Here is a 57671-nt window from a genome sequence, read left to right on the forward strand (position 1 = left end):
AACCACGGCTGGCCGAGGTGTGGAAGGGCATCGGCCGGGATACCGATGCCAGTGTCGCGAATCAACAGCTGCAAATGTTCACCGTTGAGCTCGGCGTGAAAAACAATTTCTCCCTGCGGCGTATATTTAATGGCGTTGCCCAACAGATTGGCGATGACCTGATTCAGCCGTGCTTTATCGAACAGGAACCAGCCGTCGTGCGGCACGTTCAACTCGCTGCGCCAGTGGAGACCTTTAGCGTTGGCGCTGCTGGCAAAAATCTCCGCGCTGGCGTTAAGCGTCTGCCACAGGGGCCAGGCCTGTGGCTCCAGTCTTAACTCGCCTGCTTCAATGCGCGACAAATCCAGTACGCCGCCAATCACGTCGCGCAATGACCCGGCTGCCTGCCAGGCGATGTTGAGGGACTCGCTTTTGTCGCGCTCCATCTCAAGCAGGCCCAGCATGGCGTTGAGCGGGGTACGAATGTCATGGCTCATGCGGGCGAGGAAGTTCGATTTTTCAGTGCTGGCCTGCTCCGCCTGCGCCAGCGCCTGATTGAGCGCAGCGGTCAGCGCGGCTTTTTCAGTGATATCGATCCAGCCTCCGACCACGCCCTGAGGCCGCCCCCGCGTATCGGTATAGCGGCAAAGCCACCAGTAAAGGGTGGAATTGTTCTGTGTGGTTTCACCCGTTAACGGCGACGCGGCATGGAGCAGCGAGAGGCGATGAGGCAACGTAAACTGTTGGGCAAGCTCGCCCAAAGGCAGGCTGGAAAAGGGGGCGCCTTCTTCGGGCTGTGCCGTAAGTAACGGTGAGTGAATAAAGGAGTCGTTATAGCGCGTCAGCCGCCCGGTCGGATCGCAGACAAACAGCGGCACCGGGACATTGTTCATCAGAGTTTGCCAGAGTGAGAGCGCGTTGTGCAGCTCTGCCGTGTCCCGCTCGCGCTGGCGTCGCTGGCTCTGCGCGGCGCTAAAGGTCAGCAGGGCGACGAATGCCGCGCAAATCGCCACCACGGCGAGCATGACCAGCCATAGCGATTGCACCGGGGCGGTGGGTGTCGTCTGTACGGCCTGCGACAGGTTAAGGCTCGCGTAGATATCAGCCTGCGTTACGGACGCCATGACCGCATTCACCCTTTTGGCATCCGCCGGGTCAGAAATATTTGGTACAAACCATAGCGGCACTTCCGGCAGCGCCAGCGGCGTCAGCGACAGATTGCTGGCGTTATGCTGGCGCAGCAGGTGATGGAGTATAAACGCATCGCCCGCAAGCCCGTCCGCGCCTCCGGCTTTGAGCAATTCAAAACCCTGATCGAGCGAGTTAACCAGCACAAGGTTATCCGCAGGTAACGCCTGACGCAGTAACGTGACGAGCGGAGAGATGCGTATGACGGCAATCCGCTTATGCTGTAATGCGGACAAGGAGCCGGAAAGCGGGTTGCTGTCCTCACTGAGCAGGGCCCAGCTCAGTGAGTCAAACGTGATAGCACTCTTTGACGGTGGCGTCGCGCTGGCGACTATGCGCAACGTGTTCTCCGCATACTGAAGCGGGGGCGCATCAAGGTTGAAGGTCAGGCTATACAGGTTGGACGGAAACAGATTGAGCAGCAGATCGCGCCATACCCCCTGAATATGCCCGTCAGGCGTGAGCGTGACCATTGGCGGCGAAATAGCGGGAAGCAAAACGTGCAGCGTGATTTTGGGCGCATTTTCCTTCACGGGGGAATGGCGGGCGTCAAAGACGCTGCCGTCCGGCAAAAGCCACTTTTGTTCCAGCCATTCAGCGTCTTCCGGGTTAAGGGTGTGAATACGCTCGTTGAAGATTTCCAGCGTGTTTGCCTGCTCAGGCAGAGCCCAGGCACGAAAATGTAGCGGGGGAGTATCGTCCAGCGGCGTCAGGGTCAGCGTGGTGGCGGGGGAGTGGGTCAGCCAGTTACGTAAAACAAACTCCGGGGCGATGAATTCCCGCGCTTTCCCTGCTGCCAGCTGCCTGACGTTTTCTCCCGGTGAGGCTGAACCCGTCACAGAGCAGCGGGTCGCGACCTCTGACGGTAATTCCGGAAAGCACAGTGTACCGCCGCGTCCCTCTTTTATGCTCAGGGACGCCAGCGGGAAAGCGAACATTGGCTCGCTGGCGACCAGATCGGCTGCAGGACGCCGGGCGGCGATTAACACATCGATGCGCTTTCGCTTTAACGCATCCAGCGCCGTTGCCGGGTCGCTAAAACGCTGGACGTCCGGCAGCGTCGTATTGCTAAACAATATGCTGAGTTCATCATCCAGAATGCCCGGCGGCCGATCGATTACGAGAAAAGGCGGCGCTGCGCTCAGCAGGCCCACGCGCAGCGTGCCCGCCGCCGCGTGCCCGCTTATCAGCATGAGGATAAATAATGTCGCCAGCCAGCCTCTGCGCATGCTCAGCTAACCAGCCCCAGACTTTGCGCGCACTGGAGCAGCTCGAAATCATTCCTGGCGTTGAGTTTGCTCATGGCACTCTTTTTTTGCGTACTGATGGTCTGCTTCGTCCGGTTAAGCTGGGCGCTGATCTCGTTCACGGTGAAACCGCGCACCAGCAGGCGCAGCACTTCTGTTTCCCGTTCGGTCAACTGTGCCTGAGGCTTCACCGGTTCGATTTGCCCCCGCAGGGTGCTGCGCAGCGTCTGCAGCAGATTGTTGGACAAACTGGCTTTGTTGAGAACGGCATGCACCCCGCTGCGCCGCAGCGAGTCCAGAAGCTCAGGATTGGTGATCATGGTGACCACCACAATCATGCTCTGCGGATAATGGCGAATCAGCGAGCGGATCATGGTTAATCCGTCCGGGCTGCGCGTGCCGGGCATACTCAGGTCGGTGATGATGATATCGACAGGCTCGCTCGCCAGTTTATTCATGAGTTCATCAGCACTGAGCGCTTCGTGAACGACCCGATAAAGGTCCGGGCGCGTCTGCAGCAATGTGCGCAAGCCTAATAAATAGACAGGGTGGTCGTCGGCAATCAGAACTGTTTTTAGCATGACATCCGATCCGGCAAGGAAAAGACAGGTGTTCACCGCACATCTTAGCGAGTGGCGCTTTAGCATCACTCTTACAGTGTAGAGCAGAGTGAGGTGAAAAAGAGTAGCTAAAAAGTGGTGGGCTGTATAGTTGCTGGGGGGCATCAGCCGATCCTGATGGAAAACCGAAAGGTAAAGTAACGACGTTTTCACATTCTATGATAGAGATTTTTTCCGGAGCAGCTGAATGGTTTGTTATTTATCGCGAAATAGCGGCATGGAGGGCGATATTTCTCAGGTACGGAAAGGAATTCCTTATTGTTCAGGTTGAATATCAGGTATTACTCAGGCGTTACTCAGAATAAACTTTCTGAAATCATGAATTGGTTGTGGAAAAATCAGGACGGAAAATAGCGCAAATGGCGAAGGTACTATCATTTATAGGGATATGTTGTTAATTTGTGCCTGAATTAGATAACAGACATGTAACTGTTAATCCCTGCGCTTTTTCATCATAACAATGTAAACGCTGTAATTTTATTATCCAGGACCTACCCGTGAATAACGAAGAAATCTCTCTTTCAGCGTCAGTAACGTTCGTACCGGAAAAATCATCTCTGGCAACCGTGGATCATGGTGATATACATCTGACGCCCAACGAGCGTCGTTTGCTGGAGTTGATCCTCAGCGGCAAATGTAAAAAAGAGACCATATTTGAAGAGATCTGGCTTAACCAGGGCATGATTGTTAGCGAATCCAGCTATCACCAGCTTATAAAAATGCTCCGCCGCAAGCTGCAAAATGCCGGCCTGCCGGGCTCGATCATTAAAACCATTCCCCGTTATGGTGTAGTACTTGCACCCTGCGAAACGCAGGACAGTGAGGTCGCTTGCCCGCCGCCAGAAGAGCCTGATAACGCGTCTTGTCCCACTCCCGTCGATTGCCCGTCGTTGCCTGCTATCACGGCGGAGTCAATGAAAACTCCCTCACGTCAATACGGGACTCTGCTGGCGGCGCTGTGCAGCTTGTTGATTATCCTTCCAACGCTGGTGGTGGTCTGCACGGCCGACACGCCGCAGGCGTTTCAGGAAAATCTCTACGTAGATGGCGTCATGTTTCATCTCTCTTCGCTGCGCAGTGTCGATCGGCAGGCGCTGGCGAGAAAGCGGCATGCCCTGCCGGCGGGCATCAATAACGTGTACATCGCGTCGAACGGTCCAAAAGTGTTCGTTGCGCAATGTGAAGGCGAACTATCTCAGGAGGGAAAATGCGGTTACGAATACTATTCGTCATATTGATGGTTTGCATCAGCGTTTCGCTGGGTGGCGCGCTGGCTTACCTGACCAGCAACTACCTGGAAAGTAGAAAAGTGCCCGCCGAGCCCTGCAGCAGCGTCATACGTAATGGCAAATTTATTGATGAAAGCCTGCAGCATTACCAGTTTAATGGTGTGATCACCTGGTGGCCTAAACTCCACAGGCTAACGCTATTTGGTGTAAAAACCGATGAGGCCGGTAACCGGGTATTCAACCGAACCCTGCAGTTAAAATCGGTGACACAGAAGGGAAACGTCATCAATGGCCGGGTGGCAGAATTAAAAATTGCCGTTGGCGATCAGCTGCCGGAGAAGACCTTTCTGATAAGTGAAGATGGTCAGTATATTAACCTGTTATTCAAGCCGATTAATAAAGATAGCTGGCTGATGAAAATTAATGATAACTGGGTAGCAATGTGTGAGTATAAATAATCTCACGATAATTTTATTATAAGACATATCCAGGCTGGTGAGTTTTAAATCTGCTGCTGTAGTGAGCTGTTCTCCTGTTTTCAGGAAGATGAATATCCTATCTTGCGGGACAGGATTTCATTATTAAACCTGGAGCAGGATATCTCCCATGTTAAAGAAAAATAAAATATCTCTGAGCGCTATCGCCGCGGGCCTGGCGTTAAGCGGAATGCTGGTCAGCACGTTTAGCCATGCGGCCGCAACCGACGCCGCCTCACAGATGCCGGATATCAGTCAGAAAAAAATTCTCGTAGGTTATTGGCACAACTGGGGAATTAACCCGGAAGAGATAGACAAAGCGCGCGGCTATCAGGGAGGCTTACCTTCTGATATGTCGCTGCGTGAAGTGCCGAGAGGCTACAACGTCGTCAACGTCTCCTTCATGAAAGTCATGGACGGGCAGAGCGGGAATATTCCCACCTTCAAACCCTACAACGCGAGCGATGAGGAGTTCCGCGCTCAGGTTGCAGAGCTGAACGAGCAGGGGCGCGCGGTGTTGATTTCACTGGGCGGCGCTGACGCGCACATTGCACTGAACAAAGACCAGACTGAAGCGCTTGCAGCGGAGATTATTCGCCTGACCGATCGCTATGGTTTTGATGGTCTTGATATCGATCTGGAGCAGACGGCCATTACCGCGGCTGACAACAGTACGGTGATCCCGGCGGCGCTGAAAATGGTGCGCGACCATTATCAGCAGCAGGGCAAACACTTCATCATCAGCATGGCGCCAGAGTTCCCCTATCTCCAGGCCGATCGCGGGGTGAACTACAAAGCCTACCTGCAAAATCTTGAGGGCGTGTATGACTTTATCGCTCCACAGTATTACAACCAGGCGGGCGACGGCGTGAATATGATGACGCAGGAGGAGAAGGACGAAGTCGGTGAATGGTGGCTGCCGCAGGAATGGGGGAAGGGCTATAGCGACCGTCAAAAAGAGCTTTTCCTTTACTATCTCACCGACAGCCTGGCAAACGGGACGCGCGGTTATGTGAAGATCCCGGCGAACAAGCTGGTGATTGGTCTCCCGGCCAATGCGGATGCGGCAGGAACTGGCTATGTGCGAGACGCGCAGAGTGTCTTTAACGCACTTTCGCGACTGGAAGCGAAAAATGAAGCGGTAAAAGGGCTCATGACCTGGTCAGTGAACTGGGACAATGGCAACACTAAAAATGGTCAACATTACGGCTATGAATTTCTGAACCGCTACCAGAGCATCCTTGACGGCAGTCTGCCGGATGGGGGCGACGAAACGGATACTCAGGCGCCAACACAGGTGCAGGGCGTGCAGGCCACGCTGAAGGGGCAGGATGTTTCGCTCAGCTGGCTGCCAGCTAAGGATAATACGGGCGTGGCGGGGTATGCCATCTGGCGCGGTCTGGAAAAGATCGGTGATACCCATGAACTCAACTTTACCGACACCCAAACCCAGCCTGGCATGAGCTATCGCTATACGGTCATCGCCTATGATGCAGCCAACAACTTCGCTACGCCGAGCCAGCCGGTCAACGTTACCGTGCCCGATAATGACGATGGCGGAGGCGAAGAGGGCGGCCAGGGCGGCGACGTTACCCCATTCACGCCGGGCAAACTCTATGCCGTAGGGGATAAAGTGCTCTATGAGGGCAACGTTTACCGCTGTCAGATTGGCCATACAGGTGCCAGCCATTGGTCGCCGGATCGGGCCCGCAACTTGTGGGTAGCTGAATAACCTCTTTTTTAAACAGCATGGCTTCGCAGGGAGCCGTGCTGTTTGTTTTACAGGACAACGACTATGCAAACTTCTCTGGTTATTGCCAAACGTTACGATCGGTTTTCTCGCCTTCTGCACTGGGTGGTCGCAGCCGTCATTATCTACGCGATGTGCATGGGCTATATTCTGCACGCGCTGGAAGGAACCCGCTGGTTTACCTTTTTCTCCGTGCTGAATATGTCGCTGGGTACCATCGCCACGCCTGTCATGATGGTGCGCTTCGTCTGGCGTTTCTTCCGCCCTTCGGTGCCCTATCCGGCAACGGTAGCCGGACGTAAAAAACAGCTGGTGGTATTTATTCATGAGCTGTTTTATCTGACCATTATGGTGGTGCTGGTTAGCGGTTTTCTGATGCTGCAAAAAGACTACAACCTGTTTGGTCTGGTGCCGGTTTCCCGCCCGATTGCCATCGCCGAAGTGAATGCGTTTTTCTTCCAGGTGCATCGCTATAGCTGCATTCTGCTGGGTGTGATTCTGCTTGGGCATGTCGCGGCGGTGTTGAAGTACACCTTTAGTGGGCAGCGGGAGATTCTGCAGCGGATGCTGTGAGAAAGAGGCTCACTCCCCCCATCAGATGCGCGGTATTGCCAATCCTGTGAAACATCACCATCCCGCGCATCTGCCTTCCGTGCAGCGTTTGCAGAACAACTTCCCGGGCAAAGCTGCTTTCACGTTGCTGTGAGTACCAGGCGCGAAAACCGGGCAGGAACGGCGTATCGCAGTGTGCGTCCAGTAGCGTCAGGGTGCTCAGCGTCTTTTCCTCATCAGGGAACAGCGCTTCCGTACTGCCTTGCCAGAGGATCTCCTCCTCTGGCATCGAGAGGCGAAACACGACGCAAGAACCCGTCTGCGACAGGCGAATAATGATGGCACTGGTGCTGGCCGCGAGCGCCTGTTGCTGTTGGATCCAACGGCGGTACTGATATAAACAGTTGGCAAAAATCGCCGAAAATACCAGGTACCACTGCGCCTGCCAGATTGCGGGGATGAGATCGGGCGTTAGCGTGTAAAAAATCCCTTCCCGCTGCTGGGTCGCCAGCACCACAATCAGGTATTGAATAAGCAGCAGAGCGCCAACGCCGCGTCCGGAGAGCGCAAACACGCTCAGTAAAACCACCGTCGTTTGCACCAGCAGCAGGTTTAGCCCCTGCCAGAGCGGTGGCAGGAAAAAGTACCCCGTTATCAGCACCAGGGTATTCGCGGCAAGGAGCAACGCTTCCCGCCCGTTAAACCGCGGGTGCGACGGCATTTTGCTCTCACGCAGCAGCGGCAGAATGGCGAGAATGCCGGTTAATGCCGCCAGCACCCAGGAAAAAAAATGCAGAGGCGCAATCGGATACCCTGAGAGTAACAGCGCCAGATTAAGCAGCAGGCTGCCGCAAAAAATGCTGAAGATTAACTGCAGGGGGTAGATCAGTTCACCAATAATCGGCCTGCGCGCAAAACGCAGCGCAGGCAGTTGCGCATTCAGACGAAAGACGGCGACGCACAGTGGAAATATCGCGACGTCGATGAGGGCGAACAGGCACGCCAGCGCGAGCGGGCGGCCTATCCAGACGCCAGCAAACACATGCAGCAAGCCCGCGGTAGCCAGCCACAGCGGCCACTCTCGCGGGGCCGTCAGCCATAACGCGGCGAAAAGCAGCGGCGCCGGGAGCCAGAGCGTGGTGGAGAGGCTCCAGCTATCCCGCGTATGAAAGCTCAGCAATGCCAGCAGGATATAGAGACCCGAAAAGGCCAGCCAGCGGATAATATTGGTAATCAGCGTTGTTCTCCCACTGAGGCATTCAGCGTTATTCAGGTATTTATCATTTTAAGCTCAATTATTTTATCGTCGCTATTGATACGCTGGGATTTTTTCTAAAGGGCTTAACGATGGACTGGCAAAGCGACAAACGCGACCCTGCTACCCTGTGGTTTTCACTTTCTTCACGAGCGGCAGAACATGAACAGGGAAAGGAGTGGCATATCGCGGCATTATTGTGGAAAGAAGCGGCACAGTATGCAAAAACGCATCTGAATATTGAATGGGCGAACTTGCGCGGAGACTTTTGTACTTTACGTGCAAACAGGCTGCCTAAATATAACGAGTAGTCTCTGCTATTATCGGAGATTGCATGTCCCTTAGAGTGTGGAACCATGGTTGAGAGTGTAATACTCGTTTTTAGCGTTTTTCTGGGTGCCATTATCGGCAGTTTTTGCAATGTCATCATTTATCGGCTCCCCTTGATTCTCCACGGTGAAGCACTCTCTTTATCGTGGCCTGCTTCCCACTGCCCACGCTGTAAACACCCCATTAAATTTCGCCACAATGTTCCTCTGATGGGCTGGCTGCTGCTGCGCGGGCGCTGCGCCAGCTGTGGTCAGGCGATATCGTGGCGCTATCCGCTGGTTGAAGGGCTTATGGCGCTGCTGTACGGGGTGATTATCTGGCAGCAGGGCGTCACGCCGCAGAGCCTGTTCGACCTGCTGGCGGTGACGTTTTTGCTGCCGCTGCTGTTTATTGACCTGCGCACCATGCTCCTGCCCGACCGTCTGACGCTCCCGCTGCTGGCGATGTCGCTGGCGTTTGCCGTCAGCGGCTATAGCCGGGTGGAGCCAACGCAGGCATTAATCGCCGCTCTGCTGGGATTTGGCGTGCCCTGGACGCTCTCTTTGCTGTTCCGTTTATTGCGCGGCCATGAAGGGATGGGGATGGGGGATATGAAACTGCTGGCGGCGATCGGGGCGTGGCTTGGCCCGCTGGCGCTGCTGGATGTTTTTGTTGCCTCGACCCTGCTGGCACTGATCGCGGCGCTGATTCTGTTGCGGATCAAGCCCGGTCAACCGTTTCCCTTCGGACCGTATCCGATTATCGCCGCGATAGGGTGGGTGATTTTATACCGATAAAAAAGCGCCGGAACGAAGGGGCGATTTCCGGCGCAAAAATGATAACGAAAGTGTAGGCAGGGAATGATAATGTGAGGCGCGGGTCAGTGAAGACCCGGCCAGAGTTAACTTACAGTATTATTTGCACTCTTTAGGCATGTTGGCAGCACCTTCTTTCTTCCAGACGCCCCACTCGCCATCGGAACCAGGCTTAACGCCTCGGGTTTCCCAGCTGTTCAGCCAGATGTTGCCCTCATAGCTCACTTTTTCACAAGGTGTCTTGTAAGTCTTGCTGTGATCCCAGGCTTTTACATCGGTTTGCGCCGGGCGCAGCTTGATCACCTTCGTTGCCGTAGAGACTTTACCGGTGTCAGGCGCCGTCACTTTCACCTGCAGCGTCACGTCCACATTGTCGGTATACGGATGTTTACCCTTGAGGTTGGTGCTGAAGTTATTTGGTGACGAGATCTGAATCTTATCGGCGTGATTCAGTGCGGACCATTCAATTTTTGCCCCTTTTAACGAGTCATTGTTTTTGGACACGACGGCGGCAGCAATAACGTCACTGCCAACGATGGTGTCCTGGTTGTTGCCCGTATTGATCTGTACATCAGAAGCCTGCTGCGCTTCCTTCACGGTCACGGTGATATCGTCGGTGCTGGTTTTGCCATTTTTGGCCGTCACCGTCAGGCGATAGGTCACTTTACCGATTTTGCCGGGTTTAATCAGCGCACGGGCTTTTGCCGCGTGGACGGTTGAAACCCATTCGCCACCGTTAGCAACCTGCAACGCACCAATGTCCTGCCCTGAAACGATAGTCCATTGGTATTTTTCAGCATTGACGCTTGCGGAACCGTTAAGGTCATAACCACGTGATTCACTGTTGCTGTATACGGTGAAGTCACTGCCTGCCTTCGCCTCCGGTGCCGTGCTATCCGCTTCAGCTTTGGCATTCAGGGTGACGGTTTTTGAATCACTCACGTTTTTATCATTGGTGACGGTCAGCTTCACGTTGACGGTAAAATCGCTCTCCGGTTTAGCCTTCAGGCGAATGCTGGCTTTAGCACTGGTGCTGTTTTCCAGAATGACCTTATCGGCATTGCTGGTGACGGCCCAGCTGTACTTCAGCTCTTTCCCCGTTGAGGCGCTACCGTCCAGCGACAGCGTGCTGGTTGACAGGTTATGACTGGATGGCGTGACGTTGGCCACCGGTTTGGTAATGACTTCACCGCCAAAATCGACGTCAATCATCTGATAAAATGCGTTATCGGTATCGCGCACGCGCCAGACGGCATAAATTTTCTGCTTACCTTCACGCTCCGGTACGTCGCAGGTGTGGGTTTCGAAGCCTGTCGGGAGCGAAATATCGGCCGACGGGTTGCCTGGCGCATAGGTATAAACCTTATGGCAGAATGGCTTATCTTCAAACATCGCTCTGGTCAGGCGCGAATCCGCACCCGGAACAGACTGCCAGTCCGGCTTAGTGATGTAGTAGGTAAAATAGGTGGTGCGGTGCTTAGCCGGTAAATGCCATTTAAACTGGTGCGGACCCGCAGACATCGGGTTGTTGTAGGTATTCTGCTTTTCGTCATCAAGCTTGCTGAAGGCGGGAGTTGCCGTTGAACCACCGCTTGCCAGTTTTCCATCCGGCGGGAACTGGAATAGCTGTTCGTTGGCGATCGGGGTTGGGCTCATATCGTTGCCAGCCGGGAGCTTCGGCGCTTCCACGGCGTCAGCAGGCCAGACGTTACTATGCTCACCTTTATCGTTCATCGGCGGGAAATGAATCACCGAACGGGATTTTGGTTCAAAAACATAGCCGTGCGCCAGTGCGCCCGTGGAATACATACCAATCAATGCCACGGCTAACGCCGACGTAATATTATTCATCTTGAGTAGTTTCAAAATAATCTTCCCTGAATTAATTGAAGGACACTTCTACGTGACTGAGAGGGTTGTTCTGTTTGGCATACACCTTATTTGGCTCTGACTCATCGGGTGTAATCTCGCCGTTGCTGTGCCTGAAACCGGCACGCAGTTCGGGGTGCTGCTGATTGATAGCCTGGGCGAGGGCGTAGGACCAGTGGGCCTCTTCGCCAGCAAGAATGGTGACGCGCGTTTCCAGATTTGGCAGTTCGGTTCCGTCGTTAAAGAAGCGCGCACGAATCGTTTGCCCTTCAACGACCTTCACTTTCTCACCGTTGACGGCGCGTTCCAGCGTGCCTAGTTCTTTCATGCAGTTCTGGTGACCCTGTTCGCAGTTTGCCGATGGCGAGGTCGTGGCGGCGTTAGCTGAAACGCTGACGCCCGCCCCTGCCAGTAAAGCGGCAAGGACAAAAGCAGATCCTGTTAATTTCATAAGTTCCCTTATTTATTACTGAACAATAACGAAAAGTTAATCTCACCTGCGGCGCAGGTAAAAAGGCGTTATTACCGTGTGATAACAGGGACAAATAGTAACGGGAGGAGACAACCGGCTTGAATAAGAGACTTCTCTGAGCAATTAAGAGTCGGGGAGTTTCGGCAGAGAAGAGCGACCGTTCGTGCTGTAAAGAGGGCGGAGCGCGACAGAGTATGAAATAGTACTGCCAATTTCAGTCCTTGACGCGTATTAATAAAATCTGAGCGAGTACGGAGTTTAAGAAATGACGTTTTTACGCTTTTCCTGAGTGTTGAATTAATAAAGTAAAGCCTGGCTTATATCCAGGCTTTACTATTATGTTAACCAAAAGGGTTTTTAAGGGCAGCTATTATTAGCTGCATCCGACGTTCGCCATGCCCCCCACTCACCGCCGCTTCCTGGCTCTTCTTGTCCTGCGTTGACATACCACTGATTCAGCCAGATTTTGCCGTTATGCGATACGCGGGTACATTTCACCGGGTAGGCGATCCGCGGGTTATACGCTTCTGAGCTGTCATCAGGAATATCAGGTAACTGTGGTTTTTTCACCGTTACGGTGATCTTCTCAGCGCTCACGCTTCCGTCTTTGCCCGTGACGGTTAACCAGTAGGTTGCTTCTCCGTCTGTATTGGCAGGAATGAGTGCCCGGGCGGTAGGCCCTGAAACTTCACGTACCCAGCCTCCGGCATGTTTCTCCTGTAGCCAGAATGTGCCAGTACTGTTTTTGTCGATAGTCCATTTCCAGGAGACGGCATTCTTGCTGGCGCTCCCGTCTAACTGGTACGCACGGGAAGAATCGGTCGTGCCGGTAACGGTAAAGCTTTCTCCCGGCACTGCCTTTACCTCCTCCTGCTCTTCCTCTTTGAGTTCCAGAATCCTGGCTACCGCTTTTGCCATATTGGGGTGAGTACCTACTTTCGCTGAATCCCCCGCAGCTAAAGGTGTACCGGTTTCCTGGAGAATGGAGCGCATCTGTTGAGGCGTGACGGTGATATTGTGCGCTTTTGCAATGGCCGACAGGCTGGCGACCACGCCTGCGATAATCGGGTTCGCGGAGGACGTGCCGGAGAAACTTGAGGTGTATTCCGCATTTTTTATGCTATGCAAACCGCCGTAACCCGTAGTAACCACATCCCAGCAGCCCCAGCTGGCGCTGGTCACACGTGAGCCATAGGTGCTGAAAGAGGCTTTTTTGCCATTGTTTGCACAAAACGCGCCCGCAATGATCGCGCCGGAATCCCGCTTTTTAACGTCAAATTTTCCATTAAATCCGGCGTGATCGAGGTTGATATTGCCATTGCCTGCCGCCTGAATCACGTGCACGCCCTTATCCGTCAGCGCTTTTATCACGTCATAATAGGCTGGAGCGTTTTCCTGGGGAACATAGCAAGAGGAGGTGCAACCTGTCACATCTCCTCCGCCGGTCTGCATACCAATTTGCACTACATCTCCTGCCTGGAGTCTGGGGATCATATTGTAGAGATTATTGGCCTGCCATTTGACGTATCCCATACGGGCGTTCCACGTCAGGCCTTTGATGCCCGCATTGATATCTTTCGCCGCCATAATCCCGACGGAGCTGGTGTCGTGATCTTCGCCTGGCGTATAGCGCTTATCACCTTCATGGAAATCGATCGGCGGCAAATTCACATGGCTGGTATTCCATGCGTTGTTTTCCATCGAGACCAGCGAAATGCCGCTACCATCGTGCCCTGAATACTGACTTACGCTGTCGCGATTAACGCCACCCATATAGTAGCCGGGCCGTTTTTCATCTGGCGATTTGGTGTAATCCTGCAATCCACGAAAATCCGGGACGGTGGCCTGGCTGGTACTGTTCAGGGCATAGCTCAGCCCGGAATAGGGCGGCAGGTCGGGAACAGTGACCCCCTTTTCCAGCGACACCGGCATAGATTCCGGGTAAGCCAGCTCAATATCTTGTCGCGCCGCCAGTTCATTAATTACGTCATTGATATATGCCGCGTCATGTTGCTTATCGGCTGGCAGGGCTATACGTAAATAACGGTTAAAGCCGTAGCGTTCATTAAGCGCATCCATCTCGCTTAATTCACTGCTGCGCAAATGATTTGCCGTAAATAACGGACTCACGGCGAGGGTACTGTCGCGTAATGAAAAGGGTGAAGACTTATTAAGCGTTGTACCGGGTTTTAATTTCACGATAACGGAGAGATACGAAGTGCCTTCCCAGGCTTGCTCGTGCGTGACGGAATTTTGCGCAAAAGCGGGGGCACTCAATAGTGCACAAATAAGCAGGGCCAGTCCAGTTTTATTCATGTCAACGATCTTCCTTATTAAATGACATCCAGAGTATTGATGGGATCATCCTGCCATTAGGGGAAAACCTGCATAAGAAGACGGTCAGCAATAAAATTGCGAGGTGTCTGTTCCATGTTAAGAATTACCTGCTCCGGAAAATATACGGCTGAAGTTGGGCTGAGAAATTTATGAAGCAGGCTGAAAGAGTTGTTAAACATCAACGCCTAAGCATTGAATTTAATGAGGGACGGAAAATCTCATGATCATCTCCTGATTACTGTATGGAGTTTAGGAATTATCTGGATCTTAATATCGCTAACCAGGGAGTTTAATTAATTAGGGATGCGTCACAATGCCCAGTGTTTCGTACTGTTCTTTACGTCAAAAATTATCCGTGTGGATAATCCTTTTCCATTATTTATTTTCCATCTTTTTGCTCACGGTTCCCCCCGTCGCGCGGGCGCAAACTGAAACTCACGCAACCGTTGAAAGCGAAAGCAATCAGCCCCTGCGGGATAAAATGGCCGGCATGTGGGGAAGCGCACAACAAAACGGCGCGGGTGATGCCCTGCGCGGTGCGGCAAATAGCGAGGTGAATGCCGCGTTAACCCAGGAAGTGGAAGCGTGGTTAAACCATACCGGCGGGAAAGCCCGCGTTACGGCAGATGTCGGTATTGGCGGGAGCGATAGCCGCGATTTCGGGCTGGACTATCTGTGGCCGGTTAAAATCTGGCAACACGACATTCTGTTCACTCAGATGAGCGCACACCGCTGGAATGAACGCGATATCCTTAACGTTGGCCTGGGCTGGCGACATACCTTTAACCCACATTTGATGGCGGGTGGAAACCTCTTTTTCGATCAGGATGTCACTCGCCACCATAACCGAATGGGGGCAGGCGCCGAGCTGTGGAGCGATGGGATTCGTGCGTCCGCGAACTACTACTTGCCCCTGAGCGGCTGGCGTCATTCTGACGACAGCATGTTTAATGACGATCCCGACCGCTATGAACTGTATGAACGTGCCGCCCGCGGCTGGGATCTCAATCTGGAGACGGCCCTTTCACAGCACGTCGCGCTTAAATTGGGCTGGTTCCAGTGGTATGGCGACAAAGTGGACGTTAACGGCAGCCGCAGCGAAGCCAGCCACAATCCTCACGGGCTTAACCTCGGGCTTAAGTGGCAACCTGTGCCGCTGGTAGGGGTCAGCGCGGAGCAGAGTATGATTAGCGGGCAGCGGGATAACTTCTCTGTGGGGCTGAATTTCCACTGGGAGTTTGGCCGAAAACTTTCCGAAATGCTGGCAAGTGAAAATGCGGCGGCTTTGCCATCGCTCATGCAGTCCCGCACGGAGTTCGTTACTCGTAATAACAACATTGTTCTCGCCTATAAGCAGGAAGAAAAAGACAGACGTCTCTATTTCAGCCCGACGGAAAAAACCACGCAGGCTGGCGTGCCTTTGCTGCACGCGGTGAAAGGTGGGCAGGGGGGCGTCATTCGCTACACCTCCTCCAGCACGGCGATCGCGACCGTGGAGCCGGGCAGCGGTCTGGTGAACCCAACGCATCGGGGCGATGTCACCATCACCGCGACGGAAACGTCACCTGTCGATCCGGAGCACGTATTAAGTTCTGCCAGCTATCACCTGACCGTGACGCCGGGCGATTTTGCCCCTTCCGTCGAGGGCGTTGCCATTAAGGGGGACATGTCCCCGGGCCAGATCCTGGAGGGGAGTTATCTCTATAAAAGCAATGAAGGGGAGGATGAAGACCCCGAGCAAACCCGGATGCGTTGGTATGACGCAGATTCAGGCGAACTGCTCAAGAAAGGCAGTGCCACGTATGAAGTACAAACGCGCGACATGGCCCGAAGCGTGGTCTTTGAAGTCACACCGTTCAACAAAAAAGGGATACCAGGGGAGAGCGGAACGGCGAAAATTACCGGGAGCGCAACGATAACCACCCTGCGTATCGATCATCTGCTTTCACCCGGTGAGATCCGCCGTGACGGCAGCGTGAAGTTCTTCGAAGAGAGTCACGGTGCGTTGCTGGTGTTAGCCGAGGTGAAAGACGGTCAGGGCTCCCCTCTGACCGATCAGATGGTGTACTGGCAGAGCAGGAACTCGCTTGGCTCGTTGTCGCAAAACAGCGTACGCACCGATGAGCACGGTCAGGCGCTGGTAAAAATAGAAAACATCATGGCGGATGGTGAAGATGAAATTACGGCCTCGCTGATCCCGCCAGGCGGGATCCAGACCCAGAGCACCGCCAGTGATAACAATGTTCAGCAGGAGAAGATGGCGCTGGTGGTCGATTTTGCCCACCCGCTTGCCATCCGCTTCGTGGCCTCTCCCGAGCGCGCAGAAGTTGCCACGGAAAAGACGTTCACTATTGAAGTTACCGATCAGGATGGTAAGCCTCTGACGGTTGAGAAGAACGTCACGTGGAGCAGTAACGGTGAAACCCTGAGCGGCAAAACGGATAGCGAGGGAAGAGCATCCATCGCACTTATCGCGCCGCAAAAAGCAGCAGAGAAGTGGGTGGTGAACGCCACGGTAGATACCGTGAGTAGCCCGTCAGCGCCCGTAAGCCTTGAGCCAGGGCCGGTGGCAAAAGTGGTGCTGGACGTCCCGGAAAACGTGGTCGCAGGCAGTGAGGATAAAGCCGTTAGCGCGCAGCTGTATGACCGGTTTGATAACGCGGTTATCAGCCGTAAGCAGGCCATCACCTGGCGGATAGAAGGGAGTCAGTTCCGGGAAGCGCCTACCGGAGACAGCGATGAGCACGGTATTGCCAGTGCAACCATCGTAGTACCTGAAAAAGCGCCATCGCAGGTGAAAGTCTCCGCCGGTGATGAGCAGAAGATCGTCAATGTGACTGTCGGGAAGGTGAATCATGTTGAGCTTAAAGGTACCCCAGATACGCTGAATGCCAATGGGAGCAGCACTTCGACGCTGACCGCCATCGCGCTGGATGAGCACAACAATAGCGTACCGGACGCACCCGTAACGTGGTCGTTAATCACGCAGCAGTTTGGCGCGCTGAGCAACGCGATCGAAAAAACCGATGCAGAAGGCAAAGCGACGGCCACGTTTACGACCGCATCAGCGGGGGGCAATGCGCAAATAGAGGTCGATATTGGCGGCAAAAAACAAGCGACGCAGCTGACGCTCAACGGTTACCCGATTATCCGCAGCATCACGCTGAACCAAACCGCCGGGCTGAAGGTGGGCGACACGGTAAGCGTGGAAAAGGTGGACGTGGAGGAGAACGGCGGCGGCGAGGTGACGCTGAGCTACCAGTGGCACCGTGACGGTGGCGCGATCGATGCCGCCACGTCAGACAGTTATCACCTGACGGAGCAGGATACGGGTGCGACTCTCTTTGTGGTGGTGACCGCGACCAACGATGCCAAAAATGAAGGCGATAAGGCGTCGTTGAAAACGGAGCCGGTGGTCGGGAAGGCGTCAGATGTTACGGTAACCGCCAGCGCGGACAGCGTGGATGCGAACGGTCTCAACACCATTACCTATACCGCCACGGCGAAGGATCGCTTCGGCCGTGCGGTTGTGGGCGAGGCGATTGTCTGGGACATCGACAAGCCCGAGCTGGTGAGCCGGGGAGAGGCCAGCGCCGTCACCGGTACAGAAGGCACGGGAACGATGATCGTCACCGCGAAAAATACCGGCGGAAACATCACGGTGAGCGCCACGGTCAACGGCAAAAAGGGCGAGTCCGGCGTGGCGCTGCAGGGGATTCCGACGATCAAAAGCATCACGCTGAACCAAACCGCCGGGCTGAAGGTGGGTGACACGGTAAGCGTTGAGAAGGTGGACGTGGAACAGAACGGCGGCGGTGAGGTGAAGCTGAGCTACCAGTGGCACCGTGACGGTGGCGCGATCGACGGCGCCACGTCGGAAAGTTATCACCTGACAGAGCAGGACACAGGGGCAACGCTGTTTGTCGCGGTAACCGCTACCAACGCGGCCAAAAATGAGGGCTATAAGGCGTCATCAAAAACGGAGCCGGTCACCGGGAAAGCGTCAGCCGTGACGGTCACTGCCAGTGCGGCCAGCGTGGAAGCTAACGGGCTGAACACCATTACCTACACCGCCACGGTGAAGGACCGCTTTGGCCGTGCGGTAGTGGGCGAGGCGATTGTCTGGGATATCGACAAACCGGAGCTGGTGGCTCGGGGGGAGACCAGCACCATCACCGGAACCGGAGGCGTGGGGACAATGACCGTCAACACGAAAAATACCGGTGGAACCATCACGGTGAGCGCCACGGTCAACGGCAAAAAAGGCGAATCCGGCGTGGAGATTTACGGCGCGCCGTTGGTGACAGACCTGCATATCTCCGGCACGCCGAAGGTGGGGCAGACCCTGAGTGCGGAATACACCTTCTCGGCAAACGGGAGCGGTGCGGATGCGTCCACCTACCAGTGGCAGTGGAAGGACGGAGAGACATGGAAGAATGCGGCAGCCGCTGGCAATACGGCAAGAACGTTCACGCTGCCGGACAGCTATGCGGGCTACAGCGTGCGGGTGGTGGTGACGCCGAAGGGCAGCAGTCACCCGTCGCTGACCGGAACGCTCCAGGAGAGCCAGGCGGTGACGGCTTACGGCACGCCAGCGGTGGAGGATGTGCGTACATCCGGCACGCCGGAGGTGGGACAGACCCTGAGGGCGGAATACACCTTCAAGGCGAACGGAACCGGTGCGGATGCTTCAACCTATATCTGGGCGAGGTATGAGAAAACCAGCTGGATGCCGATCGAGGGGGCCAACGGCCGGGAATACACCCTCCAGGCGGGAGACGCGGGTTACAGCATTAAAGTAACGATAATACCGGAGGGCAGCAGTCAGCCGTCGCTGGTCGGGGCGGTGCAGCACAGCCCGGCATTAGATGTTTACGGTGCGCCATCGGTGACAGATCTGCACATTTCCGGCACGCCGGAGGTGGGGCAGACATTGAGGGCGGAATATACCTTCTCGGCGAACGGAAGCGGTGCCGATGCCTCAACCTATATCTGGGCGAGGTATGAGAGAACCAGCTGGATGCCGATCGAGGGGGCCACCGGCCGGGAATATACCCTCCAGGCCGGAGATGCGGGTTACAGCATTAAGGCGGTGGTGACGCCGACGGGCAGCAGCCAGCCAGCACTGGCCGGAGCGGTACAGAGCAGCCCGTCGGTAGACGCTTATGGGGCGCCGTCGGTAACCAATCTGCACATCTCCGGCACGCCGAGGGTGGGGCAGACCCTGAGGGCGGAATACACCTTCTCGTCAAACGGGAGCGGTGCGGATGCGTCCACCTACCAGTGGCAGTGGAAGGACGGTGAGACCTGGAAGAATGCGGCCGCCGCTGGCAATACGGCACGCACGTTCACGTTGCCGGACAGCTATGCGGGCTACAGCGTGCGGGTGGTGGTGACGCCGAAGGGCAGCAGTCACCCGGCTCTGGCCGGAGTGGCGCAGGAAAGTTCAGCGGTCGAAGTATATGGCGCGCCGTCGGTGTCGGGCCTGAAGATTTCCGGCACGCCGAAGGTAGGGCAGACCCTGAGGGCGGAATATACCTTCAAGGCGAACGGAACCGGTGCGGATGCTTCAACCTATATCTGGGCGAGGTATGAGAAAACCAGCTGGATGCCGATCGAGGGCGCCAACGGCCGGGAATACACTCTTCAGGCGGGAGACGCGGGTTACAGCATTAAGGCGGTGGTGACGCCGACGGGCAGCAGCCAGCCAGCACTGGCCGGAGCGGTACAGAGCAGCCCGTCGGTAGACGCTTATGGGGCGCCGTCGGTAACCAATCTGCACATCTCCGGCACGCCGAGGGTAGGGCAGATCCTGAGGGCAGAATACACCTTCACGTCAAATGGAAGCGGTACGGATAAATCCACCTTTATCTGGGGGAGGTATGAGAAAACCAGCTGGATGCCGATTGAGGGGGCCACGGGTCGGGAATACACCCTCCAGGCGGGAGACGCGGGTTACAGCATTAAAGTGACGGTAATTCCGGAGGGCAGCAGCCAGCCTCAGCTGCAGGGCGATACACAGCACAGCCCGGCGGTGGATGCCTATGGTGCGCCGTCAATAACCAATCTGCATATCTCCGGCACGCCGAAGGTGGGTCAGACCCTGAGTGCGGAATACACCTTCACGGCAAACGGGTCCGGGACGGACGCCTCCAGCTTCCAGTGGCAATGGCAGGATGGTGCAACATGGAAGAATGCTGCAGGCGGCACGGCAAGAACGTTTACGCTTCCAGACAGCTATGCGGGCTACAGCGTGCGGGTGGTGGTAACGCCGAAAGGCAGCAGCCAGCCGTCGCTGACAGGGGCGGTACAGGATAGTCCGACGATGGCAGCCTATGACGCGCCGTCGGTAACGGGCCTGAGGATCTCCGGCACGCCGAAGGTGGGGCAGACCCTGAGGGCGGAATACACCTTCACGGCAAACGGGGCCGGTACGGACATCTCCAGCTTCCAGTGGCAGTGGCAGGATGGTGCAGCATGGAAGAATGCCGCAGGCGGCACGGCAAGCACGTTTACGCTGCCGGACAGCTATGCGGGTTACAACGTGCGGGTAATGGTAACGCCGAAGGGCAGCAGCCAGCCGTCGCTGACCGGTGCGGTACAGAACAGCCCGGCGGTAGCGGTGTATGGTATGCCGTCTGTGACGGGGCTAAGGATCTCCGGCACGCCGGAGGTGGGGCAGACCCTGAGGGCGGAATATACCTTCACTGCAAACGGGGCCGGTACGGACGTCTCCAGCTTCCAGTGGCAGTGGAAGGATGGCCAGACGTGGAGGAATGTCGCAGGCGGCACGGCAAAAACGTTCACGCTGCCGGACAGCTATGCGGGCTATGACGTGCGGGTGGCCGTAACGCCTAAAGGTTCAGGGCAGCCGTTATCTGGCACTCAGGCCTTTAGTGGTGCTGTTACCATAAGATCTAAGCCTGCGCCTTACGTTACAAACCTGGGTTACAGCGGCAGTACCGGAGCCTGTAACAGAATAACGGCAACCTACACCTACAACGCTAATGGCGGTGCATCTGAAGGCAACACGATATTTCAGTGGAAGTGGGGAAGCACCGTCGTTTCCAACATAAAAAGCGTTACTTTAGGCTATTGGGGGGAAGTCACGCTTTATGTGACGCCCGTTAATAAGGACGGTATCAGAGGAAAGACGGAATCAAAAACGTTTAAAAATAAGGGCTTAAGTAGCTGTGATTGGTAAACACGTTAATTCATTCTGAGGTGTTTTTGTAAACAAGGGGGCATAAGCCCCCTGAACTCTACCTGTCGAATATTTTACAAAGTGCAGGGCTAAAATTCATGAATAATCTCTATCCTGAAAAGCAAGCATCAATACTCATTGGCGATGCCGCCACGCAATTATCCTTGCAGGGGATTAATATTGATCATGTTTCGCTTAGTTATTATCTGGATAAAAAACTTGAGTATGCCCGGAGTATTAATGATTGCTTGTACGCTGAAGTCATTTGTATTGCGCTATCAATGTTGAAGGAAAACGTTAAGTTATCCGGGCAGTGCTGCTGTAAATATAAGGAATGGATTGAGGTATCACTTGATTGAGGGATGGACTTATTACGTTTTCAGATCTGCCTTTTACTGTCTCGGGCAATTTTCACTTCTTCAGCAAAATCCAGTGCTTCTTTGTAATCAAAGCTACGCGTTTTGGCATTATGCCTGCCCGGTAACGGTGCCGGTATTTTCACCCCGAACAGCTCACCCGTCGTCATGAGCGCATACACTAATTCAGCCTCGGTGACATCGACCATTTTCGCCAAAACATTCGTCCTGATACAAAAACTTAACTTCACGTCTAGTCCTCCGTTTGCAAAAGATTTTCAGTCATGTTGCCTTCTGTAAAAATCGATAACGCTGTCGAGATTGGGTCGCATAAAGTTCATGGCATCAATGGTTTCGCACCAGCCCGCCAGGGATTCATTTGCTTTTACATACCATGCGTGCTGCTCGCTTCGGGTGTGATGACCCGTGATCAAAACAAGCATGTCGGGTTTAATTCTTCTGATGAACTCCAGATACTTCACCAGATGCGTCTTCGTGCCAAACGTGTCAGCATCGATAATGCACAGTATTTTATCTCTGGCGATAAAATAAAATCGCGCTATTTCTTCAAGCCCTTTTTCGAATAAAAAAGAGTTTGTTCGCACGCAAACCCGAATTTTTTCATGAGTCTGTTTAATTGATGGTTCCATCTTATGTCTCGCTCATCATGGTAAAATATATGAGATGGCTATTAAGCCTACTATTCCTGCCTGAATAGTGGCAAGGCAGTATATTCATTCCTCAGAATAAAATAAGACGGTGCTGGTCTTCTGATTAATAAGAATCTTCTCTGTATCTATGAGTTAAAAATAAATAAACGATGATTTTATCTGGTGGTATGTTTTACGGTCTGAAGCATTAAGATATGGTCACTGTTGCGTAAACTTGTTGTTTTTATTTTTCTCAAAGAGGATTTTTTCATGACAAAGACAGCCGTTGCATTAGCGACCACAGGCCGAAGGCAGCGGGGCCTGCGGATCGCTCTCTACCTGAAATTTCCAGTCGTAATACGTTTTTGCTTTGGCAAACTGTTTTGGATCGTGACGAAAGCCGACTTTTTTCCGTGGCGTACCCTTTCCGAGACTGCGCACGCCAATCCAGCGCCCCTGAGGATCGAGGATCATCCCCCAGTTTTTACTCCCGGTTAGCGGGTCGGCGTAGTGCTGGCGCAGGTGATAAAGCGGTTTTCGCCCGCGTTTATCAATAAGCAGCTGTTCGAAACGCACGGGAAAACAGCCATCACCGTTGCCGCGGTAGGCCTGTATCGCCGCGCGGATTTGTTCGCCGCGAAATAAAAGCTCAGCCTCCTGCTGCGCCTGATAACGCATCTGCACCTCATCGCGGCTTTTCAGCAGCGACAACGCCAGCGTGGAGAGCGCAATTAGCAGCAGCAGATAGGTAAAACCTCCCTGTTGTTTAATCGAACGCATCGCGATGATCCTGACCGGGTTTAGGTGGCGTCTCGACGTCAATAATTTGCCCTTCGTCATCGGTCTTCGCCTCCCAGATATCGCGGCGGTTGGTGATGGGATCCAGCGGCATCTGGCGCAGATAACCGGCCTCGATCAGATCCTCCAGGCTGTACGGCCCCGCCAGGCGATCGCGGCGGTAGTGATCGATCGCGCTGCGCAGCGCATGCAGGTTATGCTCGCGCACCACCTCTTTGGCTCTGTCCGCGTGCTGGAAAAAACGTGGAGCGACCAGGGTCATCAATGTCGCGATGATCGCCATCACCACCAGCAGCTCGATGAGCGTAAAACCTTTTTCACCATTGCGCATAGGGCACTCCATTCAGACCGCTGGCCGTACTGGTACTACTGACATCAAACACGTCTTTCCCTCCGCCGCTGAAATCGCCGGGTGGCTGCGTGGATGCGCGTAACCGCCAGGTCTCTTCATCATTTTTTCCCTCGCAATCGCACATCGGATCGCGCGGTATATGGCGCAGGAAGTAGATCATCGCACCAGTGGGCGATGTCTTATCCCGGACACCTTCCACCAGGCTTTTTAGTGTCGGCGGATATCCCGATTCGCTGGTTTTTTTCTCAATGATGCCGTCCACGCTTGCCTGGTGATAACGGTCAATGGCATCGCGTAGCGTGCGCAGCGACTCACGTAACTGCGTCTCCTGCTGCCGCTGATGGTAGTTACGCATCAGCGGCGCAGCGGCAGCGGCAAGCGTGGCGAGTAGCGCCAGCGTGACGATCATTTCAATCAAGGTAAAACCGCACTGGCGCTGCATTACGATGCTCCGTTTTCCGTCTCTGACTCATCGAGGATCGGTGGCGGCAGCGTGGCCGCCCGGTCAGGGAAATGGGCCGGCGGCGCTAGCGCCGGTGCGGTAAACCCGCTCCCCGGCTCGTCGCGCTGCAGGTCGCGCAGTTGAATGCTGTCGCCCGTTAAATCGTCGCTGCCCATCTCAATGGTACTGACGTGGCTTCCCGGTAAATCGAGGTTGCGCTCAATGGTCGGCGTAATTAACAGCACCACCTCCGTGCGCTCTTTGTTGTCGGAATTGCTGCTAAACAGGCGGCCCAGCCCCGGGATGTCACTTAATAACGGCGTTCCTTTTTGGGTCGTGGTTTCATCCTGCTTGATCAGCCCTGCCAGCATCTGGGTCTCGCCGTTCATACTGCTGAGCGTGGTATTGGCTTCGCGTTTCGTGGTGCGGTAATACTTTGCTCCGTTCTCACCGGGTTCTTCGGCGCCCAGGGCACTGAGCGTGAACTTCACCTCCATTGAGATATTGTCATCCATACTGACTTCCGGGGTGACTTCCAGCTTCAGGCCGACGTCCTGATAATCCACTTTCTGTTGCGAAATCCCGTCATTGACGGTTGTGGTCAGTACCGGGATCGTTTGACCAATATCAACCAGCGCTTTTTTATTGTTTTTCACCCGGATCCGCGGGTTGGCCAGCACTCTGGCGTTGCTCAACACCTTTTTCATGTCAATGGTCATATTGTCGATATCGACCATGATATTTTTGGCGCTCAGGTCGCCCAGCGGGATCCCGCTTCCCTTTAAATCACCTTCTTTACTTTTCGCAAAACCCGCACTGATGGTTTGCGGCAGCTTCACGCCAAGCGCTTCGAGATCGTTGGTGTTTACTTCCAGCACTTCAACGGCCAGCGTGACCTCCGCTTCAGGCCGGTCGAGCGTCACTAACAGGCGCTCCGCTTTTTCCACGTTCTCTTTTGGCCCGCGCAGGGTGACGGAATTGGTTCGCTCATCAACGTGCACATCCTTCAGCTTGACCATATTGCGCAGGGCGACGTTGACCTCTTTTGCTTTCGCATAACCCAGGAAGATGGTTTTGACGACCACGTCGCGATAGATCTTCTCTTTTTGCGCGGTGGCGGGGTAGATCAGCAACGTATTGCTGTTCAGCACCTTCTTCCGCAGGTTATTCGACAACAGCAGCACGTTGATAGCATCTTCCGCAGTGGTGCGTTTGGCTATCAGGCTGCCGGTAGTGCTGGAGGAAATATCTTTGTCAAAGATGATATTGACCCCGGTCATCTGGCTGATGGTGTTAAAGATGGCCATCAGGCTGTGCTCGCGAAAATTAAGCGCTATCGTTTTTTGCAGTTCCCGGTTCAGACGCTGCTCCGGCTGGTTGATCCGCGACACCTCACGCATCAGGTGATCGCGCAGCGCGCGCGCCTGGGGCCAGTTGGGATCTTCTTCCAGTACCTGCTGGATTTTGTGCAGCGCGCGTGCCGGGTCGCGGGTGCTGTTAGCCACCGCCTCCTTATACAATGCGTCCAGCGCTCTACGGGCATCGAGTTTGCGTAAGCCCTGCAGGGCGCGCAGGTTGCCGGGCTCATAGGTAAGCGCATCGCGCCACATTTGCGTCGCCAGGGTGTAATTGTTCTGACGCACCGCGAGATCGGCGTTTTTCAGATAGTCATTTACCAGCTTTTTGCTGATGTCAGCCTGCTCGGCGCGAAGCGCAATATCCTGTGGGCTGGCGATGCGCTGTTGATCTATCTCCTTAAGCCGCTTAACCAGCACTTGCGGCGAGGCGGTCACGGATCCCGGGACCGGAGGCGCCGCACGTTGTGCACAGCCGCTCAGTAGCGCGCATGACAACAAAAAAGTGAGAGCAATAGTTTTTTTCATGATTAATGTGTCGGTTCCGATTGCAGCTCATCCAGTTCCAGCCGCTGCTGGCTATGGGTGGGCTGCCATTCAAACAGGAGGTGGTCGTTCGCCACCGCTTTTAAAATCCAGTTGTTGACCGGCGAACTGCCGATCCAGATCCTGCCGTCCGCCCTGCAGCGCTCGCAGACCGGCCAGGTCTCTTTGCCATCCGTCAGCACAACGATCCTCTGACGGTTTTCCCACCAGGCACCGAGGAGCTGAAGCGGTAGCGGCGGTGCGGTTGGTGTCGCCTCTTCAGGCCGATCGTTTTCCGGCGGCTGTTCTGCTGCGTCTTGCGACCTGCTATGTGGCGTTGAAAAGAGATCGATGCGCGTTGCGTGAGCCGTCTCCGGCTTTGCTGGCGCGGGGCGCGGGCGTGAGACCGGCTGCGCCTCAAGCTGCGCTTGCGATATCTCGTCATCGGCAAACTGGCTCCAGAAAACAGCACCGGCGGTCAGCACCAGCGCCAGCTGTAAATAGCGCGGCAGTTTCATGGCGACTCCTTCAACAGGTGAAGCTGCACGGTGGCGCTGAGCTGGCTTTCCGATGGCCCGGCGCGCCGCAGGCTTAGCTGCTCAATGCGTAACGGCAAAGTGCGGCTTAGCGTTTCCAGGGCGTCCATCAGCGGCAGATATTCACCGCGCAGCGGAATATCCAGCCGTAGCGCGGTTTTGCCGTCGTCGTTTTCCAGCTGATAGCGGCTGGCGTCGACCTTCATCCCTCGGCTCCTGAACTGCTCAAAAATGAGCCTGACCTGCTGATATTCTCCGAGGCTGATGCGGCTTTGCAGTTCCGGCTGCTGTTTATCCAGCGGCAGCGCGGTTTGTAGCTGCGCCTGGATCCGGGCAAGGTTCTCCTGCAAATGGATGGTGTGCGGCCGCACGCCGCCAAGCCATAACAGCAGCAGTCCTGCGGGCAGCCCGGCGAGCACGAGCGGAACCGTTCCTATGCGCCCGGCAAATAACGCCGCCTGCCAGCGCAGCACGGCGGGTTTATTCTGAAGCCGCATGGTGCGCCTCCGTCGTCACCTTGACGTCGAGTACCGCGTTAATCGGCCAGGCAGGATCGCCCTGCGCCGACTGGCGATGGTTTTCAAGCACCACATGCGCCGGCAACTGCTGTAGCCGCTCGCTAAAGGCGAGCAGGGCGTCAAGATTGCTTGCATTCACCGTAAGCCGCGCATCGCCTTTACTGGCAATGACGTCAATGCTCAGGAGCGCAATATCAGGCGTCAGTACGCTGCCGATGTTGTCCAGCAGCTTGATGGCAGGCGGGACGGCCTGCAGTTGCTGAGCCTGGCGCAACCGGCGCTGCTCCGCTTCACGCAGCTTGCGCAGCACCTGCTGCCGTTGGGCGAGCTGCTGCTGTACCTGCGATGTCTCCAGCTCAAGGCGCTGGTGCTCAAACAGGCCATATATCACGGCACCGGTGAGCGGTAAGCAGAGGAGTCCGGTTAACAGCAGCGTGCGTGCGGCCCATGGGGAACTACGCGTAAACAGCGGCGTCATGAGGACTCTCCTGTAGCGGGACTTCCTGGTGATGCTCACCGTCGGTATGAATGACGTAGCCAGGACAGTCCTGCATTCCGCTTAGCCGGGCGATAACCCGCAGCTGGGCGTCCATCTCCTGCTGTGGCAGGGTGAGTGTCCAGACGTCGCGCCAGCTGTGGTGCTGACGGCTGGCAATCCGGCTATGGTGGGGACTCATCGCCACAAACAGGCCGTTTTCCGGCAGGGCGCGGGCGAAGTGGCTTAACAGCTTTTGAAACGGCGTGACAACCCCGCGAAAACGCAGCCGCTCCCGACGCGCCAGCGCGCCAAGCAGATGCCAGCAAGGTTGCTTCAGGCACGCGGCCAGCGCCGACTGCTGCCAGTTCAGGGTCTCGAAGCGGACCAGCCAGTCGACGGGCGGACTCGCGCGATGAACCGCCTGCTGACGGGCGAGCTGGAGCAGCTCCTGCGGTGTGGTCACGCCGTCATGCCAGGGCTGGATTAAAAACGTCAGATCGTCGGTATCGAGGTGAAACTCCACCGCGTCACGCCACGGTAAGACGGAAGGGCGCAGGCGCAGCAGCGTTTCGAGCGCGGCTTCAAGAGGCTCATCTGGCCGGCGTTCATGGGTGGCGAGAACCACGTTGTTGCGGCGCAACCGCACGGCATGAGGCCAGATGTCGCACTGCCAGATGTTAGTGAGTGATAACACGGTTCACCTCCTCCCAGGTGGTTTTGCCTTCGACCACGGCGCGCAGCGCGATGGTCGAGAGCGGAACAAAACCGTCATTCAGCGCCACTTCCTTTAGCTTGCGCCGGGGCGATCGCGCCAGCATTGCCTCTTTCATCGCATCGCTGAAATGCAGCACTTCCGCCAGCGCCAGCCTGCCGCGAAAACCGCTGTCGCGGCAGGTATCGCAGCCTCGCCCTCGACGCCAGCGGGGCGTGAGCTGCTGCAGCGGTCCGGATTGCCACGCCGCGAGAAGGTCATCTGTGGGTGTGGTGTCATCAATACAGTCCGGGCAAATCTGGCGCACCAGCCGTTGCGCCACGACGCCGTTAAGGGCGGTGATCAGGCTGGCGGGCTCCACCTGCATATATAAAAAACGTTCCAGTACGCTAAAGACGTCATTGGCGTGAACCGAGGAGAGCACCACGTGGCCGGTGAGCGCCGCCTGCACGGCAATGCCGGCGGTTTCACCGTCGCGGATCTCACCCACCAGGATGATGTCCGGGTCGTGACGCAAAATGGCGCGCAGGCCGCGGGCGAAGGTGAGCCCTTTTTTATCGTTGACCGGAATTTGCAGTACGCTGTTGAGCTGGTACTCCACGGGATCTTCAATGGTGATAATTTTGCATTCACCGCTGTTGAGTTCGCTGAGTGCTGAATAGAGGGTGGTGGATTTCCCGCTCCCCGTTGGCCCGGTGACGAGCACCATACCGTGGGGCAGATGGGTTAACTGGCGAATCGCGCCCAGCGTGTGCTCATCAAAGCCGAGCGTCTCCAGGCGCAGGTTTTGATCGTGAGATTTATCCAGCACGCGCAGTACGGCATCCTCGCCATAGACGCCCGGCATGATGGACACGCGAAAATCGACGGGACGCTGGAGAATCAACGCCTTAAAGCGCCCGTCCTGTGGCGTGCGTCGTTCGGAAATGTCCATGCAGCTTAATACTTTGAGACGGGAGATCACCTGCTCCGCCTGCTGAAGCCCGGCGCAGTGGCGAATGCTGTGCAGAACGCCATCGATGCGGTACTTCACCATCAACCCATCCGCGACGGCGCAAAGATGAATATCGCTGGCGCGGCTCTGCAGGGCATCAAACAGCGTGGCGTTAACCAGCTTAATGACGGCGTGGGGTTCACTGGCGATGGCCGATGGGGTGATCTCCAGCCACCGGGCCTCTTTATTCTCTTCACTCTGCTGCTGCTCCAGCTGATCGAGCGTGCGCTGCTGTTTTGCCAGTTCATCAAGGCGGGCATTAAGCTGAGAGAGCGGGGCGAGCGCGGGGAGCGCATTCACGTTATAGGCCCACTGGCGCAGCGCCAGTGAAAACGGATCGCCCAGCGCAACGTGGAGCTGACCGTTAACGCGCAGCGGCAATGCTCGCTGGCTGAGCGATTCGGTCAGCGGCACGGCTTCGAAATCCTCTTCGCTGTCGGCGAGCTGTGTGGGTGAGAGCGGCGTGAGCCCCAGGGAACCGGCGGCTTCTTCTAACGCGCCGGGGAAACTGTCCAGCAGTTCCGCCAGCGCCTGACAGCGCTGCTCGTCTGGCAGGTCGAAAAGGGGTTCTACAGACGGTGAGTGAGACATTATTGCAATCCTCCTGCCAGTTCAAAAATGGGCATGTACAGTAAAAACACGACGAGCCCAACGATGCCGCCAACGACCATCATCAGAATCGGTTCAAAAATTTTGCTAAAGGTTTCAATCGAGCGTTCCAGCGATTCGTCATAAAAAGCGGCGATCCGCTCGCACATGGCAGGCAGTTCGCCGCTGCGCTCGCCGACCTGCAGCAGGCGGCTGGCGACAGGGGTCGTCATCTGTTGCGCTTCCAGCATGCGGGAGAGCGACTCGCCAGCGGCGACGTCGCGGATAACCTGTTCAACCTGCTGACGATGCGTGGCGGGCAGGATTTCCCGGCTCAGCATTAACGCATCTGGCGCGGGAAGGCCGCCCTGTAACAGCAGGCCCAGCGTGCGGTAAAAACGCACCAGCACAGAAAGCTGGTGCTGCTGGCGTAAGGCGGGAATGCGCAGCAACAAACCGAGCGCACGCTGGCGCAGGCGCGGGCTGCGCACCGCCATCACGATGCCTGCAACCGCTGCCGCGCAACCGGCCAGCAGCAGCGAGCCATGGGTTTGCGTCAGGCGTCCCCACCAGAGGATAAGCTGTGCGCTGGCGGACGGGTTCTTCATCCCGTCAAACACCACGGAAAAACGCGGAATAATAAAGCCGAGCAGAAAGAACAGAATTATCCCGCCGGCGGCAATGACAATCGTCGGATAGAGCAGGGTTGATTTAATCCGCTTGCGCAGAATTTCCATTCTTGATTCGTAAAACTGAAAACGCTTTAGCGCTTCGGGTAAGTGTCCGGTTTGCTCAGAAGAGGCAACGGTGTTAATCAGCAGAGGCGGAAACAGTGCTGGTAGCGCCATCATCGCCTGGGAGAGTTGCGCTCCTTCGTAGAGCTTTTTAACCAGCGTATCCAGAACCAGCGAGGTGCCACCGTCGCGGCTGCTTTCGCGCAGCGCTTCGACGGCCTCGACCACGACCAGCCCGGCTTCCAGCAGAGCGATAAGCTCCTGCAAGAACAGATTCAGTGGAAAGCGTTTCTCCTTGCGGGCGGGGCGTTCCTGTACCTGCAAAACGATGCCGCCGCAGGCAATAATTCGGGCGCTGGCATCATCAGGCGACGCGGCAAGTACGGTCTGACTGACGCGTTTCCCCCCTGGAGGATGGTGACGGTATATGGTTTCATTTTTGCGACAGTGTATGGCTCTGCCTTTTAAGGCGGGCATAATGCGGAGCCACTTTTCTTATGTATTGTTGACGAAGCGCGCGGCGCTGGGGGGTATTTGCCGTTCCGGCGTTATACGCCCCCACCGCGTCCCAGGTATAACCAAAGCGCTGGATTTGACCTGCCAGGATCCAGGCGCCGGTCATGACACTTTGGCAAGGGTCGGTTAGCAGATCTTTTTGACTAATACGAAATTTACGCAGCGCATCGAAGTGAATGCTATTGATCTGCATCAGACCGACATCCATTGAGCCATCACGATTTTTGTTGATGGCCCGGGTATTACCGTTGGATTCCACTATCGCTATCGCCTGTAATAGCTCTGGCTCAATGCCGTAACGTTCTCCCGCCAGCTGCCAGCAATCGGCCCGGCAGGAAAATACGCTGAAGATAAACAGCGAATATATGGACAGGCGCAGCATAGTCAGAACCCGTAAGTGACAGGCTTACCGTCTTTACCGCCGGAGGTTATTTCGACTTCATTAATGGCGTCTTTTGTCCGGGCGGGGTTATGCCACTGGTACGGATTGCCCCAGGGGTCTAACGGCACATGCTGGCTAAGATAAGGGCCATTCCAGTTTTGCGCGTTGGAAGGCTTTTCAGTCAGCGCTTTCAGACCTTGTGTTTCAGTTGGATAACTGCCGGTATCGAGGCGATATTGCCCGAGTGCCTCAGCAAGCGAGCGCATCTGGCGCATGGCGGTTTTCTCCTTAGCCGAGTCGACATTTGAGAAGACTTTTGGCCCGACAAATCCTGCCAGCAGCGCAATAATCATCAGCACGACCAGCAGTTCAAGCAGGGTAAAACCACCCTGTTTTCGCATCACGTTTGTTGCATATTTCATTGAGAGCGTCCCTAGTTGGATAATAGTTGTGATTAATTCCTGAATTTTCCCTGATAAAAGAGCGGGAACACAGGTATGCCATCTTTTTTAATTGGTGAAGATGGGAAAAATAAATAAAGAAGCGTCTTACAGGATGCGAGAATTCTCCCGCGCTGTCGTTGAAGTATTTATTATAAATGCGAGAGATATTTCTTATTTAACGCGGAGGGTTTCCTGATTCACCACTCTATTATCCCCAACGATCTCGGCGCTAAAAAAAAAGACAATTTGCGAGGTAATCCACAGGACTATCATCACAAAGCAATAAGGAACTTTGATGAAAAAACTTACATTATCTCTGTTAATTGGTAGCGCACTAATGGCGCAGTCGGCTTTCGCGGCGCAGGCACCGCGAGCGGTCACCTATCTGACCTCCTGGGGCGTTCCGGTCGAGTCCGTTGAGGATATGAAAGAGGTGAAAGCGGATACGTTCCTGCTTTCATTTGGTGGCTGGGATGCAAGCGGTAAGCTGTCCAGTTCCGATAATATTGTTGCAGTACCACAATATGATCCCTGGTACATTAATGCGCCAGCCTATGTCGTGTGGAGCCAGCTGAAGCTGGCGCACCCGGAGAAAAAAATGATGCTGGCGCTCGGCGGCGAGACGTATTCCGCGATGTGGTCTTATCTGAATAACGCGCAAACGCGAGAAACGCTGGCGCAGAATCTGGTGAATCTGCTGAATACCAACTTCCCGGTATATAAAAAGAACCTGAAGCCGGAAGAGATGGTTGGGGAATGCCTGAGCGCCGACTGGCAAGGCAAATGTAATATGGCGAACTACCAGAAGGCGGGTACCGTTCAGCTTGACGGCATCGATTTTGACTTTGAAAAGCCCGATCGCGTCACGCCAGAGGAAAACGCAAACCTGCTGGATCTGGCTGAACGGGTTCGTAGCAAGCTCAATGCGTCCGGCAGCAAAAAGCTGCTGAGCCTGACCACCTATCACGTTGGTGCTGACCCGGAGAACTGCACCAACAGCGCGGTAACCGAGAATTGTTCCTTCGTTGAGGCGGCTCGCTCTTCACACCATGGCGAAGTTCTGCCGCTGCTGACGCAGGGGAAAAACGTTTTCGATTTCTTCAACGTCATGGCCTATGACGCCGGCCCACGCTTTAAGTATGACGTGGCGATGGCTAACTACGCCCGGGCGGTGGGTGATAAGAGCAAAATCGTTCTCGGTCAGACCATCAACTCCCAGTGGGGGCCAGAAGGTCGCTTTGTTGAGAACCGACAGAACAACGTAAACCGTGCGGGCTGGCAGGCGGAAAACGGCTATGGTGGGTTCTTTATCTGGACGTTGGGTTCAAACGATCAGCAGCTGTCCATCCCGCAGCAGGTTGACTATTTCAATGAAATGAAAGAGCGCGCGGACCTGATGTCGCCTGAACGCCCGCAGGATACCGTCGCGCCAACTGCGCCAGCAGGACTGAAGGTGCTGAACAATGGCTTGACTATCACCCTTGCCTGGCAGCCCTCCACCGATGACCGTGGCGTAGTGGGATATGACATCTACCGTAATGACATCAAAGTCGGGTCTTCAACGGACACCCAGTGGACCGATAATGCAGTAGAGACCGGCGGTGTGGTGTACCACTACAGCGTGAAAGCACGTGATGCAGCGAACAATATCTCTGAAAGCAGCAACGTGGTTAAGGTAGAAACCGTACAGGTCGAAGAGGGACGTCCTGACGCGCCAGGCGGCCTGGCCCTGGTTTCTTCGACGGAAAACAGCCTGACGGTGAAATGGAATGCGGTAGACAACGCGGTGAAATACCACGTACTACGCGATGGGGCGGAGTTACTCACCGTAAGCGGAACGCAGATCTTCGACAGCGGCCTGCGCGCGGGAACAACCTACAGCTACCAGGTGATCGCCGAAAATGCCAAAGGTCATCAGTCTCTCGCCAGTACACCGCTTAAAGCCACGACGAAAGAGGGGTCTGTGACGCCTGAGCCGGAAGGCGAGTGGAAAGTCGGTACGCGCTATAAGACTGGAGAAATTGTCACGTATAACGGCACACAGTATCGCTGCGTGCAGGGGCACACGTCTCAGTCCGACTGGGCGCCGACTGCGGCTGCGACGCTTTGGCAGCCTGTACCTTAATCTTTCGCGGCCCTCGCAAGGGGGCCATTTTCAGGCGTAAGCGCGCCTTATTTATTACTTTTTGTTAACTTATTGTTATCATTTATAGTGCAAAAAATTAACAATGGCACTATTGTAGTGCAATATTTGCACTGGTTTTGTGCGTTTCATGTTCTTTTCTGGCCTTTATCGTCTCAGGATGCCGCTTGCATCTGTAACAATACGTTGCTGTAACCCCTTCATTTACTACCGCTTTTTAAAATCTCTTTTGAACCATTAAAAAATTGGTTCGTTTATTGCTTAATCATTAGCACGATAAGTAGCACGCCATATCAATAACTTATCGTTCATAAAAAGAAAATAATGATGATAGTGAGCGAACCAATATGGAAAAACCGTCACGGTTTCTGGCCAATTCCAGCACCGCGCTTGAGCAACTGCGCGGGCTAATCAACCAGCATGAGTCAACACCAGGCACTCCGCTGCCCACGGAACGTGAGCTGTCGGAAACACTCGGCGTAGGACGACGCGAAGTGCGTCGCGCGCTGGACGTGCTGGAAGAAGAAGGGCGGATCTGGCGTAAACAGGGCAAAGGCACCTTTATTGGTCCGGCTGCCCCTGTTGAACCGCTGGCCCTTCAGGGATTGGTTCAGCAGACCAATCTGCTGGAAGTGATGGAAGCTCGTATACAGATCGAACCCGGCTTAGCCCGGCTTGCGGCACTGCGTGCCACCAGGGAAAACCTCGCGCTCATGCAGCGCATGCTGGAACGCATCGACAAGGTCAGCCCGGATGACCGCGATCTCAATGAACTCTGGGATAGCGCCTTTCACCGCGCCATTGCCGAGGCGGCGGGCAATCGCCTGATGCTCGGCCTGTTTGACGCCATTGACGCCGTGCGGCGCGAACCCGGCTGGCAGCATCTGCGTGAATTAGCCCGCACGCCCGAACGTGTCGACAGCTACAACGACCACCATCACAAGATCATGTCCGCGATTATCCATCGCCAGCCTAATGAAGCAGCGGCCGCCATGCGCGAACACCTGCTCAGCCTGCAAAACGCCCTGATTCAGGCGATCCACCTTGAGGACGATTTCACGCTATGACGACGATCCCGTTTAAGGACTCCACGCCTGTACTCCGGCTGAATAATCTCAACGTTAAGTTTTCCGGCTCGCCGGTCAGCGTCCTGGACGGCATTTCCCTGACGGTCAAAGCGGGCGAAACGCTGGCGCTGGTGGGGGAGTCCGGCTGCGGGAAAAGTATCACCTCACTGGCGCTGATGGGTTTACTGCCCGCCAGCGCGCAGATTGTCAGCGGCGAGATGCAGTTTCGCCGCCACGACCTGCGCAAGCTTTCGCCGCGGGAGTATGCCGACCTGCGCGGGAGCGAGTTGGCGATGATTTTCCAGGAGCCGATGACCTCGCTCAATCCGGCCTTCACGTTAGGCGATCAGCTCAGTGAAGCGGTCATGCGTCACCAGAACGTTACTCGCCCGGAGGCGATGAAGGTCGCGCTGCAGATCCTTGAAAAGGTGCAGATCCCGGCGGCGGAGATGCGCCTCAAGGCGTATCCGCACCAGCTTTCCGGCGGCATGCGCCAGCGCGTGATGATCGCCATGGCCCTGATCAACCACCCTAAACTGCTGATTGCCGACGAACCCACCACCGCGCTCGACGTCACCATCCAGGCGCAAATCCTGACCCTGCTGAACACCCTAAAAGAGGAAACCGGCACGGCGGTGCTGATGATCACCCACGATTTAGGCGTGGTGGCTGAAGTGGCCCAGCAGGTGGCGGTAATGTACGCCGGGCAGGTGGTGGAGCAGGGGAGCGTTGAGGCAATATTCGCTGACCCGCAGCACCCGTACACCATCGGCCTGATGGGCTCGATCCCTTCGCTGGGCGCACGCAAAGGCCAGCTCTCTACCATTCCCGGAACGGTCCCGCTCCCGGAATCCATGCCGCAAGGCTGCCGTTTCGCGACGCGCTGCCCGTTTGCGCAGTCGCGCTGTCATGATGAAAAACCGCAGCTCACCACGCTCGGCGCGGGCCATCAGGTCGCCTGCTTCCGCGTGCCGCTCGAACACCACATTGCCCTGGGAGAGACCGCATGACCACGCCCATTCTTGAAGCCCGGGACCTCAGCAAGCTTTTCCCCGGTCCGAAAAAACTCTTTTCCCCGGCCCGGTTTGTCACAGCGGTCGATCGCGTTTCGCTTGCCGTGATGCCGGGCGAAACGCTGGCGATTGTCGGCGAGTCCGGCTCCGGGAAATCCACCCTCGGCCGTCTGCTGCTGCGTCTGCTGGCCGCCAGCGAAGGACGCGTGTTTTATCAGGGGGAGGAGATTACCCACGCCACAGGCGCCCGTCTGAACCAGCTCCGGCGCGAGCTGCAGATTATTTTTCAGGATCCTTTTGCCTCGCTGAACCCGCGCATGACGGTGGAGCAGATCGTCGGTGAGCCGCTGTGGCTGCACCAGAACATGAAGAAAGCGGATCGTCAGTACCGCGTCGCGGAGCTGCTCAAGACCGTTGGCCTGCCTGCCGCCTGGGCCGGGCGCTATCCGCACGAGTTTTCCGGCGGGCAGCGCCAGCGTATCGGCATTGCCCGCGCGCTGGCTTCGGGGCCAAAGCTGCTGCTGGGCGACGAGCCGGTTTCCGCGCTGGATGTGTCGGTGCAGGCGCAGGTGGTTAATTTGCTGGAGAGCCTGAAGCACCAGCTGGGGCTGACGATGGTGATCGTCGCCCACGGTCTGGCGGTGATCCGCCACATGAGCGACCGCGTGGCGGTGATGTACCTTGGGCAAATCGTTGAGCTTGCCACCGTCGACGAGATCTTTGACGCACCGCTGCACCCTTACACCCAGGCGCTGATCGCCTCGGCGCCGCAGATGCAGCCGGGTGTTGAGCGCGACGCGCCGCTGCTGCAGGGGGATCTGCCGAACCCGGCGAACCCGCCGTCGGGCTGTCGCTTCCACACCCGCTGCCCGTACGTCACCGACGAATGCCGCCAGGTCGAGCCGATTAATCAGGTGCTCGACGGCGGGCGTCAGGTTGCCTGCCACCGCTGGCAGGAAATTAACCGCGATCGCAGCGTTATCCAGATCGCACCGCCATCCGCAGCCTTTCTGCGCCGCCGCGCGCTGTTTGAACACGCGGCCACTCACTCCTCCCTTCCTTCAAGGAACTCCTGATAATGACAATGCGTAATTCTCTTTTGACCGTACTGGGAAGTGTTATGTTGCTTGGCGCGGCGCTGCCCGCCCATTCTGAAAGCGTGCTGCGAATCGGCCTGGGAGCAGACCCGGACATGCTCGACCCGCACCTGGCGCGCACCTACTATGGCCGCTTCGTGTTTGCCTCCCTGTGCGACAGGCTGGTGGACGTCGACGAGCATCTGAAGGTCGTGCCAGGTCTCGCGAAATCGTGGGCCTGGAGCGCCGACGGCAAAACGCTGACCATGGATCTGCGCGAAGGCGTGACTTTCCATGACGGAGAGAAATTCGATGCCGCCGCCGCGAAATACAACCTCGACCGCGCCCTGACCCTCAAAGGCTCCCTGCGGAAAAGCGAGATCTCCTCCGTGGAATCGGTAGAGGTCACCGGCCCGATGCAGATAGCGCTGCACCTGAAAACGCCGGACGCCGCGCTGCTGATGCAGCTTACCGACCGTGCGGGCGCGATGATGGCACCCGAGGCCGCGAAAAAGCCTGACTTTGCCGCCCATCCGGTCTGTTCCGGCCCGTACAAGTTCGACAGCCGCGTGTCGCAGGACCGCATCGTTCTGACCCGCTTCGACAACTACTGGAACAAAGGCGCCTACCACTTCGACAAAATTATCTATCTGCCGATCCCGGATGCCTCCGTGCGTCTGGCGAACCTGCGCGCGGGCGATCTTGATCTGACCGAAGGCATCGCCGCCAGCGACGTCAAAACCGTCGAAGCCGACAGCAAGCTGGCGCTGGCGAAGGTCACCGGCCTGGGCTATCAGGGGATCACCTTCAATATTAACAACGGCAAGGTCCCGGCGAACGATCCGTTCAAAGATGCCCGCGTGCGCGAGGCGTTTTCTCAGGCCATCGACCGCGATGCGTTAAACCAGGTGGTCTTCGAAGGCCTCTACACCCCGGCAAACCAGGCGTTTTCGACGGTGAGCCCGTATCACGTGAATCTGCCGGTTCCGCCGCGCGACGTTGATAAAGCCAAAGCACTGCTCAAAGCGGCAGGCGTCACCGCGCCGCTGACCGTCAACCTGCTGGTGCCGAACAACCCAACCTCGCAGCAGGTGGGTCAGGTATTGCAGGCAATGGTCGCCGAGGCCGGCTTCACGCTGAACCTGCAGATGACCGAATTTGCCACGCTGCTGGATCGCCAGCAGAGCGGTGATTATCAGCTGAGCTTCTCCGGCTGGTCGGGTCGCCCGGATCCGGACGGCAGCATCTACGGCTTTATCCACAGCAATGGCACGCTTAACGACGGCCGTTACAGCAACGCGCAGGTCGATGAGTGGCTGACGCAGGCGCGCCAGAGCACCGACCAGGCCGCACGCCAGCCGCTGTATGACAAGGTGGTGAAGCAGCTGCAAACCGACATGCCGATTGCCTATCTCTACTTCGAGCCGCGCATTTTTGGCCTGAACAAGCGCGTGCAGGGCTTTAAGCCTTACCCGGACGGCATTGTGCGTCTGGCGGGTTTGACGCTGGCGAAATAAACGTCCTGAGGAGAACCCATGCTGGAACTGATTTGCAAACGTCTGCTGCTGGCCGTCCCGACGCTATTGCTGGTGAGCATGATGGTGTTCGGGCTGCAAAAGCTTCTGCCCGGCGACCCGCTGATTGCGATGGCCGGTGAGGAACGCGATCCGGCGGTGATCGCCCAGCTGCGCGCGGAGCTGAACCTGGATGCGCCGATCCCGGTTCAGTATTTCCACTGGCTGACGCGGGCGCTGCAGGGCGATCTGGGCGTCTCCTTGCGTACGCACGAGCCGGTGACCGAGCTTATCGCCAGCAAGCTGCCGGTTACGCTGGAGCTGTCGCTGCTGGCGATGATTATTGCGCTGGTGTTTGGCATCAGCATGGGGATCCTTGCGGCGGTGAACAAAAACAGCTGGGTCGATCACGGGGCGAACTTCGTGGCGATCTCGGGGATCTCTATTCCCCACTTCTGGCTGGGGATCCTGCTGATTCTGGTCTTCTCGGTGAACCTGCAGTGGCTGCCCGCGTCCGGCTACGTGCCGTTCAGTGAAGATCCGCTTCAGAACCTGCGCACGCTGCTGCTGCCCGCGTCCGTGCTCGGAACCGGGCTGGCGGCGACGCTGATGCGCCACACCCGCGCCTCGATGATCGCGGTACTGAAGGCGGATTATATCCGTACCGCACGGGCCAAGGGGCTGCTGCCGAAGGCGGTCATTCTAAAGCACGCGTTTCGCAACGCACTGGTACCGGTGATCACCCTCACCACGCTGCTGTTTGGCGAGCTGCTGGGCGGCGCGGTGCTGACCGAGCAGGTGTTCACCATCCCGGGCTTCGGCAAGATGATCGTCGACTCGGTGTTCAACCGTGACTACGCGGTGGTGCAGGGCGTGGTGCTGATCGTGGCGATCGGCTTCCTGCTGCTCAACCTGCTGGCCGACGTGCTTTACGTCCTTATCAACCCGAAAATGCGAGGTTAACGATGGCGGAACTGACGACGCAAACCGTAGCCCCCGCGCTGCCGCGCGCGCAGAACCGGGTGCTGAAGAAATTCCTTGCCAATAAAAGCGCGGTGATTGGCGCGCTTGTGGTGGGTTTCTTTGTGCTGGTGGCGCTGCTGGCGCCGTGGATCGCCCCGTTTGACCCGGTTAAAGCCAACTTCCTCGCGGTGCGCAAAGCGCCGTCAGCTATGTACTGGTTCGGCACCGACGAGCTGGGGCGCGACATTTTGTCCCGCATTATCTGGGGAGCGCGAACCTCGCTGATGGCGGGCTGTATGTCGGTGGTTATCGCGGTGGTCATCGGCGTGCCGCTGGGGCTGGTGGCGGGCTACTTCCAGAAGATGTGGGACGGCGTCATCTCGCGCTTTATCGAGGCGCTGCTGGCCTGTCCGTTCCTGATCATGGCGATCGCGCTGGGGGCATTTTTAGGCCCGAGCCTGACCAACGCGATGATCGCCATCGGTCTTTCGGCGATGCCGATCTTCGCCCGCCTGACGCGCGGGCAGGTGATCGCCATTCGCAACGAAGAGTACATCGACGGCGCGCGGGCGATTGGCCTGCCGGATCGCTGGATCATCATTAAATACGTTCTGCCAAACGTGATGTCGCCGATCCTGGTTCAGGCCACGCTGGCCATTGCCTCGGCGATTATTGCCGAAGCCAGCCTGTCGTTTTTAGGGCTGGGGCAGCAGCCGCCCAATCCATCCTGGGGGTCCATGCTCAATACCGCGAAAGGTTTCCTTGAGCAGGCGCCGTGGATGTCCGTTTTCCCCGGCGTGGCGATTTTCCTTGCCGTGCAGGGCTTTAATTTACTTGGCGACGGGCTGCGCGATGCGCTCGATCCGCGCCACGACTAAGGAGTCATGATGACCAAAGCGCTTGATTTTACGTCCGGTTACGCTTCACGCCGCCCGCCGATGATGGGCCACAACGCCGTTGCCACTTCGCAGCCGCTGGCGGCGCAGGCGGGAATGAAAATGCTGCAGCTGGGTGGTAATGCCGTCGATGCGGCCATTGCCACCGCCATGGCGCTGACCGTTGTCGAGCCGACCGGCAACGGCATCGGCAGCGACGCCTTTGCCATCGTCTGGGACGGTGAAAAACTTCACGGCCTGAACGCGTCCGGGCGCTCGCCGGCCAGCTGGCATGCGGATCTGTTTGCCGGTGAAAGCGCAGTGCCGGAAATCGGCTGGGACGCGGTGACGGTGCCGGGTGCGGTGTCGGGCTGGGTGGCCCTGGCGGAACGCTTCGGCACGCTGCCGCTGACCACGCTGGCGCAGCCTGCGATTGACTACGCGCGCAACGGCTTCCCGGTCTCGCCGCTGATTGGTCATCTCTGGCAGCGCGGCTATAACAAGCTGAAAGATCAGCCGGGCTTTAGCGCCTGCTTTGCGCCGGAAGGCCGCGCCCCGCGCGTGGGGGAGATCTTCCGTAACCCGGCGCAGGCTCATTCGCTGGAGCTGATTGCCAAAACCAACGGTGAAGCCTTTTACCGCGGCGAGCTGGCGCAGAAAATCGCCGTCTTCGCCCAGGAGCACGGCGCGCACCTGTCAGCGGAAGATCTGGCAAACCATCGCGTGGACTGGGTTGAACTGCTGTCGCGCGACTTCGCGGGCGGCTCGGTACAGGAGCTGCCGCCAAACGGGCAGGGGATCGCCACGCTGATTGCGCTCGGTATTCTGGAGCAGTGCGGCATTGAGAAACATCATCCGGACTCCGTGCAGTCTCTGCACTTATCCATTGAAGCCATGAAGCTGGCGCTGGCGGATCTCGACCGCTACGTGGCGGATGAAGAACATATGGAGTTCGCAGCAAAAGAGCTGCTGAGCGACCACTATCTGAAGTCGCGTGCGGCGCTTATCGATCGCGATAACGCCTCTGACTTTGTGTACGGATCACCGACGCAGAGCGGCACGGTCTACATCAGCACCGCGGACGCCAGCGGGATGATGGTTTCGTTTATCCAGTCCAACTTTATGGGATTCGGTTCAGGCATTGTGGTGCCGGATACCGGAATCAGCCTGCAAAACCGCGGCTGCGGCTTTGTGCTCGATCCCAAACACCCGAACGCGCTGGCGGGCAGCAAGCGTCCTTTCCACACCATCATTCCGGGCTTTGCGATGGACGGCAACGGCAAGCCGCTGATGTCCTTCGGCGTGATGGGCGGCCCGATGCAGGCGCAGGGGCATATGCAGATGGCGCTTCGCATCATGCTGCACGGGCAAAACCCGCAGGCGGCCATCGACGCGCCGCGCTGGCGCGTGGTGCAGGGCAGGGAGGTGATCGTTGAATCGACGTTCGATCGCAACACCATTGCCGCGCTGCGCGAGCGCGGGCATCAGATCGTGGTGGAAGATCCGCTCCAGGATTACAACTTCGGCGGTGCGCAGGTGATCTATCGTATGCCGGAAGGGCACTACGTGGCCGCGACGGAAAGCCGCAAGGACGGGCAGGCGTTAGTGAGTTAAAAGAAGCGAGCAACATTGGTAGGCCGGGTAAGGCGTAGCCGCCACCCGGCATTTTTTCACCCGATGCTAAACGGATCCGCATCCTGCCACGCCGGGAACTTCTCCCGATACTCCTTCAGCGCCGTCAACGACAGCTCCGCATCAATGCGCGTCGCCTGATGCGGCTCGGCGGTGGCAATAATCTCGCCCTGCGGGTTCACCACCCGGCTGTCGCCGCGGTAGTGGTGGCCGTTGCCGTCCGTCCCCACGCGGTTACAGCCCACCACGTACGCCTGGTTCTCAATCGCGCGAGCCACCAGCAGCGCCTGCCAGTGCAGCGAGCGCGGCGCGGGCCAGTTGGCGACGTACAGCGCCAGGTCGTAATCGTTGCGGTTGCGCGACCATACCGGGAAGCGCAGGTCGTAGCAGACCAGCGGCAGGATGCGCCAGCCGCGCCACTCGAACACCACGCGTTCGTTACCGGCTTCATAATGATGATGTTCATCGGCCATGCGGAACAGGTGGCGTTTATCGTAAAAATGCACCTTTCCTTCCGGCTCAACCAGCAGGAAGCGGTTCACCGGGCCGCGTTCCGTCTGCAGTGCGGCGCTCCCGGCGATCAGCGCGTTGGTTTGCTGCGCTTTGGCATGCATCCAGGCGACCACCTCTTCCTGGGGCATCGACTGTTTCGCCGCTTCCATCGCGAAGCCGGTGGTAAACATCTCCGGCAGGACAATCACATCTCGCCCGGTAATCTCTTCCAGTTGACGATCAAAGTGGCGCAGGTTGGCAGGGCCATCCATCCACACTAAAGGCTGCTGCAAAATCGAAATCTTCAAACCAGGCACGATACAGACTCCTCAAACGACCCCTTTTTGACACTGTAGCACGTCATTACGAGAAAATGTGGCAATAAAAAACCCCGCACCGGGCGGGGTTTGTCAGAGCGAAGCGGGTTATGCCGCTTCAGGTTTGCGGTGCTTCTCCGGCAGATTTACCGGCTGCGTCGCCAGCTCTTCCGGTTCGAAATCATCCACGTTAATACTGCGCAGACGGCTCTCTTCGGCTTTCACCAGCAGCGCAGCTTCGTCGTTATTGATAATGCCACCGGCCAGCGCCTGTTTCGCCAGTTCGTCCAGACGAGTAAACGGCAGGTTTTTACCCAGCTGTTTGCAGATTTTCTGGTGAATCGGGTCGGCGGCCATCACGTCCAGCAGCGCCTCTTCCAGCAGGCCCACCGGGTTATGCGGCGTTGGTGCCAGATACTGACCGCGGCCAATGCGGGAGCGGGTTGCGCTCGGAACCTGCAGGATCTTCGCCACCTTGTGGTCCAGCTTGTCGGACGGCGCCAGATGATGACGACCGGTCGGGAAGATCACCACGCGCAGAGCGCCAGCCACGAAGCGGTTCGGGAAGTTCGCCAGCAGGTCGTCAATCGCCTGTTCCGCCTGATACATCGCATCCTGCACGCCCCAGTGCACCAGCGGCAGATCCGCTTCCTGACGGCCTTCGTCGTCGTAGCGTTTCAGCACCGCAGAGGCCAGGAAGATCTGGCTCAGCACATCGCCCAGACGGGCGGAGATACGCTCGCGACGCTTCAGGCTACCGCCCAGCACCGCCATGGAAACGTCAGACAGCAGAGCCAGGTTGGCGCTCAGACGGTTCAGATGCTGGTAGTAACGTTTGGTCGCATCGCCGGTTGGCGTGGCGCTGGTAAGGCCGCGCGTCAGGCCCAGCCAGAAGCTCCGCACCTTGTTGCTGCCCACGTGACCGATATGTTTGAACAGCAGTTTGTCGAAGGCGTCCACGTCGTTATTCTGCGCAGCTGCCATCTCTTCCAGCACGTACGGATGGCAGCGAATCGCACCCTGGCCGAAGATCATCATGCTGCGGGTCAGGATGTTGGCCCCTTCCACGGTGATGGCAATCGGTGCGCCCTGATAGCCGCGCGCCAGGAAGTTGCCTTCGCCGAGCATAATGCCTTTACCGCCCGCGATATCCATCGCGTCAATGATCGACTGCTGCGCGCGGTGGGTACAGTGGTACTTCACAATCGCGGACAGCACGGCCGGTTTTTCGCCCAGCATAATGCCGTAGGTAATCAGGGATGCAGCGGCGTCCATCACGTAGGCGTTGCCCGCGATGCGTGCCAGCGGCTCTTCAATACCTTCCATCTTGCCGATGGAGATTTTGAACTGACGGCGAATGTGGGCATAAGCGCCAATTCCCATCGCGACGGACTTCAGGCCGCCGGTTGAGTTCGACGGCAGGGTAATACCGCGACCCACCGACAGACATTCCACCAGCATGCGCCAGCCCTGACCGGCCATTTTCGGGCCGCCGATGATGTAGTCAATCGGCACGAAGATATCCTGGCCGCGGGTCGGGCCGTTCTGGAACGGCACGTTCAGCGGGAAGTGACGACGGCCAATTTCCACACCCGGCGTCGAGGTTGGGATCAGCGCACAGGTAATGCCCAGATCTTCTTCACCGCCCAGCAGTTTTTCCGGGTCGGAGAGCTTAAAGGCCAGGCCGAGCACGGTGGCGATAGGCGCCAGGGTGATATAGCGTTTGTTCCAGGTCAGGCGCATGCCCAGCACCTGCTGGCCCTGCCACTCGCCCATACAGACCACGCCGGTATCCGGGATTGCGCCTGCATCGGAGCCTGCTTCCGGGCTGGTCAGCGCGAAGCACGGGATTTCCTGACCGCGCGCCAGTCGCGGCAGATAGTGATCTTTCTGCTCTTCCGTACCGTAATGCTGCAGCAGTTCGCCCGGGCCTAAGGAGTTCGGTACGCCGACGGTAATCGCCAGGATCCCGGAAACGCCCGCCAGCTTTTGCAGCACGCGAGCCTGCGCGTAAGCGGAGAACTCAAGACCGCCGTACTCTTTCTTAATGATCATCGCGAAGAAGCGATGCTCTTTCAGGTACGCCCACAGCTCCGGCGGCAGGTCGGCCATTTCGTGGGTGATAGCAAAGTCGTTCGCCATGCGGCACGCTTCTTCCACCGGGCCGTCAATAAAGGCCTGTTCTTCGGCGGTCAGGCGCGGCTGCGGATAGTTGTGCAGCTTTTTCCAGTCCGGGTTACCCTGGAACAGGTCGCCTTCCCACCAGGTGGTGCCCGCATCAATCGCTTCTTTCTCGGTGCGCGACATCGGCGGCATCACTTTGCGGAAGCCTTTAAATACCGGCGCGGAGATCATCGACTTACGCATCGGGGCCAGGTTAAACGGCAGCAGAATGATGGCAAGAGGGACCAAAATCCAGATATTCCAGAGACCTGCGACGCCAAGCGCAGCCGTCCAGGCCAGAAGAATCAGGCTGCTCAGGAATAAACTGACGCGGTGATAGAACAACACACCGAGCAGTACAACGGTTGCGAGAATGCTCAAAATCATCATAAAGAAAAGCTCCCTTGCTTGTAGGAGGTCTGACCACTTGTGATGATATGGTTGTAGTTGATGTGAATTCCTTTAGCAATGTGTTTACAAAATAATTACAACCTGGTTCACATTGTTCGCGTTTTCGCCGGCACAAAAAATCAAAACGCCGGACGATTCGCATGGCTTTAGCTTCTCGCTTTTCCCGCTATCCGGTACACTCCACTGTGTTATTTCATCAATACTGAAGGATTATCCTCATGTACCAGGATCTTATTCGTAACGAACTGAACGAAGCGGCGGAAACGCTGGCGAACTTTCTGAAAGATGATGCCAATATTCACGCTATTCAGCGCGCGGCGGTCCTGCTGGCCGACAGTTTTAAGGCCGGTGGCAAAGTGCTCTCCTGCGGTAACGGCGGTTCCCACTGTGACGCCATGCACTTCGCCGAAGAGCTGACCGGACGCTATCGCGAAAACCGTCCGGGCTACCCGGCGATTGCGATTTCCGACGTGAGCCACATCTCCTGCGTAGGCAACGACTTCGGTTACGACCACATCTTTTCCCGCTACGTTGAGGCAGTAGGCCGTGAAGGCGACGTGCTGCTGGGTATCTCTACCTCCGGTAACTCCGCGAACGTGATCAAAGCGATCGCCGCCGCGCGTGAAAAAGGGATGAAGGTCATCACCCTGACCGGGAAAGATGGCGGTAAGATGGACGGTACGGCGGATATCGAAATTCGCGTTCCGCACTTCGGCTATGCAGATCGCGTTCAGGAAATTCACATCAAAGTGATCCACATCCTGATCCAGCTGATCGAAAAAGAGATGGTTAAGTAAGACTTCGCTGGGGGCACCGGTGCCCCCCGCTGTTGTGGAGGTGATGTATGTGCGAACTGCTCGGGATGAGCGCCAATGTGCCAACCGATATCTGCTTTAGCTTCACCGGGCTGGTTCAGCGCGGTGGGGGAACCGGGCCGCATAAAGACGGCTGGGGCATCACCTTCTATGAAGGCAAAGGGTGTCGCACGTTCAAAGATCCACAGCCCAGCTTTAACTCACCGATTGCCAAACTGGTGCAGGACTATCCAATTAAATCCTGTTCGGTGATCGCGCATATTCGCCAGGCAAACCGCGGCGAAGTTGCGCTGGAAAATACCCATCCCTTTACCCGCGAGCTGTGGGGCCGTAACTGGACCTACGCGCACAACGGGCAGCTTACGGGCTATAAATCTCTGGAAACGGGCAACTTCCGTCCGGTGGGCGAAACGGACAGCGAGAAGGCCTTCTGCTGGCTGCTGCATAAGCTGACGGAACGTTATCCGCGCACGCCCGGCAATATGGCCGCCGTATTCAAATACATCGCGACGCTGGCAGCCGAATTGCGTGAAAAAGGCGTGTTTAACATGCTGTTGTCTGACGGGCGCTACGTGATGGCGTTCTGCTCGACGAATCTCTTCTGGATCACGCGCCGCGCGCCGTTTGGCGTTGCTACGCTGCTCGATCAGGATGTGGAGATAGACTTTCAGAAGGAGACCACACCGAACGATGTGGTCACCGTTATTGCAACGCAGCCGCTGACGGGCAACGAAACCTGGCAAAAGATTATGCCAGGCGAGTGGGTGCTATTTTGTCTCGGGGACCGTGTAATTTGACGCCAGCTGCGGGTGGACGACTTCGTGGCTCAGCGGTTTGCTGACCACGTAACGGCCATCGACGATAGAGACTACCGGCGGCTTGTGGGTCTGCTCAAAGTAGTCATAACCCGGCTTCAGCTGTTTCCAGAAATCGGCGTAGTAAGAGTACTTATGGCGCGCCATATTGGCATCGGTCATGCGGAACGGATAGATGCTGACCTGAACGTTAGGCTGCCCAAAGACCAGTGCGCCGGTTACGAACTGGAAAATCTCATCAATGCCGGAGTCGGTCATCGCGTAGCAGCCGACAGACACGCAGGCACCGTGGATCATCAGGTATTTCCCTTCATAACCGTGAGCACGGTCATAGGCGTTCGGGAAACCGATGTTGATGGCTTTATAGAAGCGGCTATCCGGTTTTAACTGGTTACGCTGAACGTTGTAAAAACCTTCCGGGCTTTTGAAATCGCCCTGACGCTGTTTCGGGCCCAGCCCGCCGGAATAGTTACAAATTTTGTAGCTATCAAGCAGCTGATATGTTTCGCCCATTTTTACAAACAGATCGAGCGTGCGCTCTTCCTTGAAGATCTGAATATAAACCGGGGATCCCATTAACTGCTGTTTATATTCTTTGCTGATCGGCGTGGTGGAGCTGTTGCTGCTGAGCAGCCCGGCAAACGACATGCACGGAATCAGAAGCATCGCAATGAACAATGCGATTTTACGCATACTACAAATTCCTTGATAAAACCTGGACTAACTTGCCAGGACGGCAAAAGAGACCCGAAATCAGATTATTCTGTTAGGTGCGCTCACATTAGCACCGCTATAGATTTTCGCAAGAGCCGGGCGGTGAGTTTACAAATTAGTTTTACTTTATAAACCATCAAAAACGCGCTGGCTCCAGGAACTTTGCGTAATAGCTCGCATTTTGGCGCGCCAGACGGTGGATCCCCTGCCCGAGAGAAGGGGAAAATGTTACACTTTGCGCCCACTGGATTGTTGTTTATGGAAACCTGCTAACCACATGTTTAAAATAAAAAAAGGACTTAATTTGCCGATTGCAGGCGTGCCTGAGCAGCACGTCTCGGGTGGCGCAAGCGTCCGTCATGTCGCAATTTTAGGTGACGATTATCTGGGCATGCGTCCTTCAATGCTGGTGCAGGAGGGCGATCGCGTGATCAAAGGGCAGGCGCTCTTTGAAGACAAAAAAAATCCCGGCGTCATGTTCACGGCCCCCGCCAGCGGCACCGTGGTAGCGATCAACCGCGGCGAGCGTCGCGTGCTGCAGTCGGTGGTAATCCGCATTGAAGGCGATGAACAGCGTGAGTTTGCTCGTTATGATGCGGCAGACCTCGCGACGCTTAGCCGCGAAGATGTGCAGGCTCAGCTGCTCGCGTCCGGCCTGTGGACGGCGCTGCGTACGCGTCCTTTCAGCAAATCACCTGTTCCTGATACCGCCCCGGCTGCCATTTTCGTGACGGCCATCGACACCAACCCCCTCAGCGCAGACCCGCAGCCCATTATCCTGGCGCAGCGTAAAGCCTTTGATGCCGGGCTGACCGTTCTGACTCGCCTGACGCCCGGAAAAGTGCACGTTTGCCAGGCCAGCGGCGGCAAGCTTGGCGGCCATCCGCAGGGACAGGTTACGTTTAATGAATTTTCCGGCCCGCATCCGGCGGGTCTGGTCGGGACCCATATCCACTTCCTTGAGCCGGTGAGCCTTAAAAAACAGGTCTGGCACCTTAATTATCAGGATGTCATTGCCATCGGTAAGCTCTTTACGACGGGTGAACTCTGCGCTGAACGGATTATCGCTATCGGCGGGCCGCAGGCCGCAAACCCGCGTCTGGTTAAGACGCTTCTGGGAGCAGACATTAATGAACTGCTGGCAGGGGAAACGAAAGAGGGTGAAAACCGCCTCATTTCCGGTTCGGTTCTCAGCGGCCGCCGCTCTGTCAATGCGCACGCGTACCTGGGACGTTTCCATCTTCAGGTGAGCGTCGTTCTGGAAGGGCGTGAGAAAGAGCTGTTCGGCTGGGTTCTGCCTGGCGCAGAAAAATACTCTGTCACCCGCACCACGCTTGGCCACTTTCTGCGTCATAAGCTCTTTAACTTCTCTACCAGCACGAACGGCGGCGAGCGCGCGATGGTTCCGATTGGCAACTACGAACGTGTAATGCCGCTGGATATTCTGCCTACCGTGCTGTTGCGCGATCTTCTGGCAGGCGATACCGACGGCGCGCAGGCGCTCGGTTGTCTGGAACTGGATGAAGAAGATCTGGCGCTCTGTACCTATGTGTGTCCGGGTAAATACGAATATGGACCCGTATTGCGCGAGGTGTTAACCCGCATTGAGCAGGAAGGATAACCATGGGATTAAAGCACCTCTTTGAAAAAATTGAGCCGCACTTTACCGAAGGGAAGCTCAAAAAGTACTACCCGCTGTATGAAGCGACGACGACTATTTTCTACACTTCGGGTCTGGTGACGAAAGGGGCAGCGCACGTTCGCGATGCCATCGATCTGAAACGCATGATGATCCTGGTGTGGTTTGCGGTTTTCCCGGCCATGTTCTGGGGCATGTACAACGTTGGTCTGCAAACCATTCCGGCGCTGCATCATATGTACGACGCCCAGCAGCTGGCGCAGGTGATCCAGTCTGACTGGCACTATCGTCTGGCGCAGTCGCTGGGCGTCAGCTTTGCGGCTGATGCAGGCTGGGTCAGCATGATGACGCTGGGGGCCGTCTTCTTCCTGCCGATCTACATGACCGTTTTTATCGTGGGCGGCTTCTGGGAAGTGCTGTTCGCCATCATCCGCAAACACGAGATCAACGAAGGCTTCTTTGTTACCTCCATTCTGTTTGCGCTGATTGTTCCGCCCACGCTACCGCTCTGGCAGGCGGCAATGGGGATCAGCTTTGGCGTGGTGATTGCCAAAGAGATTTTCGGCGGCACCGGACGTAACTTCCTCAACCCGGCGCTGGCGGGGCGTGCGTTCCTGTTCTTTGCTTACCCGGCGCAGATTTCGGGCGACCTGGTGTGGACGGCTGCGGACGGTTTCTCCGGCGCGACGCCGCTTTCTCAGTGGGCGGCAGGCGGCGGCGAAACGCTGGTCAACAATGCTACCGGCCAGCCCGTAACTTGGTTCGACGCGTTTCTTGGCAACATTCCGGGCTCTATTGGCGAAGTATCTACCCTGATGATTTTGATCGGCGGGGCCATCATCCTCTTTGGCCGCGTGGCGTCCTGGCGCATCGTCGCGGGCGTTATGCTCGGCATGGTGCTTACCGCCACGCTGTTCAACTTCATTGGTTCAGACACGAACCCGATGTTCTCCATGCCGTGGTACTGGCACCTGGTGCTGGGAGGCTTTGCGTTTGGCATGATGTTCATGGCCACCGATCCCGTCTCGGCCTCCTTTACCGACAGGGGGAAATGGTGCTACGGCGCGCTCATTGGCGTGATGTGTGTACTGATTCGCGTGGTCAACCCGGCCTATCCGGAAGGGATGATGCTGGCCATTCTGTTTGCCAACCTGTTTGCGCCGCTGTTCGACTACCTGGTCGTGCGCGCCAACATTAAGCGGAGGAAGGCGCGTGGCTGAGGTTAAAAATAACGACAGCATCAGCAAAACGCTGCTGGTGGTTTTGGTGCTGTGTCTGGTCTGTTCCATCGTGGTTGCCGGTTCCGCCGTAGGGTTGAAACCGCTGCAGCAGGAACAGCGCGCGCTGGATAAACAGCGCAACATCCTGGCCGTGGCCGGGCTGATGCAGGAAGGCATGACGAAGGACGACGTCGCGGCCGTGTTTGCTGAACGCATTACCGCACGGCTGGTGGATTTAAAAACCGGCGAGCTGATGGATAAAGACCCGGCGAAATATAACCAGGCGCTGGCATTAAAGGATCCGCAGATGAGCACCGTGCTTGACGCCTCGCAGGATCCGGCTGGCATTAAGCGCCGCAGCAATGTCGCGGAGATTTACCTCGTCCGTGACGAGCAGAAGCGCATACAGGAAATCGTGTTGCCCATCTACGGCAACGGCTTATGGTCAATGATGTATGCGTTTGTGGCACTGGATACCGATGGCCGCACGGTCAAAGGTATTACTTATTACGATCAGGGCGAAACGCCGGGGCTGGGTGGCGAAGTGGAAAACCCTAACTGGCGTGCGCAGTTTGTCGGTAAAAAAGTGCTCAATGATAACGGTCAGCCTGCGCTGAAGGTGGTGAAAGGAGGCGCGCGTCCTGGGGATGAATTCGCCGTTGACGGTCTTTCCGGCGCCACACTCACCTCTAACGGGGTGCAGCACAGTTTTGATTTCTGGATGGGTGAACTGGGCTTTGGTCCCTTCCTGAAGAACGTACGTGAAGGAGCGCTGAACAATGGCTGATACGGGTGAACTGAAAGAAGTTAAAAAGGTGCTGATTGGCCCACTTTTAGCCAATAACCCGATAACCCTGCAGGTGCTGGGTGTGTGCTCGGCTCTGGCGGTAACGACCAAGCTGGAAACGGCGGTGGTGATGACGCTGGCGGTAACGCTGGTGACGGCGTTTTCCAGCATGTTTATCTCGATGATCCGCCACCACATCCCCAACAGCGTGAGGATCATCGTGCAGATGGCGATCATCGCCTCGCTGGTGATCGTGGTCGATCAGCTGCTGCGCGCTTTTGCCTACGAAACCTCGAAGCAGCTTTCGGTGTTTGTCGGGCTGATTATCACCAACTGCATCGTGATGGGGCGCGCTGAAGCCTACGCCATGAAAATGCCGCCGCTGGCGAGCTTTATGGACGGTATCGGCAACGGCCTGGGCTACGGCGTGATCCTCCTGACGGTCGGTTTCCTGCGCGAGCTGATTGGCAGCGGCAAGCTGTTTGGCGTTCAGGTGCTGGATACGGTACAAAACGGCGGCTGGTATCTGCCGAACGGCCTGTTCCTGCTGGCCCCAAGCGCATTTTTCATTATCGGTTTGCTGATCTGGCTGATTCGTACGTTGAAGCCTGAACAGCAGGAAAAGGAGTAACCGACAATGGCTCATTACCTGAGTTTATTTGTGCGCGCGGTGTTTGTTGAAAACATGGCGCTCGCCTTCTTCCTGGGCATGTGTACGTTCCTTGCCGTCTCTAAAAAGGTCTCGACGGCATTTGGCCTGGGCGTGGCGGTCACCGTTGTGCTGGGGCTTTCGGTTCCGATTAACAACCTGGTGTTCAACTTCGTGCTGCGGGACGGCGCGCTGGTGGAAGGCGTCGATCTTAGCTTCCTGAACTTCATCACCTTCATCGGGGTGATTGCGGCGCTGGTACAAATCCTGGAGATGATCCTCGATAAGTATTTCCCGTCGCTGTACAACGCTCTGGGGATCTTCCTGCCGCTGATCGCGGTGAACTGCGCCATCTTCGGTGGCGTCTCGTTTATGGTTCAGCGCGATTACAACTTCAGTGAATCGGTGGTGTACGGCTTCGGTTCCGGTATCGGCTGGATGCTGGCGATTGTCACTATGGCGGGGATCCGTGAAAAAATGAAATATGCCAACGTGCCTGCGGGGCTGCGTGGCTTAGGGATCACCTTTATCACCACCGGCCTGATGGCGTTGGGCTTTATGTCCTTCTCCGGTGTGCAGCTATAAGGGCTAACAGATGGAAATTATTCTTGGCGTGGTGATGTTCACGCTGATAGTACTGGTGCTGTCAGGGCTGATTCTGGCGGCGCGCGCAAAGCTGGTTAATTCCGGGGATGTGATCATTGATATCAATGACGATCCGCAGAACCAGATCCGCACTCCGGCAGGGGACAAATTGCTTAATACGCTCTCGGGCAACGGGATTTTTGTCTCGTCAGCCTGCGGTGGAGGCGGCTCATGCGGGCAGTGCCGTGTGACGGTGAAAGAGGGGGGCGGTGATATTCTGCCTACTGAACTGTCGCATATCACGAAGCGTGAAGCGAAAGAGGGGTGCCGCCTGGCGTGCCAGGTCGCGGTGCGTCAGAACATGAAGATTGAGCTGCCGGAAGAGATCTTCGGCGTGAAAAAATGGGAGTGCGAGGTTATCTCGAACGATAACAAAGCCACGTTTATTAAAGAGCTCAAGCTGCGTGTCCCTGAAGGGGAGAGCGTCCCGTTCCGTGCAGGTGGGTATATCCAGATTGAGTGTCCGGCGCACACCGTGGCCTATGCGGACTTTGACGTGCCCGATGAGTACCGGGCTGACTGGGATAAATTTAATCTCTTCCGCTTTGTTTCCGAGGTAAAAGAGCCCGCGCTGCGCGCCTATTCCATGGCTAACTACCCGGAAGAGAAGGGCATTATCATGCTCAACGTGCGTATCGCCACGCCGCCGCCAAACGTGCCTGACGCGCCGCCTGGCGTGATGTCGTCGTATATCTGGTCCCTTAAGCCAGGCGACAAGGTGACGATCTCCGGTCCGTTCGGCGAGTTTTTTGCTAAAGATACCGACGCCGAAATGGTCTTTATCGGCGGCGGTGCGGGTATGGCCCCTATGCGCTCGCACATCTTTGACCAGCTCAAGCGGCTCGGCAGCAAGCGTAAAATCAGCTTCTGGTACGGTGCGCGCTCGCTGCGCGAAATGTTCTACGACGATGAGTTTGAACAGCTGGCGCGTGAGAATCCGAACTTTACCTTCCACGTGGCGCTCTCCGATCCGCAGCCGGAAGATAACTGGACGGGCTATACGGGATTCATTCACAACGTGCTGTATGAAAACTACCTCAAACAGCACCCGGCACCGGAAGACTGCGAGTTCTATATGTGTGGTCCGCCAATGATGAACGCCGCCGTGATCAAGATGCTCAAAGATCTCGGCGTGGAAGATGAAAACATCCTCCTTGATGATTTCGGGGGCTAATAATGTTGACCTTTCTGGCAACCTTTGCGGTGTTTTTGTTGGTGGTGTTTGGTATGTCTTTAGGCTGGATCATCAAGCGTAAAAGCATTCAGGGCAGTTGTGGAGGTATCTCTTCCATCGGAATGGAAAAGGTGTGCGACTGCCCGGAGCCCTGTGATGCCCGTAAAAAACGCATGGCCCGGGATCAGCAGAGGATCATCTAGGAAAAGGCCGCTCCGTGCGGCCTTTATCATTTATTTTGCCCAGCTTTTGGCTTTGGCTGGTGAGTCTACAAGAACCCCTTCGGCACCCAGTGTTTTCGCCTTCTGGTAATCCTCTTCAGAGTTCACGCCGATAAAAATAAGATGGGCATTGCCCTGAGAGCGGAAGCAGTCAACGGCCTCTTTGTCCCACGTTAATGTTGCAGGAGAGACACCTTCGCCTAAGGTGAATTTCTCGACCACTTCTACTTTTCGGTTTAACTCAAGCCCATACCAGTAATCGTCCATTTTTTGTGAAGGAGGCAGGCATTCATGGCTCAACGAAATCGTGGCCAGACGCGTGCGGGTTTCGCTGCGCGTGACAAAGCGGGGGATTTCGACAGGCAATGCTTCCATATAGCGATCTTCGGTTGAATAAACGCGAACGCGATTCAGGCTGTTGGTCTCTTTCAGTACGTTAAGCAGCTTGCTGCCCATTGTCGCCGGATCGGCATCCGGCGATTTTATGTCAATGAAAAAACGCGTATTTGGCCAGGAGCTCAGCACCGACTTCAGCCTCGGTATCGGGGAATTAAGCAGGTTTTCCGGCAGGCCCTTATCTTTCCACTTCACGCTGGCATCCGCTTTTGCCAGTTCTTCAGCGGTATACTGTGACACCTTTCCCTGCAGATTGGTTAACGCTTTCAGATCGGCAGGTCGATAGAGAACCGGTACGCCATCCCGACTTAACTGCACGGTTATCCAGACGATATCTGCTTTGTTTTCGAGGGCGAGCTTAATGGCTGGCAGGGTATTTTCAGGTGCATCCGCAGTCCCGCCCCGGTGGGCAACGATCGCAGGGCTAGCAGATGCAGCACTCGCCAGAAACAGTAACGAAATCGAGAGAATTTTCTTCATGAATAATTACGCTCCATTGATTACCTAAATGTATGTATATAAAGGTTTTCTTACGAATGTTTGTAACACGTTTATATGACAACCGTGAGTAAGGAAAATAGCTGACGCATTTTTTGCCTTTTGTTATACTGTATATAAATACATGTGTGGTATGACCGATGCGCAAAATAATCCATGTCGATATGGACTGCTTTTTTGCCGCAGTGGAGATGCGTGACAACCCGGCGCTGCGGGATATTCCCATCGCCATTGGCGGCAGCCGCGTTCAGCGCGGTGTGATCAGCACCGCCAACTATCCTGCACGCAAATTTGGCGTGCGCAGCGCCATGCCGACGGCGATGGCGCTAAAACTGTGTCCGCACCTTACTCTTTTGCCCGGGCGCTTTGACGCCTATAAAGAAGCGTCAAACCATATACGCGAAATCTTCTCCCGCTACACCTCACTGATTGAACCGCTTTCGCTGGACGAAGCCTATCTGGACGTCACCGACAGCCTGCACTGTCACGGCTCCGCTACCCTGATGGCGCAGGAGATCCGCCAGACCATTTTCAACGAGCTTAATCTCACCGCGTCGGCAGGCGTCGCGCCGGTAAAATTTCTCGCCAAAATTGCTTCCGATTTAAATAAACCCAACGGCCAGTACGTCATCACCCCTGAAGAGGTCCCGGCGTTTTTAAAAACGCTGCCGCTTGGCAAAATCCCCGGCGTAGGCAAAGTCTCCGCCGCGAAGCTGGAAAGTATGGGGTTACGCACCTGCGAAGATGTGCAGCGAAGCGACCTGGCTATGCTGCTCAAGCGCTTTGGGAAGTTTGGCCGCGTGCTGTGGGAGCGCAGTCAGGGCATTGACGACCGCGATGTAAACAACGAACGGCTTCGTAAATCGGTCGGGGTTGAGCGCACGCTGAGCGAAGACATCCATGACTGGTCGGAATGCGAAACCATTATTACGGAACAGCTCTATCCGGAGCTGGAGCGACGCCTGATCAAAGTAAAGCCTGATTTACTGATTGCCCGACAGGGCATCAAGCTGAAATTTAACGACTTTCAGCAGACGACGCAGGAGCACGTCTGGCCGCGCCTGAACAAAGAAGATCTTATCGCAACGGCGAAAAAGGCGTGGGAAGAACGACGAGGCGGACGAGGGGTGAGGCTGGTGGGACTGCACGTCACGCTGCTGGATCCGCAGCTGGAGCGTCAGCTGGTTTTGGGATTGTAGATTGCACTCATCGTAGGCCCGGCAAGCGTAGCGCCGCCGGGCAACAGACGACAAATTACTTCGCAGGGATCGCCTTCAGCAGTTCCGTCAACAGCGTCCAGTAATGACCGACGCTTTCAATATGAACCTGCTCATCTGGCGAGTGTGGACCGGTAATGGTTGGCCCGATGGAAACCATGTCCATGTCCGGATACGGCTTCTTAAACAGACCACATTCCAGACCCGCGTGGATCACCTGGATGTTCGGGGTGCTGTTGAACAGACGCTGATAAGTTTCACGCACCAGCGCCATCACCGGAGAGCTTGCATCCGGCTGCCAGCCAGGGTAGCTGCCTTTGGCGGAGGTTTTCGCGCCCGCCAGCGCACCCAGAGATTCCAGCATGCTTACTACATACTCTTTACCGCTGTCGATCAGGGAGCGGATCAGGCAGATAATTTCCGCGCTGTCGTCGCTCATGGTCACCACGCCCACGTTCAGAGAGGTTTCCACAACGCCTTTCGCCACGTCAGAGTTGCGAATCACGCCGTTTGGCGTCGCGTTCAGCAGCCGAACGAAGCTATCGCGAGACTGCCCGGTCAGGGCGGCTTTATCCGTAGACACGGATTCCAGCACCACGGTCAGGTTCTTCTCTTTCGCCGACAGTTCGTTTTTCAGGATATCCAGGTAGACGCTGGAGAGTTTTTTCAGCTCGTCCGCTTTCGCCGCTGGCACCGCCACGGTGGCAAAGGCTTCGCGTGGGATCGCGTTGCGCAGGGTGCCGCCGTTGAAGTCCACCAGACGCAGGTCCAGCTCGGCCGCGTGGCCCGCCAGGAAGCGTGCCAGCAGTTTGTTGGCGTTACCCAGGCCCAGGTGAATATCACCGCCGGAGTGACCGCCTTTCAGCCCTATCAGCGTCAGCTTGAAGGTCTGGAAGCCCGCAGGAATCGCTTCGCGTGACAGCGGCAGGGTGGAGATGAAATCAATCCCGCCCGCGCAGCCCATGTAGATCTCACCTTCTTCTTCGGAGTCGGTGTTGATCAGGATATCTGCCTGCAGCCAGTTTGCCTGCAGACCGAACGCGCCGTCCATGCCCGCTTCTTCGGTCATGGTCAGCAGCACTTCCAGCGGACCGTGTTCAACGCTGTCGTCAGCCAGCACCGCCAGCGCAGAGGCCATACCGATGCCGTTGTCCGCGCCCAGGGTGGTGCCGCGCGCTTTTACCCAGTCGCCATCGATGTACGGCTGGATTGGGTCTTTAGTGAAGTCGTGAACGGTGTCGTTGTTTTTCTGTGGCACCATGTCCAGGTGCGCCTGCAGTACAACCGGTTTACGGTTTTCCATGCCTGCGGTAGCCGGTTTGCGGATCAGAATGTTGCCAACCTGGTCGCGCTCTGCGTGCAGACCTTTTTCCTTCGCCCAACCCATAATATGTTCGGCAAGCTGTTCTTCATGGTAGGAAGGGTGTGGAATGGAGCAAATTTTGGCAAAAATATCCCACAGCGGCTGCGGAGATAATTGAGACAGTTCAGACACGATAAGTCTCCTTGTCGAGGCGCTGCAAACAGGGTTGCA

51 protein-coding genes (1 of these 51 cut by a window edge) are annotated in these 57671 nt (G+C 56.4%); 26 read left to right on the forward strand and 25 right to left on the reverse strand.

The window, feature by feature from the left end:
* Together ACMGGH_RS09850 and ACMGGH_RS09855 are read right to left on the reverse strand one after the other, a co-directional pair.
* Positions 1–2396, reverse strand: the 5' portion of a protein-coding gene (locus tag ACMGGH_RS09850; protein ID WP_232948713.1) for an ATP-binding protein. 937 nt of this gene lie to the left of the window's left edge; only the first 2396 of its 3333 coding nucleotides appear in the window; it begins with the start codon at positions 2394–2396; its stop codon lies off the left edge, out of view.
* Between the two features lie 2 nt (positions 2397–2398).
* Positions 2399–2995 carry a response regulator transcription factor gene (locus ACMGGH_RS09855; RefSeq protein ID WP_028015617.1) on the reverse strand — a complete coding sequence of 199 codons (597 nt, stop codon included), beginning with the start codon at positions 2993–2995 and terminating at the stop codon, positions 2399–2401.
* A gap of 536 nt (positions 2996–3531) precedes the next feature.
* On the opposite strand from ACMGGH_RS09855, the gene ACMGGH_RS09860 reads away from it, so the two are divergent.
* The 4 genes from ACMGGH_RS09860 (at position 3532) to ACMGGH_RS09875 (ending at position 7062) form a co-directional block, all read left to right on the forward strand.
* Entirely contained in the window at positions 3532–4272 is a 741-nt protein-coding gene (locus tag ACMGGH_RS09860) for a winged helix-turn-helix domain-containing protein (protein WP_048958867.1), read from the forward strand.
* Complete coding sequence (locus tag ACMGGH_RS09865) at positions 4242–4721, forward strand: hypothetical protein (protein ID WP_126296587.1); 480 nt, start codon at positions 4242–4244, stop codon at positions 4719–4721. Before ACMGGH_RS09860 ends, ACMGGH_RS09865 begins: the two co-directional genes overlap by 31 nt.
* A gap of 148 nt (positions 4722–4869) precedes the next feature.
* A complete protein-coding gene (locus ACMGGH_RS09870) occupies positions 4870–6471 on the forward strand; it encodes a glycosyl hydrolase family 18 protein (protein WP_269835804.1) in 1602 nt (533 codons plus the stop codon).
* A 63-nt stretch (positions 6472–6534) separates the two neighbouring features.
* Positions 6535–7062 (forward strand): cytochrome b, encoded by a 528-nt coding sequence (locus ACMGGH_RS09875; RefSeq protein ID WP_041911166.1) that lies wholly within the window; start codon positions 6535–6537, stop codon positions 7060–7062.
* Here ACMGGH_RS09875 and ACMGGH_RS09880 read toward each other — a convergent pair.
* Entirely contained in the window at positions 7025–8221 is a 1197-nt protein-coding gene (locus ACMGGH_RS09880) for a hypothetical protein (protein WP_232948714.1), read from the reverse strand. The genes ACMGGH_RS09875 and ACMGGH_RS09880 overlap by 38 nt on opposite strands.
* A gap of 167 nt (positions 8222–8388) precedes the next feature.
* Between ACMGGH_RS09880 and ACMGGH_RS09885 the strand changes: the two genes are divergently transcribed.
* Together ACMGGH_RS09885 and ACMGGH_RS09890 are read left to right on the forward strand one after the other, a co-directional pair.
* Positions 8389–8607: an ANR family transcriptional regulator gene (locus tag ACMGGH_RS09885; protein WP_120279556.1), complete on the forward strand. Its 219-nt coding sequence runs from the start codon at positions 8389–8391 to the stop codon at positions 8605–8607.
* Between the two features lie 45 nt (positions 8608–8652).
* Positions 8653–9402, forward strand: coding sequence for a prepilin peptidase (locus tag ACMGGH_RS09890; RefSeq protein ID WP_045261192.1), 750 nt, complete (start codon positions 8653–8655; stop codon positions 9400–9402).
* Positions 9403–9519: 117 nt separating this feature from the next.
* Here ACMGGH_RS09890 and ACMGGH_RS09895 read toward each other — a convergent pair whose 3' ends face one another.
* The 3 genes from ACMGGH_RS09895 to ACMGGH_RS09905 all read right to left on the reverse strand — a co-directional run bounded on the left by ACMGGH_RS09895 (position 9520) and on the right by ACMGGH_RS09905 (position 13864).
* Complete coding sequence (locus tag ACMGGH_RS09895) at positions 9520–11286, reverse strand: lytic polysaccharide monooxygenase (protein WP_232948715.1); 1767 nt, start codon at positions 11284–11286, stop codon at positions 9520–9522.
* 16 nt (positions 11287–11302) lie between these two features.
* Positions 11303–11740 (reverse strand): hypothetical protein, encoded by a 438-nt coding sequence (locus ACMGGH_RS09900; protein WP_041911163.1) that lies wholly within the window; start codon positions 11738–11740, stop codon positions 11303–11305.
* A gap of 378 nt (positions 11741–12118) precedes the next feature.
* A complete protein-coding gene (locus ACMGGH_RS09905) occupies positions 12119–13864 on the reverse strand; it encodes a S8 family serine peptidase (RefSeq protein WP_226840262.1) in 1746 nt (581 codons plus the stop codon).
* Positions 13865–14579: 715 nt separating this feature from the next.
* Here ACMGGH_RS09905 and ACMGGH_RS09910 point away from each other — a divergent pair.
* A complete protein-coding gene (locus ACMGGH_RS09910) occupies positions 14580–21302 on the forward strand; it encodes an inverse autotransporter beta domain-containing protein (protein ID WP_232948716.1) in 6723 nt (2240 codons plus the stop codon).
* Between the two features lie 98 nt (positions 21303–21400).
* A complete protein-coding gene (locus ACMGGH_RS09915) occupies positions 21401–21661 on the forward strand; it encodes a hypothetical protein (protein ID WP_232948717.1) in 261 nt (86 codons plus the stop codon).
* A 20-nt stretch (positions 21662–21681) separates the two neighbouring features.
* Here the strand turns inward: ACMGGH_RS09915 and ACMGGH_RS09920 are convergent, their stop codons facing one another.
* From ACMGGH_RS09920 to gspG, 14 genes are all read right to left on the reverse strand, one after another.
* The gene (locus ACMGGH_RS09920) at positions 21682–21867 is read right to left on the reverse strand and encodes a hypothetical protein (protein WP_232948815.1); all 186 of its coding nucleotides are present in this window, start codon (positions 21865–21867) and stop codon (positions 21682–21684) included.
* Positions 21868–21936: 69 nt separating this feature from the next.
* Positions 21937–22308, reverse strand: a complete 372-nt coding sequence (locus tag ACMGGH_RS09925; protein ID WP_219258381.1) for a hypothetical protein — start codon at positions 22306–22308, stop codon at positions 21937–21939.
* A 291-nt stretch (positions 22309–22599) separates the two neighbouring features.
* Positions 22600–23088, reverse strand: a complete 489-nt coding sequence (locus ACMGGH_RS09930) for a type II secretion system protein (protein ID WP_155026603.1) — start codon at positions 23086–23088, stop codon at positions 22600–22602.
* Entirely contained in the window at positions 23075–23437 is a 363-nt protein-coding gene (locus ACMGGH_RS09935; RefSeq protein WP_080339181.1) for a type II secretion system protein, read from the reverse strand. Before ACMGGH_RS09935 ends, ACMGGH_RS09930 begins: the two co-directional genes overlap by 14 nt.
* The gene (locus ACMGGH_RS09940) at positions 23424–23900 is read right to left on the reverse strand and encodes a type II secretion system protein (RefSeq protein ID WP_232948719.1); all 477 of its coding nucleotides are present in this window, start codon (positions 23898–23900) and stop codon (positions 23424–23426) included. The genes ACMGGH_RS09935 and ACMGGH_RS09940 overlap by 14 nt, the downstream gene beginning before the upstream one ends.
* The gene (locus ACMGGH_RS09945; RefSeq protein ID WP_269835805.1) at positions 23900–25783 is read right to left on the reverse strand and encodes a secretin N-terminal domain-containing protein; all 1884 of its coding nucleotides are present in this window, start codon (positions 25781–25783) and stop codon (positions 23900–23902) included. Before ACMGGH_RS09945 ends, ACMGGH_RS09940 begins: the two co-directional genes overlap by 1 nt.
* Positions 25784–25785: 2 nt before the next feature.
* A complete protein-coding gene (locus tag ACMGGH_RS09950; protein ID WP_232948721.1) occupies positions 25786–26298 on the reverse strand; it encodes a hypothetical protein in 513 nt (170 codons plus the stop codon).
* Positions 26295–26813, reverse strand: coding sequence for a hypothetical protein (locus ACMGGH_RS09955; protein WP_232948722.1), 519 nt, complete (start codon positions 26811–26813; stop codon positions 26295–26297). The genes ACMGGH_RS09950 and ACMGGH_RS09955 overlap by 4 nt, the downstream gene beginning before the upstream one ends.
* Positions 26797–27312 carry a hypothetical protein gene (locus ACMGGH_RS09960; RefSeq protein ID WP_232948723.1) on the reverse strand — a complete coding sequence of 172 codons (516 nt, stop codon included), beginning with the start codon at positions 27310–27312 and terminating at the stop codon, positions 26797–26799. Before ACMGGH_RS09960 ends, ACMGGH_RS09955 begins: the two co-directional genes overlap by 17 nt.
* Entirely contained in the window at positions 27290–28006 is a 717-nt protein-coding gene (locus tag ACMGGH_RS09965) for a hypothetical protein (RefSeq protein WP_232948724.1), read from the reverse strand. Before ACMGGH_RS09965 ends, ACMGGH_RS09960 begins: the two co-directional genes overlap by 23 nt.
* On the reverse strand, positions 27990–29609 hold the full coding sequence (locus ACMGGH_RS09970) for a GspE/PulE family protein (protein WP_053087960.1): 1620 nt from the start codon (positions 29607–29609) through the stop codon (positions 27990–27992). Before ACMGGH_RS09970 ends, ACMGGH_RS09965 begins: the two co-directional genes overlap by 17 nt.
* Positions 29609–30817 carry a type II secretion system F family protein gene (locus ACMGGH_RS09975; RefSeq protein ID WP_420299116.1) on the reverse strand — a complete coding sequence of 403 codons (1209 nt, stop codon included), beginning with the start codon at positions 30815–30817 and terminating at the stop codon, positions 29609–29611. The genes ACMGGH_RS09970 and ACMGGH_RS09975 overlap by 1 nt, the downstream gene beginning before the upstream one ends.
* The gene (locus ACMGGH_RS09980) at positions 30774–31238 is read right to left on the reverse strand and encodes a lytic transglycosylase domain-containing protein (protein WP_232948726.1); all 465 of its coding nucleotides are present in this window, start codon (positions 31236–31238) and stop codon (positions 30774–30776) included. The genes ACMGGH_RS09975 and ACMGGH_RS09980 overlap by 44 nt, the downstream gene beginning before the upstream one ends.
* Positions 31239–31240: 2 nt before the next feature.
* Positions 31241–31660, reverse strand: a complete 420-nt coding sequence (gspG, locus tag ACMGGH_RS09985; protein ID WP_045630682.1) for a type II secretion system major pseudopilin GspG — start codon at positions 31658–31660, stop codon at positions 31241–31243.
* Between the two features lie 316 nt (positions 31661–31976).
* Here gspG and ACMGGH_RS09990 point away from each other — a divergent pair, with 316 nt between their 5' ends.
* The 8 genes from ACMGGH_RS09990 (at position 31977) to ACMGGH_RS10025 (ending at position 41946) form a co-directional block, all read left to right on the forward strand.
* Complete coding sequence (locus ACMGGH_RS09990; RefSeq protein ID WP_048960608.1) at positions 31977–33806, forward strand: glycosyl hydrolase family 18 protein; 1830 nt, start codon at positions 31977–31979, stop codon at positions 33804–33806.
* Between the two features lie 365 nt (positions 33807–34171).
* Positions 34172–34891: a FadR/GntR family transcriptional regulator gene (locus tag ACMGGH_RS09995; protein ID WP_028012064.1), complete on the forward strand. Its 720-nt coding sequence runs from the start codon at positions 34172–34174 to the stop codon at positions 34889–34891.
* The gene (locus ACMGGH_RS10000; RefSeq protein ID WP_045630680.1) at positions 34888–35901 is read left to right on the forward strand and encodes an ABC transporter ATP-binding protein; all 1014 of its coding nucleotides are present in this window, start codon (positions 34888–34890) and stop codon (positions 35899–35901) included. The genes ACMGGH_RS09995 and ACMGGH_RS10000 overlap by 4 nt, the downstream gene beginning before the upstream one ends.
* The gene (locus tag ACMGGH_RS10005) at positions 35898–36980 is read left to right on the forward strand and encodes an ABC transporter ATP-binding protein (protein WP_049137444.1); all 1083 of its coding nucleotides are present in this window, start codon (positions 35898–35900) and stop codon (positions 36978–36980) included. The genes ACMGGH_RS10000 and ACMGGH_RS10005 overlap by 4 nt, the downstream gene beginning before the upstream one ends.
* Positions 36981–36982: 2 nt before the next feature.
* Positions 36983–38497, forward strand: a complete 1515-nt coding sequence (locus tag ACMGGH_RS10010) for an ABC transporter substrate-binding protein (RefSeq protein WP_028012067.1) — start codon at positions 36983–36985, stop codon at positions 38495–38497.
* Positions 38498–38515: 18 nt separating this feature from the next.
* Positions 38516–39457, forward strand: a complete 942-nt coding sequence (locus tag ACMGGH_RS10015) for an ABC transporter permease (RefSeq protein WP_028012068.1) — start codon at positions 38516–38518, stop codon at positions 39455–39457.
* Between the two features lie 2 nt (positions 39458–39459).
* Positions 39460–40335 carry an ABC transporter permease gene (locus ACMGGH_RS10020; protein ID WP_028012069.1) on the forward strand — a complete coding sequence of 292 codons (876 nt, stop codon included), beginning with the start codon at positions 39460–39462 and terminating at the stop codon, positions 40333–40335.
* 9 nt (positions 40336–40344) lie between these two features.
* A complete protein-coding gene (locus ACMGGH_RS10025) occupies positions 40345–41946 on the forward strand; it encodes a gamma-glutamyltransferase family protein (RefSeq protein WP_232948816.1) in 1602 nt (533 codons plus the stop codon).
* Between the two features lie 56 nt (positions 41947–42002).
* Here the strand turns inward: ACMGGH_RS10025 and ACMGGH_RS10030 are convergent, their stop codons facing one another.
* Both ACMGGH_RS10030 and fadE read right to left on the reverse strand, forming a co-directional pair.
* The gene (locus tag ACMGGH_RS10030) at positions 42003–42773 is read right to left on the reverse strand and encodes an amidohydrolase (RefSeq protein ID WP_041911141.1); all 771 of its coding nucleotides are present in this window, start codon (positions 42771–42773) and stop codon (positions 42003–42005) included.
* 108 nt (positions 42774–42881) lie between these two features.
* Positions 42882–45326, reverse strand: coding sequence for an acyl-CoA dehydrogenase FadE (gene fadE, locus ACMGGH_RS10035; RefSeq protein ID WP_232948727.1), 2445 nt, complete (start codon positions 45324–45326; stop codon positions 42882–42884).
* Between the two features lie 239 nt (positions 45327–45565).
* Here fadE and lpcA point away from each other — a divergent pair, with 239 nt between their 5' ends.
* Positions 45566–46144, forward strand: a complete 579-nt coding sequence (gene lpcA, locus ACMGGH_RS10040) for a D-sedoheptulose 7-phosphate isomerase (protein ID WP_003863232.1) — start codon at positions 45566–45568, stop codon at positions 46142–46144.
* Positions 46145–46191: 47 nt separating this feature from the next.
* Entirely contained in the window at positions 46192–46959 is a 768-nt protein-coding gene (locus ACMGGH_RS10045; protein WP_028012073.1) for a class II glutamine amidotransferase, read from the forward strand.
* Here ACMGGH_RS10045 and dpaA read toward each other — a convergent pair.
* Positions 46930–47670, reverse strand: coding sequence for a peptidoglycan meso-diaminopimelic acid protein amidase (gene dpaA / locus ACMGGH_RS10050; protein ID WP_041911140.1), 741 nt, complete (start codon positions 47668–47670; stop codon positions 46930–46932). The genes ACMGGH_RS10045 and dpaA overlap by 30 nt on opposite strands.
* Positions 47671–47968: 298 nt before the next feature.
* Between dpaA and ACMGGH_RS10055 the strand changes: the two genes are divergently transcribed.
* From ACMGGH_RS10055 to nqrM, 7 genes are read left to right on the forward strand one after another with little or no spacing between them, the layout of a single operon-like run.
* A complete protein-coding gene (locus tag ACMGGH_RS10055) occupies positions 47969–49312 on the forward strand; it encodes a Na(+)-translocating NADH-quinone reductase subunit A (RefSeq protein WP_232948728.1) in 1344 nt (447 codons plus the stop codon).
* A 2-nt stretch (positions 49313–49314) separates the two neighbouring features.
* Positions 49315–50550 (forward strand): NADH:ubiquinone reductase (Na(+)-transporting) subunit B, encoded by a 1236-nt coding sequence (locus ACMGGH_RS10060; protein WP_232948729.1) that lies wholly within the window; start codon positions 49315–49317, stop codon positions 50548–50550.
* Positions 50543–51337, forward strand: a complete 795-nt coding sequence (locus ACMGGH_RS10065; protein WP_045259788.1) for a Na(+)-translocating NADH-quinone reductase subunit C — start codon at positions 50543–50545, stop codon at positions 51335–51337. Before ACMGGH_RS10060 ends, ACMGGH_RS10065 begins: the two co-directional genes overlap by 8 nt.
* The gene (locus ACMGGH_RS10070) at positions 51330–51968 is read left to right on the forward strand and encodes an NADH:ubiquinone reductase (Na(+)-transporting) subunit D (RefSeq protein WP_028012078.1); all 639 of its coding nucleotides are present in this window, start codon (positions 51330–51332) and stop codon (positions 51966–51968) included. The genes ACMGGH_RS10065 and ACMGGH_RS10070 overlap by 8 nt, the downstream gene beginning before the upstream one ends.
* 6 nt (positions 51969–51974) lie before the next feature.
* A complete protein-coding gene (nqrE, locus tag ACMGGH_RS10075) occupies positions 51975–52571 on the forward strand; it encodes an NADH:ubiquinone reductase (Na(+)-transporting) subunit E (RefSeq protein ID WP_003863217.1) in 597 nt (198 codons plus the stop codon).
* Positions 52572–52581: 10 nt separating this feature from the next.
* Positions 52582–53805 (forward strand): NADH:ubiquinone reductase (Na(+)-transporting) subunit F, encoded by a 1224-nt coding sequence (gene nqrF / locus ACMGGH_RS10080; protein ID WP_045259789.1) that lies wholly within the window; start codon positions 52582–52584, stop codon positions 53803–53805.
* Between the two features lie 2 nt (positions 53806–53807).
* Positions 53808–54008: a (Na+)-NQR maturation NqrM gene (gene nqrM / locus ACMGGH_RS10085; RefSeq protein ID WP_041911135.1), complete on the forward strand. Its 201-nt coding sequence runs from the start codon at positions 53808–53810 to the stop codon at positions 54006–54008.
* A 30-nt stretch (positions 54009–54038) separates the two neighbouring features.
* On the opposite strand, the gene ACMGGH_RS10090 is transcribed toward nqrM, so the two are convergent.
* A complete protein-coding gene (locus tag ACMGGH_RS10090; protein WP_232948730.1) occupies positions 54039–54902 on the reverse strand; it encodes a glycerophosphodiester phosphodiesterase family protein in 864 nt (287 codons plus the stop codon).
* A gap of 158 nt (positions 54903–55060) precedes the next feature.
* Between ACMGGH_RS10090 and dinB the strand changes: the two genes are divergently transcribed.
* A complete protein-coding gene (gene dinB / locus ACMGGH_RS10095; protein ID WP_041911133.1) occupies positions 55061–56119 on the forward strand; it encodes a DNA polymerase IV in 1059 nt (352 codons plus the stop codon).
* A 55-nt stretch (positions 56120–56174) separates the two neighbouring features.
* Here dinB and pepD read toward each other — a convergent pair whose 3' ends face one another.
* On the reverse strand, positions 56175–57632 hold the full coding sequence (gene pepD / locus ACMGGH_RS10100) for a cytosol nonspecific dipeptidase (RefSeq protein ID WP_232948731.1): 1458 nt from the start codon (positions 57630–57632) through the stop codon (positions 56175–56177).
* Positions 57633–57671 lie beyond the last annotated feature (39 nt).

The organism is Enterobacter sp. BNK-16 (assembly GCF_048684955.1).
GTDB lineage: Bacteria > Pseudomonadota > Gammaproteobacteria > Enterobacterales > Enterobacteriaceae > Enterobacter > Enterobacter bugandensis.

Excerpts from the sequence above, each read along its gene's own strand:
- ACMGGH_RS09855 (WP_028015617.1), bottom strand. The coding sequence starts at position 2,995 with ATGCTAAAAACAGTTCTGATTGCCGACGACCACCCTGTCTATTTATTA.
- ACMGGH_RS09865 (WP_126296587.1), top strand. The coding sequence starts at position 4,242 with ATGCGGTTACGAATACTATTCGTCATATTGATGGTTTGCATCAGCGTT.
- ACMGGH_RS09870 (WP_269835804.1), top strand. The coding sequence starts at position 4,870 with ATGTTAAAGAAAAATAAAATATCTCTGAGCGCTATCGCCGCGGGCCTG.
- ACMGGH_RS09875 (WP_041911166.1), top strand. The coding sequence starts at position 6,535 with ATGCAAACTTCTCTGGTTATTGCCAAACGTTACGATCGGTTTTCTCGC.
- ACMGGH_RS09885 (WP_120279556.1), top strand. The coding sequence starts at position 8,389 with ATGGACTGGCAAAGCGACAAACGCGACCCTGCTACCCTGTGGTTTTCA.
- ACMGGH_RS09890 (WP_045261192.1), top strand. The coding sequence starts at position 8,653 with ATGGTTGAGAGTGTAATACTCGTTTTTAGCGTTTTTCTGGGTGCCATT.
- ACMGGH_RS09900 (WP_041911163.1), bottom strand. The coding sequence starts at position 11,740 with ATGAAATTAACAGGATCTGCTTTTGTCCTTGCCGCTTTACTGGCAGGG.
- ACMGGH_RS09910 (WP_232948716.1), top strand. The coding sequence starts at position 14,580 with ATGGCCGGCATGTGGGGAAGCGCACAACAAAACGGCGCGGGTGATGCC.
- ACMGGH_RS09915 (WP_232948717.1), top strand. The coding sequence starts at position 21,401 with ATGAATAATCTCTATCCTGAAAAGCAAGCATCAATACTCATTGGCGAT.
- ACMGGH_RS09920 (WP_232948815.1), bottom strand. The coding sequence starts at position 21,867 with ATGGTCGATGTCACCGAGGCTGAATTAGTGTATGCGCTCATGACGACG.
- ACMGGH_RS09925 (WP_219258381.1), bottom strand. The coding sequence starts at position 22,308 with ATGGAACCATCAATTAAACAGACTCATGAAAAAATTCGGGTTTGCGTG.
- ACMGGH_RS09930 (WP_155026603.1), bottom strand. The coding sequence starts at position 23,088 with ATGCGTTCGATTAAACAACAGGGAGGTTTTACCTATCTGCTGCTGCTA.
- ACMGGH_RS09935 (WP_080339181.1), bottom strand. The coding sequence starts at position 23,437 with ATGCGCAATGGTGAAAAAGGTTTTACGCTCATCGAGCTGCTGGTGGTG.
- ACMGGH_RS09940 (WP_232948719.1), bottom strand. The coding sequence starts at position 23,900 with ATGCAGCGCCAGTGCGGTTTTACCTTGATTGAAATGATCGTCACGCTG.
- ACMGGH_RS09945 (WP_269835805.1), bottom strand. The coding sequence starts at position 25,783 with ATGAAAAAAACTATTGCTCTCACTTTTTTGTTGTCATGCGCGCTACTG.
- ACMGGH_RS09950 (WP_232948721.1), bottom strand. The coding sequence starts at position 26,298 with ATGAAACTGCCGCGCTATTTACAGCTGGCGCTGGTGCTGACCGCCGGT.
- ACMGGH_RS09955 (WP_232948722.1), bottom strand. The coding sequence starts at position 26,813 with ATGCGGCTTCAGAATAAACCCGCCGTGCTGCGCTGGCAGGCGGCGTTA.
- ACMGGH_RS09960 (WP_232948723.1), bottom strand. The coding sequence starts at position 27,312 with ATGACGCCGCTGTTTACGCGTAGTTCCCCATGGGCCGCACGCACGCTG.
- ACMGGH_RS09970 (WP_053087960.1), bottom strand. The coding sequence starts at position 29,609 with ATGTCTCACTCACCGTCTGTAGAACCCCTTTTCGACCTGCCAGACGAG.
- ACMGGH_RS09975 (WP_420299116.1), bottom strand. The coding sequence starts at position 30,817 with ATGCCCGCCTTAAAAGGCAGAGCCATACACTGTCGCAAAAATGAAACC.
- ACMGGH_RS09980 (WP_232948726.1), bottom strand. The coding sequence starts at position 31,238 with ATGCTGCGCCTGTCCATATATTCGCTGTTTATCTTCAGCGTATTTTCC.
- gspG (WP_045630682.1), bottom strand. The coding sequence starts at position 31,660 with ATGAAATATGCAACAAACGTGATGCGAAAACAGGGTGGTTTTACCCTG.
- ACMGGH_RS09990 (WP_048960608.1), top strand. The coding sequence starts at position 31,977 with ATGAAAAAACTTACATTATCTCTGTTAATTGGTAGCGCACTAATGGCG.
- ACMGGH_RS09995 (WP_028012064.1), top strand. The coding sequence starts at position 34,172 with ATGGAAAAACCGTCACGGTTTCTGGCCAATTCCAGCACCGCGCTTGAG.
- ACMGGH_RS10000 (WP_045630680.1), top strand. The coding sequence starts at position 34,888 with ATGACGACGATCCCGTTTAAGGACTCCACGCCTGTACTCCGGCTGAAT.
- ACMGGH_RS10005 (WP_049137444.1), top strand. The coding sequence starts at position 35,898 with ATGACCACGCCCATTCTTGAAGCCCGGGACCTCAGCAAGCTTTTCCCC.
- ACMGGH_RS10010 (WP_028012067.1), top strand. The coding sequence starts at position 36,983 with ATGACAATGCGTAATTCTCTTTTGACCGTACTGGGAAGTGTTATGTTG.
- ACMGGH_RS10015 (WP_028012068.1), top strand. The coding sequence starts at position 38,516 with ATGCTGGAACTGATTTGCAAACGTCTGCTGCTGGCCGTCCCGACGCTA.
- ACMGGH_RS10020 (WP_028012069.1), top strand. The coding sequence starts at position 39,460 with ATGGCGGAACTGACGACGCAAACCGTAGCCCCCGCGCTGCCGCGCGCG.
- ACMGGH_RS10025 (WP_232948816.1), top strand. The coding sequence starts at position 40,345 with ATGACCAAAGCGCTTGATTTTACGTCCGGTTACGCTTCACGCCGCCCG.
- fadE (WP_232948727.1), bottom strand. The coding sequence starts at position 45,326 with ATGATGATTTTGAGCATTCTCGCAACCGTTGTACTGCTCGGTGTGTTG.
- lpcA (WP_003863232.1), top strand. The coding sequence starts at position 45,566 with ATGTACCAGGATCTTATTCGTAACGAACTGAACGAAGCGGCGGAAACG.
- ACMGGH_RS10045 (WP_028012073.1), top strand. The coding sequence starts at position 46,192 with ATGTGCGAACTGCTCGGGATGAGCGCCAATGTGCCAACCGATATCTGC.
- dpaA (WP_041911140.1), bottom strand. The coding sequence starts at position 47,670 with ATGCGTAAAATCGCATTGTTCATTGCGATGCTTCTGATTCCGTGCATG.
- ACMGGH_RS10055 (WP_232948728.1), top strand. The coding sequence starts at position 47,969 with ATGTTTAAAATAAAAAAAGGACTTAATTTGCCGATTGCAGGCGTGCCT.
- ACMGGH_RS10060 (WP_232948729.1), top strand. The coding sequence starts at position 49,315 with ATGGGATTAAAGCACCTCTTTGAAAAAATTGAGCCGCACTTTACCGAA.
- ACMGGH_RS10070 (WP_028012078.1), top strand. The coding sequence starts at position 51,330 with ATGGCTGATACGGGTGAACTGAAAGAAGTTAAAAAGGTGCTGATTGGC.
- nqrE (WP_003863217.1), top strand. The coding sequence starts at position 51,975 with ATGGCTCATTACCTGAGTTTATTTGTGCGCGCGGTGTTTGTTGAAAAC.
- nqrF (WP_045259789.1), top strand. The coding sequence starts at position 52,582 with ATGGAAATTATTCTTGGCGTGGTGATGTTCACGCTGATAGTACTGGTG.
- nqrM (WP_041911135.1), top strand. The coding sequence starts at position 53,808 with ATGTTGACCTTTCTGGCAACCTTTGCGGTGTTTTTGTTGGTGGTGTTT.
- ACMGGH_RS10090 (WP_232948730.1), bottom strand. The coding sequence starts at position 54,902 with ATGAAGAAAATTCTCTCGATTTCGTTACTGTTTCTGGCGAGTGCTGCA.
- dinB (WP_041911133.1), top strand. The coding sequence starts at position 55,061 with ATGCGCAAAATAATCCATGTCGATATGGACTGCTTTTTTGCCGCAGTG.